Raw genomic sequence first — 56,873 nt, 5'->3', positions numbered from 1 at the left:
GGAGTTCGTCGGGGGTGGCGGCGACCTCGTGGATCAGGCCGTTCTCCAGCGCCTGCCGGGGGCTGTACTGGGTGCCCTTGAGCAGGACCTTGAGGAGGGCGTCGGTGATGCCCAGCAGGCGCACGGTGCGGGCGACTCCGCCACCGCCGGGGAGCAGGCCGAGGGTGACCTCGGGGCAGCCGATCTTCGATCCGGGCGCGTCCAGGGCGACCCGGTGGTGGCAGGCGAGGGCGAGCTCGTAACCGCCGCCGAGGGCCGCGCCGTTCAGCGCGGCGACGACCGGCTTGCCGAGGGTCTCGATGCGGCGCAGGTTGCGCTTGATCTCCAGTCCGCCCTCGAACAGCTCCTGCGCGGTCTCGGGGGTGACGCGGATGAGGTCGCGCAGGTCGCCGCCGGCGAAGAAGGTCTTCTTGGCGGAGGTGATGACGACGCCCCGGACGGAGTCCTTCTCGGCCTCCAGACGGTCGGCGACCGCGGCGAGCGAGGCGCGGAACGCCGCGTTCATGGTGTTGGCGGACTGGTCCGGGTCGTCGAGGACGAGGGTGACCAGGCCGGTGCGGTCCTGTTCCCAGCGGATGGTGGTGCTCAGAGTCATGACGGGGTCTCCGTAGAAGTCTTGGACTGCCGCTGGGTGGTCAGACGCGCTCGACGACGGTGGCTACGCCCATGCCGCCGCCCACGCACAGCGTGACGAGGCCGTAGCGCTTGTCCTGGCGCTCCAGCTCGTCGACGAGCGAGCCTAGGATCATCGCGCCGGTGGCGCCGAGCGGGTGGCCGAGGGCGATCGCGCCGCCGTTGACGTTGACCTTGTCGAGGGACAGGCCCATGTCCTTGACGAAGCGCAGGACGACCGCGGCGAACGCCTCGTTGATCTCGACGAGGTCGATGTCGTCGATGGTCAGGCCGGCCTTCGCAAGGGCCTTGCGGGTGGCGGGCGCGGGTCCGGTGAGCATGATCGTCGGCTCGGAGCCGGAGACCGCGGCGGAGACGATCCGCGCGCGCGGGGTGAGGCCGTGGCGCTCGCCGACCTCCTTGGAGCCGATCGCGACCAGGGAGGCGCCGTCGACGATGCCGGAGGAGTTGCCCGCGTGGTGGACGTGGTCGATCTTCTCCACCCAGTGGTACTGCTGGAGCGCGACCGCGTCGAAGCCGCCCAGTTCGCCGATGTCGGCGAAGGAGGGCTTGAGCTTGCCCAGGGAGTCGGCGGTGGTGCCCGGCCGCGGGTGCTCGTCGTGGTCGAGGACGACGAGGCCGGCGCGGTCCTTCACGGGGACGACCGAGCGGTCGAAGCGGCCCTCCTTCCAGGCCGTCGCCGCCCGCTCCTGCGACAGGGCCGCGTACTCGTCGACGTCGCGCCGGGAGAAGCCCTCGATGGTGGCGATGAGGTCGGCGCCGATGCCCTGGGGCACGAAGTTGACGGCCAGGTTGGTCATCGGGTCGTTGAACCAGGCGCCGCCGTCCGAGGCCATCGGCACCCGGGACATCGACTCCACGCCGCCTGCGAGGACGAGGTCCTCCCAGCCCGAACGGACCTTGGCGGCGGCCAGGTTGACGGCCTCCAGACCCGAGGCACAGAAGCGGTTCTCCTGCACGCCGGCCACGGTGTCCGGCAGACCGGCCGCGATCGCGGCGATGCGCGCGATGTCGGAGCCCTGGTCGCCGACCGGTCCGACGACGCCGAGCACGATGTCGTCGATCGCGGCCGGGTCGAGGCCCGGGAAGCGGTCTCGCAGCTCGTGGATGAGGCCGACGACGAGGTCGATGGGCTTCGTACCGTGCAGGGCGCCGTTCGCCTTGCCGCGGCCGCGTGGGGTGCGGATCGCGTCGTACACGTACGCTTCGGTGCTCACTGGCAGGCCTTTCGGGAGGGTGGGCCGAGCGGGGCGGGGTCAGCCGCCCTGGTGCGGAGAGTCGTGCTGCGGGGAGTCGTGCTGCGGGAACTGGGTCTGCTGGAACTCGGTCTGTGAGAAGTCGGTCTGCGGGAAGTCGGTCCGGGGCGCGAGAGTGTTCTCGGGGGTCTTCACAAGATCGGTCACCAGGCCCGGTATGTCCCAGTCACGGGCCACTTCGCGCGTGTCGGCGCCGGGGCGCGCGGGCCCGGTGCGCACGGCGGTGGGCGTGTCGGAGAAGCGGGGCGCCGGGGCGGGCTGGGTGATGCCGCCGTGGTCGGTGAAGGTCCCGCGGGCGGCGAGGTGCGGGTGGTGCGGGGCCTCGCGCAGCGACAGCACGGGCGCGACACACGCGTCGGAGCCCTCGTACAGGGCCGTCCACTCCTCACGCGTGCGGGACTTGAAGCGGGCGGCGACGGCCTCGCGCAGCTCGCCCCAGCGCGTCCGGTCCTTGCGCGCGTCCCGGAACTCCGCCAGGCCCAGCAGGCGGACGAACTCGTCGTAGAACTGCGGCTCCAGCGCGCCGACGGCCATGTACCCGCCGTCGGCGGTCTCGTAGGTGCCGTAGTACGGGCAGCCGCCGTCGAGGAGGTTGACGGCACGCCGGTCCTGCCAGCCGCCGGCGGCGAGCATGCCGTGGATCATCGTGGAGAGGTGGGCCGCGCCGTCGACGATGGCCGCGTCGACGACCTGGCCGACGCCGCTCACGCGCGCGTGGTGGAGGGCGGCGAGGACGCCGACGACGAGGTAGAGGGAGCCGCCCGCGTAGTCGCCGAGCAGGTTGGCGGGGGCCGGCGGCGGCTGGTCCGGGGCGCCGATCATGCCGAGGGCGCCGGTGACGGCGAGGTAGGAGACGTCGTGGCCGGAGCGGTGGGCAAGGGGGCCGTGCTGGCCCCAGCCGGTCATCCGGCCGTAGACCAGTCGGGGGTTGCGGGCGTGGCAGGCCTCGGGGCCGACCCCGAGGCGCTCGGCGACGCCCGGCCGGTTGCCCTCGATGAGCACATCGGCGCGGGCGGCCAGGTCGAGCACGCGCGCGGGGCCGTCCGGCGCCTTGAGGTCGACGATCACCGAGCGCTTGTTGCGGTTGGTGACGTCATGGGCGGGGTCGACGCCGAGCGCCGAGCCGCCGGGGCGGTCGACGCGGACGACGTCGGCGCCGAGGTCGGCCAGGAGCATCCCCGCGAAGGGGCCGGGGCCGATCCCGGCGAGTTCCACCACGCGCACGCCGGTCAGCGGGCCCTGCCCGGTCCGCCCGGTCGTCCGTCCCGTTGTCATCCAGCCCCCTTGCTGTGACACAACCGATGTAACACCAGTGATGTTAGGAACACGTTCCGGTGGAGACAAGAGCAGCACAAGCAAGCGCTTAGCCAGTATGCCCGCACCACCGCTCGCCGTACCGTCGGCCGCACCACCGCTCGCTGTACCGCCCGGGGCCGTACCGCCCGTCGCCGTACCGCCGGGCGTCGGCCGCCGGACCGGCTCAGCGGGCTTCCAGCTCCGCTATGAACCGCTTGGGAGCGATCGTGCGGTAGCTCTCCTCCACCCAGTCGCAGAGCAGCTCGGCCCCGGGGGCGCCCTTCTGCTCCAGCGGCAGGCTCACCCAGCCCGACCTGCCCAGGCCATAGCCGGCGGGCTCGGCGCCGGGCGCGGCCAGCGCATGCGCGTGCGCCGTCCCCTCCGCGAGCTTGAGCGTGACGCCCAGCGGGTGACTGCCGTCGTCGGCGCCGAGGAAGACGAACACCTTCTTGTTGACCTTGGCCACCGTCTCGCCCCATGGGAACTCCTCGGTCGCGCCGGGCAGTCCGAGCGCGAACTCGCGCACTTTCTCCCATTTCCTCAGGGCGTTCCTGTCCACGGTCACCTGCTGCCTCCGGGCTCGTCGTCGGCCTCCGCACTCCTCACGCTAGCCTCAGCCACCGACAGCGGCGCGGGCTGCACGGCGAAGGGATGTCATGAGCAGGCTGAAAAGGTCGGACCGTCCGTACGACATCGTGCTCTTCGGGGCCACGGGCTTCGTCGGCACGCTCACCGCGGAGTACCTCGCCGCGCACGCGCCCGCCGAACTGCGCTGGGCGATCGCCGGCCGCGACGAGAAGAGGCTGGAAGGGCTGCGCGAACGGCTCGGCGTGGACGTCGGGGTGCTGCGGGCCGACGTCGCGGACCCGGCGTCGCTGCGCGCCCTCGCGGAGCACGCGCGCGTGGTGGCCACGACGGTGGGCCCCTATGTGACGTACGGCGAGGAACTCGTGGCCGCCTGCGCGGACACCGGCGCCGACTACCTCGATCTCAGCGGCGAGCCGGAGTTCGTGGATCTGGTGTACGTCCGGCACGACGCACGCGCGCGTGAGACGGGTGCGCGACTGCTCCACGCGTGCGGGTTCGACTCCGTCCCGCACGACCTGGGCGTGTACTACACCGTCCGGCAGCTCCCGGAGGGCGTGCCGCTCACCGTGGACGGCTTCGTGACCGCCGACGCCATGTTCTCGGGCGGCACCTTCGCCTCCGCCCTGGGCCAGTTCGCGCGCGCCCGGCAGATGGCGGCCGCCGCGCGCGAGCGCGGACGGCACGAACCGCGGCTCATGGGCCGCCGGGCCGCCGCGCCGATCGGCGCGCCCCGGTTCGCCCCGGAGGTCGGCGCCTGGGCGCTGCCGCTGCCGACCGTCGACCCGCAGATCGTGCTCCGCTCGGCGCGGTCGCTGCCGCGCTACGGGCCCGACTTCCGCTACCGGCACTACGCGGCCGTACGGCGGCTGCCCGTCGCCGTGGGCGGGGTCGCGGCGGTCGGGACGCTCGTCGCGGCGGCCCAACTGCCGCCCGCCCGGCGCTGGCTGTCGGACCGGCTCAAGCCCGGGGAGGGGCCGAGCGCGGAGCGGCGGGCGCGGAGCTGGTTCTCCGTCCGGTTCGTCGGCGAGGGCGGCGGCCGACGGGTGTGCACCGAGGTCTCGGGCGGCGACCCGGGCTACGACGAGACGGCGAAGATGTTCGCCGAGGCGGCGCTCGCCCTGGCCTGCGACGCCCTCCCGCCGACCGCGGGGCAGGTCACGACGGCGGTGGCGATGGGCGCCGCGCTGACCGAGCGGCTGACCCGGGCGGGCGTCCGCTTCCGCGTCGCGGCCAGCCGCTGACCGTCCCCCGGTCGCGTCCGCGGCCTCAGACCGGCCACTGTACGAGCGTGTAGATCATCCCGACGATCCAGCCGAGCCCCGCCAGGACGGCGAGGATCAGGGCGGCGGTCACGGCACGCTCGACGGATCGGTCCGGGTCGGCGAGGGGCTTCGGAGCACGGTGCGTGGTCATGCGGCCCAGCCTGCCGAGCGGGGCGCGGCGCGCACATCCGTACAGGTACTCAGACGCCGTACTCAGGCACCGAACTCAGGCACCGTACGCAGACGCGCGCCCGCCGCAGGCCGGGCCCCTCGACCCCATTGGGGACTTTCGGCGCCACCCAGCGCCCGTTCCCCGCCCTCAAGCGCTCCCGAGTGCCAACAAGCACTTCAATGAAACGATTGAAGCAGCTGATCGCAGCAGGACCGAAAACAGGACCGCAGCGGAAGGGGAGCAGTATGAAGTTCGTTCTCGAAGTCACGGTGGACGACGGCGTGTCGGCCCAGGACCGGGTGGGTGAGCTCGGGCGGATCCTGCGGTACTGGGGCGGCAATCTGAAGCACTACGCCCTGGAGGACGGGGACGGTTCGGCGGTCTACGACTCCGCCTACAAGGAAGTGGGTCAGTGGCGGATCGTCGCCTCCTGAACCGCGTCTCGCAGCGCCCTGCGGCACAGTGCGTCCGCCCTGCGGGTGGTCTCCGGAAGGCGAAACTCCGGGGTGAGGGCGAGGGTGTGGGCGCAGGCGGCGTCCAGGCCGACGCGGTGGCCGACGGACACGAAGACCGGCTTCACCCCCGCGCGGGTGCGCAGCGCCCGCCCCACCTCCTCGTCGCCCGCCAGCAGCGGGGACGCCGATCCGCGCGGGGCGTCCGGGTCGTCGTACGTGAAGGTGAACGGGTTCTTGGCGACGCCGATCGTGGGCAGCCCGGTGAGGACGCCCAGGTGGCTGGCGAGGCCGAAGCGGCGCGGGTGGGCCACGCCGTAGCCGTCGCAGACGACCAGGCCGGGCGGGCGGCGCAGGGCCTCCAGGGCGGCCAGCACGGTGGGGATCTCACGGAAGGCCAGCAGTCCGGGGACGTACGGGAAGGAGATCCGGCCGACGGCGGTGGCCTCGGCGACGACGTCGAGGCTCGCCGCGTCCAGCACGACGGCCGCCGCCGCAACGACGTCCCGCTCGTCGTCGTAGGCGACGTCGACCCCCGTCACGAAGCCCGTCCCGGGCGGCGGCCCCGGCTCGTCGAGCACGGTCCGCGTCCGCAGCTCGTCCTGGACGGCGCGGGCCTCTTCCTCGGTCGCGGGCCAGCCCGCGGGAATGTTCACGATCGTCATGGTGGGGCCGAGCGTACGGCTCCGGTCAGCTCTTCCGGCTGTCCAGGGCGCGCTGCAGCTCACTCTTGTCCATGCCCGAACGGCCCTTGACGCCCCGCCGCCTGGCCTCCTCGTAGAGCTGGTCGTAGGTGGGCCCCTGGGCGCCCTTGCCGGAGCGCAGGCCGCCGCGCCTGCCGGAGGACATGTCCTCGACGGACGTGCGGGAGGCCGTCTTCGACTCGCCGGCCCGGGCGCGTTCCTTGTTGACCGTCCGGGCCGCGATCTCCTTCGCGCGCTCGGTGCTCTCGCCCCGTCGCTGCGCGCTCTCCTTGATGTGCTCGTACTGGCGTTCCCGTTTGGGGCTGGAACCGCGTGGCATGTGCGCTCGCTCCTTTCACGTCCGGCTCGCTCCTTTCACGTCCGGCTCACTCCTTTCACGTCCGGCCCACCGGGTACCCCGCGAACGGCTCAACTCTCCAGGCGTGCCACGCGCCCCTGTTCGCCGGCCGCCCAGCAGCCGAGGTCGGGGGTGCAGTCGACGGTGTCGTACGAGCCGGTGTCGAGGGTGCGCCAGGTGCGGCCGGCGTCGGTGGTCAGGTCGGTGCCGGTGGGGCCGACCGCGAGGGCCGCGGTGCGGCTGTGCGGGAGCCAGGCGACGCCGGAGCGGTAGGCGGGCGGCGGCGTGGCCGCCGTCCGCCAGCGGCGGCCGCCGTCGCCGGTCGTGGCGGCGGCCTGCGGGGACGGCTGGTCGGCACGGTAGTCGCCGCCGACGGCGAGGCCGTGGGCGCGGTCGCGGAAGGCGAGGGCGAAGACCCCGCGCGCGGGGTCCCCTGCGGGGATCGGGGCGTCGGCGGCCGTCCAGGTCAGACCGCGGTCGGAGGAATGCAGCACACGCGCGCGTGCGGCCCCGCCGGTCGCCAGCCAGACGTCCTTCGCCCCGGAGGCGACCAGGCACTGGCCACTCGCGGCGAAGCCCGCCTCGCCCGCCAGGGCGGCCGGCATCCCCTCGTCGGGCAGCACGTTCCAGGATCGGCCAGCGTCGCTGGTCGACAGGATGCGGAACTTTCCGTCCACCGGGTCGCTCATGGCGAGGCCGTGGCGGCGGTCGAAGAAGGTCATGCAGTCGTAGAAGGCGCGGGAGTCGGTGTTGCGGAAGGCCTCCGTCCAGGTCTTGCCGCCGTCCTCGGTGCGGTAGACGCGCGAGGCCTCGCCCTCGCCGATGGCCAGCACCACGGCACGGCGCGCGTCGAACGCCTCGATGTCGCGGAACTGCAGGTCGGCCGCGCCGGGCGGCGAGACGTTCCGCCAGCTCGCGCCGCCGTCGGAGGTGCGCAGGACAGTGCCCTGGGTGCCCGCCACCCAGGCAGTGTCACGGTCGACGGCCGCGAGGCCACGGAACCGGACGGCGGCGCCGGTGTCCTTGAGGTCCCAGCGCGGCGCCGCGGGCCGCTGCGGGTGCGCCTGGGCGGGCAGGGCCGTGAGGACGGCGAGCACCGCCCCGCAGACCGCCGCGGCCACCCGGCCGGCCCCCCGTGTCGTACGTACCGTGCGTCGCGTCTTCCCCAAGGGCCTCATGGCGGGGGAAGCTAGCCCACGGCTCTCGGTGGCGTCCAGATGCCGTCGATCTCCTCAACTGCCTCTGGGGGCACGGAAGGAGAGCTGAGTCACTCCCGTGCATGCATCGCGGTGACCGAGGTCACTAGAAACAGGTGTGCACGGATCGACCGGTTCCGGCGTCTCTTCCTGTGTCCGGACCCATCGCCCGGAAAGTTCGTCCCGCCGTCACGAGGGAGCAAGGCGTTGTCCATCGTCATCGAGCAACCCGTAGAGGCCCGTCTTGTCGCCGCCGCGCCTCGGATGCCGAACATCCCCGCCACACTGCACTACGACCGCCGGGATCCCTTCGCCGTCCGTATGACCTTCCCCGCTCCCGCCACCCTGGAGGGCGTCGAGGTCTGCTGGACCTTCGCCCGCGAGCTGCTCGCCGCGGGCCTGCACGAGGCCGAGGGCCATGGCGACGTCCGGGTGCGCCCCTACGGGTACGACCGCACGGTGCTGGAGTTCCACGCGCCCGAGGGCACCGCCGTCGTGCACGTCCACTCGGCGGACATCCGCCGCTTCCTGCACGCCACGAGTGTGCTGGTGCCGGCCGGCACGGAGCACCGGCAGCTCGACCTCGACCACGACCTGGCGGAGCTGATGCGCGACGCCTGCTGAGGCCTGCCGGTCCGGTTAATCCTTTGACGGCTCCCCCGGGCCCTCCTACGGTGGGAAGCGGTTCTGTTGCCGCCGATCGGAGAAGGACGTTGCTCGTCTGAGGTCCTGAGACACCGCGCCACACCCGACAGGTGTGTGCGACGCGTGCGACCTCGGCCTTCGAGCCGTCCATGCCCGTCCTTGTGCAGCAGGGCTTCTTTCTTGCCCTCGCGCTGCCGCGGTGGTCGCCGCCTTGCGGTGTCTCGACACGTGTCGCCCCTGACCGCACACGCACCCGCGAGGCCCGCTTTGACTCACTCCATCACCTGCACCTCTCTCGCCTTCTCCTGGCCCGACGGCACCGCCGTCTTCGAAGAGCTCGACGTCGCCTTCGGCTCCGGCCGGACCGGACTCGTCGGCGTCAACGGCTCGGGGAAGTCGACCCTGCTGAAGCTGATCGCCGGCGAACTCGCCCCCGCCGACGGCGCCGTGCGCCTCGCGGGCGAGGTCGGCCATCTCCCGCAGAACGTCACCCTGGACACCGCCCTGCGGGTCGACGACGTGCTCGGCATCGCCGCACAGCGGGCCGCCCTGCACGCCATCGAGGCGGGAGACGCGTCCGAGGCGCACTTCGAGACCCTGGGCGACGACTGGGACGTCGAGGAGCGCGCCCTGGCCACCCTCGGCGAGCTCGGGCTCGGCCATGTCGACCTCGACCGCACGATCGGCGAGGTGTCGGGCGGCGAGTCGGTCCTGCTGCGGCTGGCCGCCCTGCTGCTGCGCCGGCCGGACATCCTGCTGCTGGACGAGCCGACCAACAACCTCGACCTGTACGCCCGACGGCGGCTGTACGCGGCCGTCGCGTCCTGGCCCGGTGTGCTGGTCGTGGTCAGCCACGACCGGGAGCTGCTGGACCTCGTCGACCAGATCGCCGACCTGCACAGCGGCGGGATCAGCTGGTACGGCGGCAACTTCTCCGCCTACGAGCAGGCCCTGGCCACCGAGCAGGAGGCCGCCGAGCGCATGGTGCGCGTCGCGGAGGCCGACCTGAAGAAGCAGCGGCGCGAGCTGGTCGACGCCCAGGTCAAACTGGCCCGCCGCAAGCGGTACGGGCAGAAGATGTTCGACCAGAAGCGTGAGCCGAAGATCGTCATGGGGGCGCGCAAACGCGCGGCGCAGGAGTCGGCCGGCAAGCACCGGATCATGCACGAGGAGCGGCTGGCCGAGGCCAGGGAGCGGCTCGACGACGCCGCGGAGGCCGTCCGCGACGACGACGAGATCCGCGTCGAGCTGCCGTACACGGCCGTCCCCCCGGGCCGGGAGGTGCTGACCCTCCAGGACCTGCGGCTCGCGTACGGCGCGCGCGTGGCGGGCGGTTTCGACCTGCGCGGTCCGGAGCGGGTGGCGCTGGTGGGGCGCAACGGCGCGGGCAAGACGACGCTGCTGCGCACGATCGCCGGCGAGCTGGCGCCCGCGGACGGCGTGGCGCACGCGCACGTGCCGCTGCGTTTCCTGCCCCAGCGCCTGGACGTCCTCGACGACGAGCGCACGGTCGCCGAGAACGTGGCACGGTTCGCGCCGGGCGCCACCGACAACCGGATCCGGGCCCGGCTGGCCCGCTTCCTGTTCCGGGGCGCCCGCGCCGACCAGAAGGCGGCGACGCTCTCCGGCGGGGAGCGCTTCCGGGCGACCCTGGCGGCCCTGATGCTGGCCGAGCCCGCGCCACAGCTGCTGATGCTGGACGAGCCGACCAACAACCTGGACATGGCGAGCGTGCGCCGGCTCACCACGGCGCTGGAGTCCTACGAGGGCGCGCTGATCGTGGCCAGCCACGACCTGCCGTTCCTGGAGTCGATCGGCATCACCCGCTGGCTGCTGCTGGACGGGGAACTGCGCGAGACGACGGCGGAGGAGGTGGCGGACCCGGCCTAGGGCCCCAGGCCGGGCGCGGCGCCGGACGCCGGCAGGGTGCGGGGCGGGGCGCGGGTCTCAGGACGGGCACATTGTTACTGAGGGGTTTTGTGCTCATGGTCGCGCCCTGCATGATGGCTGACCGGCGCCCGCATCCGAGGCGCCGGTTGTGCCACCCGAATCGGAGACCTGGACGTGCCCAGCAAGAAGGCCCTCATCCGCCGCCCCGGCCCGCGCCTCGCCGAAGGCCTGGTGACGCACGTCGAGCGGGAGAAGGTCGACGTCGAGCTCGCCCTGGAGCAGTGGGAGACGTACGCCGAGACGCTGCGGACGCACGGCTGGGAGACCGTCGAGGTCGATCCGGCGGACGACTGCCCGGACTCCGTGTTCGTCGAGGACACGGTGGTGATGTACCGGAACGTCGCCCTGATCGCGCGCTCCGGCGCCGAATCCCGGCGCGACGAGACCGCCGGCGTCGAGGAGGCCGTGGCCCGTCTGGGCTGCTCGGTGAACTGGATCTGGGAGCCGGGCACGCTGGACGGCGGCGATGTGCTCAAGATCGGCGACACGATCTACGTCGGCCGGGGCGGACGGACCAACGCGGCCGGCGTCCAGCAGGTGCGGGCCGCCTTCGAGCCGCTGGGGGCGCGGGTCGTGGCGGTGCCGGTGAGCAAGGTGCTGCACCTGAAGTCGGCGGTCACGGCGCTGCCCGACGGGACGGTGATCGGCCACATCCCCAAGGTGGACCGGCCGTCGCTGTTCCCGCGCTTCCTGTCGGTGCCCGAGGAGGCGGGCGCGCACGTGGTGCTCCTCGGCGGCCCGCAGGTCCTCATATCGGCCGGCGCGCCCAAGACGGCGGAGCTGCTCGCCGATCTCGGTCATGAGCCCGTCGTGGTGGACATCGGCGAGTTCGAGAAGCTCGAAGGCTGTGTGACGTGCCTCTCGGTCCGGCTGCGTGAGCTGTACGCCTGACCGGGTGAACGGATCACCTCTTCGGCCCTGGGACCTGCGGCTCCCGGGGCTGTTCGGCGTGCCTTGAATCACTCGACGAAACGCGGCTGATCAGCGATCTTTACAGCGGATTTAACCTACGGCTTCGTAACCTACGGGTACGTAGCCTACGATCCCGTAAGTTCCGGCCTCGCTCGCCGGATGGTTCCACTCCGTTCGACGTCCCCTCTGGAGTTCCCGTGACGATCACCTCCCCGCACCTCGGCAGCCCCGCCGTCTGGACCGACGCCAAGCTGCTGTACGCCCTGGAGGAAGTCGTCGAGACGGAACTCAACCGGCATCTCAAGGTCACCAAGGACTGGATGCCCCACGAGTATGTGCCGTGGAGCGACGGCCGCAACTTCCCCGGCTTCTTCGAGGACGGCGAGGCCTGGGAGAAGGGCCAGTCCAAGGTCACCGAGATCGGCCGGATCGCGCTCGTCGTGAACCTGCTCACCGAGGACAACCTGCCCAGCTACCACCACGAGATCGCCTCCCTCTTCGGCCGCGACGGCGCCTGGGGCACCTGGGTGCACCGCTGGACCGCGGAGGAGGGCCGGCACGGCATCGTGATGCGCGACTACCTGCTCGCCTCGCGCGCGGTGGACCCGGACAAGCTGGAGCAGTTCCGCATGGTCCACATGAGCGAGGGCTTCGAGTCGGACAACCGGCACTCCATGCTGCACTCGGTCGCCTATGTCGCCTTCCAGGAGCTGGCGACCCGCGTCTCGCACCGCAACACCGGTCACCAGTCGGGCGACCCGGTCTGCGACCGCATGCTGGCGCGCATCGCGACCGACGAGAACCTGCACATGGTCTTCTACCGCAACCTGCTGAAGGCCGCCTTCCAGCTCGCCCCCGACCTCACCATGCAGGCCGTCCGGGACGTCATCGTGAACTTCCGCATGCCCGGCCACGGCATGCCCGGCTTCGAGCGGTGGGCCGCGCAGATGGCCATCGGTGAGGTCTACAACATGCGCATCCACCACGACGACGTCATCCAGCCCGTGCTGCGCTTCCTGAAGATCATGGAGATCGACGGCCTCGGCCCCGAGGGGCAGAAGGCGCAGGAGGAGATCGGCCTGTTCATGGGCGGCCTGGACGCGGAGGCCTCGAAGTTCGACGAGAAGCTGGCCACGCGCAAGGCCCGCATGGCGGCACGCGCCGCGGGCTGACCGAGCCCGGCCGACCCAGCCCGGCGAAAGGGCCGGAGCTGGAGGGGGCCGGAGCTGGAGGGGGCGGGGCGGCTGGATTCGAACCAGCGTGACCCGGTTTTGGAGACCCGGCGCGCCTGCCTCTGCGCTACGACCCCGCCCTTGCCGCAGAGGATAGCCCGACCGAGGCCGGCCGCGTCGGCGCCCGATGCACGCTGCGCACGGCCGGGGCCGGGACATGGGCGCTGAGCGCCGCGGCCGCTGTTTGACGGCGGCGACGCCCTGCCCGAGGACGAAGCGGGTGGCCGCCAGCGTCCGCCCGACGGTCTCGGCAGCGGTCAGGTCCAGCCGGTTGTCCGCCGCGCCGAGCACGGCGGCGGCCCGGACCCGGCCGAGGTCGAGGTCGAGCAGCGTGACGCGGGCGGCGAAGCCCAGCCGCTCCCCCGCCGGGCGTCCGGCCCGCAGCCAGTCGAGCAGCAGGGCGAGATCCGCGAGGGGGCGCGGGACGACGTGCGGCACTCCGGCGAATCCGGCCGGGCCCGGCCGCGGTCTCCTGAGCGGGTCGAGCGAAGTCGGCTACGGCTGGGCAGCGCCCTGAAGGGGCGCGGGGAACTGCGCGACCGGCCACAACGGCGCCGCAGCAGAACGACGGCACATCGCGGCACTCCCAGCGGAGCGCTCCTCACCACTGGGCCTCCTGGTAGTCCTTGAGGAACACGCCCGACACCGGGTGCCCGGCCTCGCCGCGCACGATCGGGTCGTACACGCGCGCCGCGCCGTCCACGATGTCCAGCGGGGTGCGGAAGCCCGCGCCCGCCATCCGGGCCTTCTTCGGCGCCGGGTTCTCGTCGGTGATCCAGCCGGTGTCCACGGCGCACATGTGCACGCCCTGCTCGGCGAGAGCGGCGGCGCTGGTACGGGTGAGCATGTTGAGGGCGGCCTTGGCCATGTTGGTGTGCGGATGCCCGGGCATCTTGTTGCGCACGGCGAACCGGCCCTCGACGGCGGTCACGTTGACCACGTACCGGCGCGGATGCGGGGAGGCGAGCAGCAGCGGCAGCAGACGGTCGCAGAGCAGCGCGGGGGCCAGGGCGTTGACGAGCTGGGTCTCCAGGACCTCGGCCGGGTCGAGCGCGCCGAGCCGCGCCGACCAGGAGTTCTCCGGGGAGGGGTCGGGCAGCAGCCCCGCCTCGTCGGCCTCGCGCAGGGCGGCGGGCAGCGCGGAGACGGAACCCCCGAGCCCCTCCAGCATCCGCATCGAGGTGAACCCTGGCGCCGGGCGCGCGCCCTCGGGCAGCGCGTCGTGCTCGCCTGCGGCCAGCAGGGCGTACGACTGCGGCGGACGGCGCACGGTTTGCGCCGCGTTGTTGACGAGGATGTCGAACGGCTCACCCTCCTGGCGCAGTTCCTCGCACAGGCCGAGCACCTGCCGCGGGTCGCGCAGGTCGACAGCGAGCACGGTGAGCCGGTCCAGCCACTGCGCACTGCCCGGTTCGGCGCGGAACCGGCGGACGGTGTCGTGCGGGAAGCGTGACGTGACGACGGTCTGCGCGCCGTCGCGCAGCATCATCAGCGCCAGCCGGAAGCCGATCTTCACCCGGCCGCCGGTCAGCAGGACCCGGCGTCCGCTCAGGTCGGTGCTCAGGGAGCGGCGGCGGGTGTTGTCGGCGGCGCAGTCCGGGCACAGACGGTGGTAGAAGGTGTCGACTTCTCGATAGGGCGTCTTGCAGACGTAGCAGGTCCGCGGCCGACGGAAGGCGCCGCCTCGGCCGCCGTCCGCCAGGGCCGCGTCCTCGCGCCGGTCCAGGGCGCCGGTCGCGGTCGCGGCCATCGTCGCCGCGTCGGCGGCCGACACCTCGGCGCCGCGGGCCCGGCGCCGCCGCAGTCGTCCGTCGCGTGCGAAGGACGCGGCGACGTGCTCGGCCCGCAGCCGTACGGGATCGTCGGCGGGCAGGGTGCGCAGCTTGGCCATGACCTCGTGGAAGGCGGCCAACTCCGCCTCGGTGACCGGCGAGGTGAGCGCCGTCCCCTGGTTCTCCTCGCCCATGCGTCCCCGCCCGCCCCGCCCTCGTCCAACTGTGGTCCCGGCCGGAATCGAACCGGCGTATCCACCCTGAGAAGGTGGCGAGTCTGCCACTGCTCTACGGGACCGCGCACGCATCCGGACGACCGGATTCGAACCGGCGTCATTCGCCTGTGCAGGGCGACGCGTCTACCTCTGCGCTACGTCCGGACGCGCCCTCGGATCCTAACCGCACCCCCGCGACGCGGTCGTCTGAATTATCCGAGGAACAGCGCGACTTCCACGTTCAGTTCGCCGTGCGTCTGATCTGCAGTCGCTCCTTCTCGGACAGGCCGCCCCAGACGCCGAAGCGCTCGTCGTTGGCCAAGGCGTATTCCAGGCAGGCCGGGCGCATCTCGCACATGCCGCAGATGCGCTTCGCCTCCCGGACCGAGCTGCCGGGCTCGGGAAAGAAGAACTCGGCCCCGGTCTGTGCGCACAACGCCTCGCGCTGCCAGGTGAGCTCGGGCGTGGGAATCGTGTCGGTGTACATGGCGAGAAGCGTGCCCGGCGGCGAAAAACGTTCGATCAACGCCGCATATATGTGCGAGCGTGCCGGGGCCCCGACCGCCTCGATGATGACCCCGGCGGACACCGCGACGCACGGCGGCGCGCGGAAGAAGAGGCCGTGGGAAGACGCGGCGGGAAGAGGCGGCGGCGAAGACCGGTGCGATGCACCAGTCCGTGCACCAGCCCGCACCGCACCGGTTACCGATGGTAATCGACCGTGGCCGCCCGGGCGGCTCGCGGCGGCGGGCGTGCTCCGGCAGCGATTGTCAGTGGTCGGTGCAAGACTCGGCAGTGCAGAGCAGAGGCAGAGGACGGGACCCCTTCGAGGAGGGCATGATGCTCACCACCCGTTTCGTCGACGGCGCTCCGAACTGGATCGACGTCGGCACGTCCGACATCGACGGCGCCGGCTCCTTCTACGGCGCGCTCTTCGACTGGCGGTTCGAGTCGGCGGGCCCCGACGCCGGCGGCTACGGCTTCTTCCAGCTGGACGGCAAGACCGTGGCGGGCGGGATGCAGACCACGTCCGAGCAGGGCCCTCCGTCGTGGACGGTGTACTTCCGGACCTCGGACGCACAGGCCACGGCCAAGGCGGCCGAGCAGGCGCACGGCAGAGTGCTCTTCGCGCCGATGGACGTGATGGGCCAGGGCACGATGGCGATCCTCGCCGACCAGGCGGGCGTGTCGTTCGGCCTCTGGGAGCCCGCGCAGACCACGGGCGTGGACGTGGCGGGCGAGCCCGGCTCACTGTGCTGGGTCGAGCTGTACACGCCGGACATCGCCGCGGCGGCCGCCTTCTACAACAGAACGCTGGGCCTGGAGACCTCGGCCGTCTCCTTCCCCGGCGGCACGTACACGTGCGTCAACCCGGCCGATGCCGGGGAGGACGCGATGTTCGGCGGGTTCGTGCCGCTGGCCGACGATCCCACGGAGACCGCGACGGGGGCGTACTGGCTGCCGTACTTCGAGGTCAACGACGTGGACACGGTCGTCGGCAAGGCGCAGGAGCTGGGCGGCAGAGTGCGGATGCCCGCCATGGACGTCGAGAGCGTCGGCCGCATCGCCAAGCTCGCCGACCCCTACGGGGCCCGCTTCGCGGTGATCAAGAGCGCCCCGCAGGAGCAGTCCTGAGCGCGGCTGGGGTTCGACAGCGCCCTGAAGGGGCGCGAGGAACTGCGCGACCAGCCACGACGGCGCCGCAGCGAAACGACGGCACATCGGCACTCCCAGCGAAGCGCTCACGCGGAGGCGCGCCGCACCAGAGTGGTCGGCAGAACCACACCGCCGACCTCGTCGCCGACGGTGCTTCCGTCGAGGCGGCGCAGCAGGAGACGGGCCATGATCCTGCCCATCTCCTCGATGTCCTGACGGACCGTCGTCAGCGGCGGATCGCTCTGTTCGGCGACGGGCAGCATGTCGTCGAAGCCGACCACGGCGATGTCCTCGGGCACCCGCCGTCCGTGTTCGCGCAGGACGCGCAGGGCGCCCGAGGCCGTGAGGTCGTTGGCGGCGAACACGGCGTCGAGGTCCGGGCAGCGGTCGAGGAGTTCCCGCATCGCCCGCTCGCCGCCGCCGGGAGTGAAGTCGCTCTCGACGACGAGCCGCGGGTCGGTGTCACCCATGACCTCCCGGTAGCCGTCGAGCCGGTCCGCCGCGGACGTCTGGTCGAGGGGACCGGTGATGTGCGCGATACGGGTGCGGCCGAGGCCCGCCAGGTGGCGCACGGCCTCGCGGGCGCCGCCGCGGTTGTCGCTGTCGACGTAGACCACGTCCCGGGTGCCGTCGCTCCAGCCGGGTCGGCCGCCGAACACCGTGGGGACACCCGCGCCCTGGATCAGGCCGGGGAGCGGATCGTCGAGGTGCAGCGAGAAGACCAGGGCGCCGTCGACATGGCCGCCGGCGAGATAGCGGGCGACGCGCGCGTGGTCGTCGCGGCCCTCGGTGAGCAGCAGCACGAGCTGGTTGTCACGGCCGGTCAGTTCCTTGCTGATGCCCCGCAGTTGGAGCGCGAAGAAGGGGTCGGCGAAAACCCGTGTCTCCGGTTCGGCGATGACGACGGCGACGGCGTCGTGCCGCTTCGTCACCAGGCTGCGCGCGGCCTGGTTCGGGACGTAGCCGAGCTCCTCCACAGCCCTTCTGACCCGCTCGACGAGGGGCTCCCGGACCCCGTCCCCGCCGTTGACGACCCGCGACACGGTCGCCCGTGAGACCCCGGCCCGCGCGGCCACGGCCTCCAACGTGGGACGCGACGCTGTCTCGGTCACTGCGGAGCTCCTCCTGGCCGACTGCGGCTCAGGATAACTCCGCAGCAGACGGGCGGTGAGAGCGCTCTCACCGCGAGGAGGCGCCCTCAGTGCTCGTGCGTCACGCTCGTCTCGTCGCTCTCGTCGGTCTCGCTCGCTTCGTTCGACTCGCCTGCCTCGCTCGTCCCATGGGGCTCGTGCGGCTCGTAGCCGGGGATCGTGCCGTCGGGCTTCTTCACCAGGAACAGGCCGACCATGCCCATGTCGGAGTGGCTCTGCACATGGCAGTGGTACATCCATGCGCCGGCGCCCACGCCTTCCCCCGCGAGGACCTGGAAGCCGAAGGAGTCGGCCGGGCCGACGATCTTGTTGTCGATGACCTGGCTGGGGTCGTCGGGGCCGGTGAGCATGCCGGTGCGGTTGTCGGCCCAGCGATGACCGTGCATATGAAAGGTGTGGTAGTACTCGCCGTGCGTGATCATCACGAACTCGACCCGGTCGCCGACGGTCGCCTCGAAGTCGGGGCCCTGGTGGCCCGAGTGGGCGGGCCTGTTGTTGATCGTCATGTCGTTGAAGACGATCGTGTGGGTGACGTCGGGCAGGACGTCGCCCTTGCGCCGGACGATCACCGGGCCGTACAGGCCCTTGCGGATGCCGCCCGTGCCGTGTTCCGTCCCCACGACGTGGTCGTGGTAGTGCCAGTAACCCGCGCTGCCCGCCCGCCAGGTGCCGTCGGCGCGGCGGCCGGGGGCATGGGTGCGCCAGGTGTAGGTGCGGGTGCCGCCGGGTTCGACGTCGCTGCGGTTCATCTTCGTGCCGTCGCTGGACACTTCGTAGTCCAGGCCGTGAACGTGCAGACTCGCGGTCACGTCCAGGGTGTTCTCGACCTCGATGTGCAGGGTGTCGCCCTCGTTGAGCTCGATCAGCGGCCCGGGGATCGAGGCCGTTCCCTTCTCGAAGCCGTACCCGAACTGCCCGTCGGCGAGCTTCTCGATGTACAGCTTGAGGTGTCTGACCGCTCCCCCGGCCGGCGCGGTCTTCGCCGGCGTCTCGGCGCTCACCGCCTCCGGCCCCAGGGACAACGATGTCGCGACCGCGGCGCCGCCCAGCAGCACCCGCCGGTTGAACCCGCGTCTGTCCATGCCGAACTCCCCACCCTGGTACGGAATTTGCGACGATGAAGAAGACGAGCCCGCGCCCGAGCCTGTGCTGAACCTGGGCTGAGCCTGTGCGACGGTACCGGCCGTTCCGCTGTTTCTCCACACCCAGGACAAAGTTCGTGCCATTGCGGTCATAGCTATTGGCGGGCCGCGCAAAGACGTCTAGCTTCCTTGGCGCTGTCGCCGTGACCGAGGAGGTGCCCATGCACTTACGAGGATTGAGCACGAGAAGACGAATCCGGGTGACGACCGTGGCGTGCGGGACGCTCGTCGCCGGACTGCTGTCCGCCCCCGCCGCGGACGCGCGCCCTGTCCCGGAACCACCCTTGACAACGATGTCCGTGAAGTCGCCGCCGGGCAGCGCCGATGTACGCGTCCTGGTCTTCCACGGGTCGGCCGCGGCCGGGGACGAGTCGCCGGTCGTCAACGCCGGCATCGAGGCCGTCGAGCGGATCGGCCTGTCCGGTCCGGCCGCCCAGCGCTTCGCGGTCGAGGCCACGGACGACGCCTCGGTCTTCACCAGCGAGGCGAGACTGAGCAGTTACAACGCCGTCGTGTTCCTGACCGGGGGCGGCGACGTCCTCGATCCGGAGCAGGAGGCGGGCCTGGAGGCCTATATGGAGGCCGGCGGCGGATTCGTCGGCCTGCATGACGCGGCTCGCGCCGAGCCGTACTCGGACTGGTTCACGGGACTGATCGGCGCCCGTCCGGCCGCGTCGAGTCCAACGGCCGTTCAGCGGGCCACCGTTGAGATCGGTGACCGGCAGCATCCGGCCACCAAGGAGCTGCCGCTGGAATGGAAGCGCCCGGACGTGTGGGCGAACTGGGTGAAGAACCCGTCCGGCGAGGTGCACACCGTCGCCCGGGTGCGGGAGTCGACGTACCAGCCGGGTGCGAGCGCCAACGGCTGGGACCACCCGGTGAGTTGGTGCCGGGACTACGACGGCGGCCGGTCGTTCTACACCGGCATGGGCGGCACGGTGTCGTCGTACGACGAGACGGACTTCCGTGCGCATCTGCGCGGCGCCCTGCTGTGGACGACCCGGCTGGTGCAGGCCGACTGCAAGGCGACCATCACCGGGAACTACAAGGCCGAGCGTCTGACCCCGGCCAACCAGCCGGGAAAGAACGACCAGATCGGCGAGCCGCACGGCCTGGTCACCGCGCCGGACGGCCGCGTCCTCTACATCGGCCGGGGCGGCGCCGACTCCTCCCAGCCGGTCGTCACGGACTGGAACAACCCGGACGTCGGCAAGGGCAAGGGTCAGCTCCATGTCTATGACCCGGCGACCAAGAAGGTGACTCTCGCCGGGGAGTTGACCGTCTTCGGCAACAAGGGCGGGGGCGACGAGCTCATCAAGGTCGAGGAGGGGCTTCTCGGCATCGAGCTCGATCCGCGTTTCGCGCAGAACGGCTGGGTGTACCTGCACTACACGCCCCACTCGGGCGTCAACCGGGAGACCCGGATGGCCGAGCGGCGCGTCTCGCGCTTCACGCTCGACCTCAACTCGAACCGGCTCGACCTGAACAGCGAGAAGGTGCTGCTCAAGTGGCCGGTTCAGGTGCACAGTTGCTGTCACGCGGGCGGCGGGATGGCCTGGGACTCCAAGGGCAATCTGTACATCGCGACCGGTGACAACAACTCCAGTGGTTTCAGCAGCGGTTACTCCGGCAACAATCCGCAGCCGAACTTCAAGGGCGTGTCCTTCGCCGACGCGCGCCGCACCGCGGGCAACACCAACAACCTCAACGGCAAGATCCTGCGCATCCATCCGGAAGCCGACGGCACGTACACCCTTCCGGCCGGGAACCTCTTCACGGGCCGGGAGACCGAGGAGGGCGGCGGCAAGACCCGCGGCGAGATCTATGTGATGGGCGTCCGCAACCCCGCGCGCATCTTCGTCGACCGCACGACCGACGCCCTGTACGCGGGCTGGGTCGGCCCGGACGCGAGCGAGCCGTCGACGACGTGGGGCCCTGCGAAGTACGACACGTTCGCCGTCATCACCCAGGCGGGCAACCGGGGTTGGCCCTACTGCATGGGCAACAAGCAGCCCTACCGGGACCGCAACCTGCCGGATCCGACGCAGCCCCTGGGCTGGTACGACTGCGACCACCCGAAGAACGAGTCGCCGAACAACGACGGCCTGGTCAACCTGCCGCCGGTCACCGGCAACAACATCTGGTACTCGCCGCAGGGCGGCGCCCCCGACTACCCGCGCGACGCGAACGGCGTCCCCTCGTACCAGAAGAGCCAGGCCACCTACCGGCTGCCGTGGCTCAAGGGCGGCGGCCAGGCGGCGATGAACGGGCCGGTCTACCGCTACGACGCCACGACCGCGAGCACGGCCAAGTGGCCCGCGTACTGGGACGGCAAGTGGTTCGTCGGCGACTTCTACGACGCCGACCAGCCGCGCAACGCGGTGGTCATGGACCCGAAGACGCAAGGAACGGGCGGTCTGCCCGTGCACTCGGAGTCACTGAAGAGAATCGTGCCGGTCGGCAACGACGGCATCAAGAACCTCATGGACTGGAAGTTCGGACCCGACGGCGCCCTGTACGTCCTCGACTACGGCCGCGGTTTCTTCACCTCGGACGTCAAGTCGGCGCTGTGGAAGATCACTTACACGGGCGGCGGCCCGACCCCGGCGGTCGGACTGCTGGCGAGGGGGACGCAGTGACACGGCAACGAAGAGTTCTGACGGCCCTGTTGACCGCCGTGCTGATGCTGCTCGGGCTGCAGGCGGCGCCCACCGCGGCACAGCCGGAACGGGCGGACGCGGCCCCGGCGACCCAGGCGGCCCAGGTCCTGACCTGGACCGCGGGCGACGACATCACCAAGTACGTGTCGGCTCCGACGACGGCGGTGGCGGGTCAGGCGACGATCGTCTTCGAGAACAGCGCGGCGACCGGCAACACCCTCGGCATGCCGCACACATTGACGTTCGTGACCAGCGATCCCGAGTTCAACGGCGACGTCCAACTGAACATCCTGGCCAACCCGAACGACGACATGGGCGGCCGGCACACCGCCGAGGTCACCCTGACCCCGGGTCGCTACTTCTACCACTGCACGATCCCCGGCCACGGGCAGATGCAGGGCATCCTCGTGGTGACCGAGGGCAGCGGCGAGGACACGACCGCGCCCACGGCGGCCGCGCAGGTCACCGGCGCGCAGAACGCGAACGGCGAGTACGTCGGCTCGGCGAGTGTCGCGATCAGCGCCACGGACGAGGCGGGCGGGTCGGGGGTCGACCGCATACAGTATGCGGTCGACGGCTCGGGGGATCCTGCTGACTGGATCCCGTACACCGCTCCGGTCGTCGTCGACCAGGTCGGCGCCCACAGGATCCACTACCGGGCGTTCGACAAGGCCGGCAACGTCTCGACCGAGAAGAGCGTCCCGTTCACGGTCGTCGCCCCGCCCTCCGACGACACGACGGCGCCGGAGACCTCCGCGACGGTGACCGGTGTGCAGAATCCCGACGGAACCTACGTCGACATGGCGACGGTCACCGTGTCCGCCTCGGACACCGGATCCGGGGTCAACACCATCGAGTACGCCGTCGACACCGGGGCCTGGCAGCCGTACACCGCACCCGTGATGGTGCACCAGGTGGGCACCCACACCGTGCGGTACCGGGCCACCGACAAGGCGGGCAACGCGTCCCCGGAGCAGACCGCCCGGTTCACCGTGGTCGCGGCGACCCCGCAGGACACGACGCCGCCGGTGACCGGCGTCAGCGTCGAGGGCACCAGAAACTCCGACGGGGCGTATGTCGGCAACGCCAAGGTCGCGGTGAGCGCGACCGACGGAGGCGGGTCGGGCGTCGACCGGATCGAGTATTCACTCGACGGTGGACCGTACATCGCATACAGCATTCCGGTGGTCGTCGACCGTGCGGGCGCACACACCCTCGCCTACCGCGCCGTCGACAAGTCCGGCAACACCTCCACCGCGCGCACGGTGACCTTCACCGTGGTGGCGAGCCAGGTCCCGGCCCCCAACTGCCCTGAGTACGACGAGCGGTTGACGGTGATCGTCGGCACCATCGACTCGGGGGTGCCGAACCGGTTGACGAACAGCCGGTGCCGGATCAACGAGTTGATCGAGGACGAGAAGGAGTGGACGTCCCACGCCCTGTTCCTCAAGCATGTGAAGACGGTCCTGGACCAGCTGTTCGGTGCCGGAGTCGTCGACCAGCGCGAGTACGACGCGATCCAGGAGGCCGCCGGGCAGTCCGGGATCGGCAAGCCCGGCCAGACCGAGGGCTACCGCACGATCCTCGACGGCAGCGCGGCGTCGTTCGCCAAGTGGCAGCAGGTGGGCGGCGGTTCGTTCGCGCTGAACGCCGACGGGTCGATCACCAGCGGCACCACCCAACAGGGCCTGGGCATGCTCTGGTTCCCGCAGCGCAAGTACAGCGACTTCTCGCTGAAGCTCCAGTGGCGCGACGACGCTCCGGGCGCGGGCAACGCCAACTCCGGTGTGTTCGTGCGCTTCCCGTGGGTCCATGACCACCCCGAGGAGACGCGGCCCGAGTGGGTCGCGATCAAGTACGGGCACGAGGTGCAGGTACTGGACCGGCCCGACGGCGACATGTACAAGACGGGCTCGGTGTACGGCTTCGACCGGGTCGGGCTCGCCGGGGCCGGCGTCACCCAGAAGGGCACCTGGAACGACTACGAGATCAGGGTCGTCGACCAGCACTACTCGGTCTACCGCAACGGCGTGCTGATCAACGAGTTCGACAACACCGGCGGCCAGGCGTTCACCCCGCCGCGCTCGGACGACCCGGGCACGGACGGGCGGCGGTTCGCCTCCGGCTACATCGGACTTCAGGTGCACGGCACGACGGACGTCGTCTCGTACCGGGACATCCGGATCAAGGAACTGTGAGGGTGGGCCGGAGGCGTCCTGGGCGGCAACCCGTCTAGGACGCCTCCGGCTCGTCCGGGGACTTCTCGTGCCGGGCCCGGCTCGGCTGTACCCGCTTGGGTTCGCCCGGCATCTTCGGGTACTCCGGCGGATACGGCAGATCGCCCAGGCCGTGTTCGTGTTCGTCGCGTCGGGCGAGGTCGAGAAGGGCGTCGAGGGAGAAGGCGTGGTCGTCCATGTCGGCGTGCACATCGCCGAGTTCGGCGTAGCGGGTCGGCATGGTCGCGAGGTCGAAGTCGCGCGGATGGGCCGAACCGACCTCCTCCCAGCGCAGCGGCGCCGAGACGGGGGCGTGCGGCCGGGGGCGCACGGAGTAGGCGGAGGCGATGGTGCGGTCGCGGGCGGTCTGGTTGTAGTCGACGAAGATCCGCTCGCCGCGCTCCTCCTTCCACCACTTGATCGTCACCCGCTCCGGCATCCGCCGTTCCATCTCCCGGCCGACGGCGATGGCGGCGCGCCGGACCTGGGTGAAGGTCCAGCGGGGTTCGATCGGCACGAAGACGTGCAGGCCACGGCCGCCGGAGGTCTTGGGCCAGCCCCGCAGTCCGCCGAACTCGTCGAGGACGGCGCGTAGTTCGTGTGCGGCGCGGACGGCGTCGTCGAAGTCGGTGCCGGGCTGCGGGTCGAGGTCGATGCGCAGTTCGTCGGGGCGGTCGACGTCGTCGCGGCGGACCGGCCAGGGGTGGAAGGTGAGGGTGCCGAACTGGGCGGCCCACAGCACTGCCGCCTCCTCCGTCGGGCACATCTCGTCTGCGCTGCGTCCGCTGGGGAAGGTGATGTGGGCGGTGGGAATCCAGTCGGGCATGTTCTTCGGCGCCCGTTTCTGGAAGAAGGACTCGCCGGTCACGCCGTCCGGGTAGCGCTCCAGGGTGGTGGGGCGGTTGCGCAGGGCGCGCAGGATGCCGGGGGCGACCGCCTGGTAGTAGCGGGCGAGGTCCAGCTTGGTGAAGCCGCGCTCCGGGAAGAAGACCTTGTCGGGGCTGGACAGCCGTACCGTCCGGCCGGCCACTTCCAGTTCCACCGCATCGCCCATGCGAGCCACGGTAGACACACCCCTCACAACTCGCATCAGCACGCGTACCGGATGATTCCGGCGATCACGCACGGAATCGAACATGAATCCGGATGAATCCGTCGCGGATCTGGTGCGGATCTGGCGCGGGTCTGCTACCAGTGCTCACCGACCTGCGCCGCCACCGAGAAGTCCGCCTCGCAGTCGGGGCAGGTCCCGTCGCCGAAGATGTAGGTCAGCGCGCCCGCGACCTCGTGCTGACCGTCCGCGACGGCGACATCGTGGAGGCGACGGCCGATGCCGTCCAGCTCCGCGGGATTCGCCGGGCGCAGAGGCCTGCTCTCGACGTCCTCGTCGTCGTCCGCCAGCGCGTAGTCGGCGCTGCAGGCGAAGTGTCCGCGTTCGCCGATGACGACGAAAAGATCCGTTTCACAGCCGGGGCAGGAAACTTGATACTCCTCGTTCACCAGCCCCCAGGCCAGATCCTCGCCCCAGCCCGCCACGCCCTCGAAGCTCAACACGGCTTCCAGAAGATAGACGTACTCAGTGGAGTCGGACGCGCTCCGAAGACCGTCGTTCGCCAGCGACAACAACACGGCGATCTCGGCCGCGTGCTCCGCCCGGACACCGCCGGGTTCCTGCGACGGCTCCGCGCCCGCCATGATCGCGCCCGCCAAGGTCAGCGCGTTCACGGTCTGCGCGGGGTCGTCCCCGCCGGCCACCCCGGCCAGCCAGGGCAGCGCCGCGAAGCTCGCCGAATAGACGCTGCCCTGATGGCAGAGCGACGACCACAGATCGCTCCACAACTCGGGGGTGGGGTCCGAGGCGAGCCGGTCCAGCTGCGCGGGTATGTCCTCGGCGGAGCCGTAGGCGTGGCTGAGTCGCGACCAGTCCGTCATGCGGGAATCCAACCATGCGGACGGAAGGCGATCCCGTCGCCCCCTCGGGCGGGCCGACGTAACGAGCGGACGCCCCGTGCCGCTCGTAGAGTCGGAAACATGGATCTGCCGGTGATGCCGCCCGTGAAACCGATGCTCGCCAAGTCGGTCGCGGCGATCCCACCGGGCATGCAGTACGAGGCGAAGTGGGACGGCTTCCGCGCCATCGTTTTCCGCGACGGCGACGAGGTGGAGCTGGGCAGTCGCACCGGGAAAACGCTTACGAGATACTTTCCCGAGCTGGTGGAGGCATTGCGGGAGCGGACGCCGGAGCGGTGCGTGCTGGACGGCGAGATCGTCATCGCGCGGGAGGGCCGGCTCGACTTCGACGCCCTCACCGAGCGCATCCATCCCGCCGCCTCCCGGGTGCGCACCCTCGCCGAGCGGACCCCGGCGTCGTTCGTGGCCTTCGACCTCCTGGCGCTGGCCGACGAGTCGCTCCTCGACGTTCCGCTCACCGACCGGCGCGAGCTGCTGACCCGGGCGCTCGCCGGAGTCACGCCCCCGGTGCACGTGGCGCCGGCCACGACCGACGCCGAGGTGGCGCGGCAGTGGTTCGAGGAGTACGAGGGCGCGGGCCTGGACGGGGTGATCGCCAAACCGCTCACGCTGCGCTATCTCCCGGACGAGCGCGCCATGTTCAAGGTCAAGCACGAACGCACCGCGGACGTCGTCGTCGCCGGTTACCGCTTCCACAAGAGCGGGCCGGTGGTGGGCTCACTGCTGCTGGGCCTGTACGACGACCGGGGCGTCCTCCAGCACGTCGGCGTGTCCGCCGCGTTCGCCATGAAACGCCGGGCGGAGCTGATCGAGGAACTGGAGCCGCTGCGCATGACCGACGCGGCCGGGCATCCGTGGGCGGCCTGGTCGGACGACGCCGCGCACGAGACGGCGCGGCTGCCCGGCGCGCCGAGCCGCTGGTCGGGCAAGAAGGACCTGTCCTGGGTGCCGCTGCGGGCCGAGCGGGTGGCCGAGGTGGCGTACGACCACATGGAGAACGGGGCGCGGTTCCGGCACACCGCCCGCTTCCGCCGCTGGCGCCCGGACCGCACCCCGGAGAGCTGCACCTACGCGCAGCTGGAGGAACCGGTGCGCTACGACCTGGCCGAGATCCTCGGGACACCGCCCACGACGGCCGCCGAACCGACCTGATCCACAACCGGTTTCACGGTGCCATCAGGATCTTCGCCTGCACCTCCCGCTTGCCCTGTCACGTCACCACCCTCCTCGTGCCGCACCCCCATCGGGCGTGCTCGGCCTGCCACCCGCCGCGTGCTGCCTGCCACCCGCCGCGGGCCACCCGCCGCGTGCTGACCGCTGCCTACCGCCCGCCGTCGTCACGCATAGCCACTTTCGAACGGACGAGCGCACAATCGAGAGACGAAACGGGGTGAACGCGATGGCCACCAGTCGTTCGAGACGGACAGCGCGCGGAGGGCGCGCCCGGCGCTCCCCTGCCGCCTCGGTGCTGCTGGCGACGGCGCTGGCCACCACCCTGGCGATATCCCTCGCGGCGGGCTGCACGACGAGCCGCGAGCCCTCGAAGGACGACGGCCGCAGCGCGTCGAAGGAGCAGAGCCCGAGCGGCGCCGCCACCCCCACCACCGGCGTCGGCTCCGTGCTCGCCGTGAAGATCGACAACGCGCCGGACGCCCGGCCGCAGACCGGACTCGACTCCGCGGACATCGTGTACGTCGAGCAGGTCGAAGGCGGGCTGAGCCGGCTGATGGCCGTGTACGCGACCGCGCTGCCCGAGGCCGTGGGTCCCGTGCGCAGCGCCCGTGAGTCCGATCTGGAGCTGCTGCGCCAGTTCCAGCAGCCGCTGCTGGCGTTCTCCGGCGCGCAGGGCAGGCTGCTGCCGCTGATCGACAGGGCGCCGCTGGACGCCGTCACCCCCGAGGACGCGTCCGACGCGTACTTCCGGGGAGCGGACCGGGCCGCGCCGCACAACCTCTACCTGCGCCCGAGCCGTCTGCTGCCCGCCGCCCCGGGCGCCGCCGCGCTGACCACGGGCTTCCGCTTCGGGGCCGCGCCCTCCGGGGGCGAGACGGCGGCCTCGCGCACCGTGCGCTACCCGGCGGCCCGCTTCACCTTCACCTGGTCCGAGAGCAGGGCGCGCTGGCTGGTCGCGACGGACGGCGCGCCGACCGTGTCGGCCGCCGGGCAGCGGTCGGCCCCGGCCACGGTGGTCGTGCAGTACGTGAAGGTGCGCGCGTCGGGCTTCCAGGACTTCCTCGGAAACAACACGCCGTTCACCGAGACGGTGGGCTCGGGGAAGGCGGAGGTGCTGCGCGACGGACGCGCCTACGACGTCAACTGGACGCGGCAGACGGCGGCGGACGGCACGGACTTCACGACCGCGGACGGTCGGCCGGTCGCCTTCGCCCCGGGCCAGGTTTGGGTGGTGCTCGCACCGACGCCCTGATCTCGCACCGACGCCCTGATCTCGGCCCGGATCGCCCGGCGGCCGGCCGGCCAGCCAGGCCCGGTCTGCCCTGTCAGTCCGACCAGTCTCACCAGCCCCACCAACCCAACCAGCCTCGTCAGGACGACGAGACCAGCGGCTCCCCCGGATTGCGCAGCCCCTCCGCCGCGTCCGAGACGCGCTGGATGAGTTCGAGGAACTGGGTCTGCTCCGCGGCCGAGAGCGGGGACAGGAAGACCTGGTTCATCCGGGCCGTGCGCACGGTCAGCTTGCGGTGGGTGCGCACCCCGTCCTCGGTGAGCCCCAGCAGGAAACGGCGTCCGTCCTGCGGGTCGCGGACCTTGTCGAGGAGCCCTCGGCGGATGAGCCGACTGATGACCTCGGCGACGGTGGAGCGGTCGAGCCCCACCCGCTCCCCCACCGTGCGCTGATCGAGGCCCGGCTCGGCGACGAGCGCGTTGAGGACCGCGAACTGCGGGGAGGTGATCTCCTCGGAGACCATCGTGTTCCACAACAGGTAGTGCGCCTGCTGCAGCCGCCGGGCCAGATGCCCGGGGTGGCTGGTGAGGTCCACCGCGGCCATATGCACTCCCGTCGTCCGAATCACTCGGCAATTAGTCTGTGCACTGAACAATACCCAACCCCGCACCCACCTGTCTCCGCGCCCGACCAAGCCCTGGTGGAGACCTTGACGCTGCGGCGCTCGGATGGCAGCGTGAGGAACCTCGCTGAAATACTCAGTGCGCTGATTAATTCGCAGAGATGAGGCTGCACGCATGGACAAGGTGGTCGCCACGGCCCTGGAGGCGGTGGCCGACGTGCCGGACGGCGCGTCGCTGGCAGTGGGTGGATTCGGGCTGAGCGGCGTGCCCAACGTCCTCATCCAGGCCCTGTACGAGCGGGGCGTCGCCGGACTGTCGGTCGTCTCCAACAACTGCGGTGCGATGGAGTCGGGCCTCGCGGTGCTGCTCGCCGCCGGGCGGATCGCCCGGGTAACCGGTTCCTACATCGGCGCCAACAAGGAGTTCGCCCGCCAGTACCTGGGCGGTGAGCTCGAGGTCGAGATGATCCCGCAGGGCACGCTGGCCGAGCGGCTGCGGGCCGGCGGCGCCGGCATCCCCGCCTTCTTCACCCCCGCGGGCGTGGGCACGCAGGTCGCCGAGGGCGGGCTGCCCTGGCGTTACGACGGGGCCGGCGGCGTCGCGCTCGCCTCGCCGCCGAAGGAGGTCCGGGAGTTCGACGGCGTGGAGTATGTGCTGGAGCACGGCATCCGCACCGACTTCGCGCTGGTCAGGGCCGCGAAGGGCGACCGGCACGGCAACCTCGTGTTCAACAAGTCCGCCCGCAACTTCAACCCCCTCTCCGCGATGGCCGGGAAGATCACCATCGCCGAGGTCGAGGAACTGGTCGAGCCCGGGGAGATCGACCCGGACGCGGTGCATCTGCCGGGCGTCTTCGTGCAGCGCGTGATCGCGCTCACCCCTGAGCAGGCCGCGGACAAGAAAATCGAGCAGCGGACGGTTTCCACGCCCGCCGCAGCGGAAACCGCCGCGCAGGGCACGGCGGCAGAGGGAACGGTGAGCGAGTGATGGGCTGGACCCGCGAGCAGATGGCCGCCCGCGCCGCGCGCGAGCTCCAGGACGGCCAGTACGTCAATCTCGGCATCGGACTGCCGACGCTCATCCCCAACTACCTCCCGGCCGACGTCGAGGTGGTGCTGGAGAGCGAGAACGGCATCCTCGGCACCGGGCCCTACCCCACCGAGGACGCCGTCGACCCGGATCTGATCAACGCCGGCAAGGAGACCGTGACGGTCCTGCCGGGCGCGTCCTACTTCGACTCGGCGCTGTCGTTCGGCATGATCCGCGGCGGGCACATCGACGTGGCCGTGCTCGGCGCGATGCAGGTCTCCGAGCGCGGCGACCTGGCGAACTGGGCCATCCCCGGCAAGATGATCACCGGCATCGGCGGGGCGATGGACCTGGTGCACGGCGCCCGTACGGTCATCGTCGTCATGACCCACACCGCCAAGGACGGCAGCCCCAAGATCCTGGCCGACTGCGCGCTGCCGCTGACCGGAAAGGCGTGCGTGAACCGGATCATCACCGACCTCGGCGTCCTCGACGTCACCGCGGAGGGCCTGCTGCTGGTGGAGACCGCGCCGGGCGTCACCGCCGAGGAGATCGCGACCAAGACCGCCGCCAAGGTCCGGGTGGCCGAGGAGATCCAACCATGAGCAACAACCTCAAGACCGTTTACATCGTCGACGCCGTCCGCTCCCCGATCGGGCGCTACAACGGGGCTCTGGCCGCGGTGCGCCCGGACGACCTCGCCGCGCACGCCATCCGCGAACTCCTCGCCCGCACGCCCGCGTTGGACCCCGCCCGGGTCGAGGACGTCTACTTCGGCAACGCCAACGGGGCGGGCGAGGAGAACCGCAACGTCGGCCGCATGGCCGCGCTGCTCGCGGGTCTGCCCACCTCGGTGCCGGGCGTCACCGTCAACCGGCTGTGCGCCTCCGGTCTGGAGGCGGTCGTCCAGGCGGCCCGTGCCATCGCGGTCGGCGATGCCTCCGTCGCCGTCGCCGGCGGGGTGGAGTCGATGACCCGGGCGCCGTATGTGCTGCCGAAGTCGGATCGCGCGTTTCCCGCCGGGCACGCCGAGCTGTACTCGACCACGCTGGGCTGGCGGATGGTCAATCCGAGGATGGACCCGCAGTGGACCATCCCGCTGGGCGAGTCGGCCGAGCTCATCGCCGACAAGCACAAGATCAGCCGCGCCCAGCAGGATGAGTTCGCCCTGGCCAGCCATCGCAAAGCGGCCGCCGCTCAGCAGGCGGGCCTGTTCGACGCCGAGCTCGCGCCGGTGTCGATCCCGCGCCGCAAGGGCGACCCGGTCGTCTTCGCCGCCGACGAATGCGTACGGCCGGACGCCTCGCTGGAGGCGATGGCGAAGCTCAAGCCGTCGTTCCGGACCGAGGACGGGACGGTGACGGCCGGCAACGCGTCGCCGCTGAACGACGGCGCCGCCGCCCTGCTCCTCGTGGACGAGGAGGGGCTGAAGGCGACCGGCCGCGAACCGCTGGCGCGCATCAGCGCCACCGGGGTGTCCGCGATCGACCCGCAGTACTTCGGGCTGGCCCCCGTCGAGGCGGTCAACCGCGCACTCGCCAAGGCGGGCAAGGGATTTGACGATCTGTCGGTGCTCGAACTCAACGAGGCCTTCGCCGCCCAGGTGCTCGGCTGCGTCGCCGAGTGGCCCGAGTTCGACCCGGCGGTCCTCAACCCGCAAGGCGGCGCGATCGCCCTCGGTCATCCGCTCGGCTCCTCCGGCGCCCGGCTCGCCGGCACCGTCGCCCATCAGCTCGCCCGTCGGGGCGGCGGCGTCGGGGTCGCCACCCTCTGCATCGGCGTGGGCCAGGGCCTCGCCCTCGTCCTCGAACGCTGAGAAACTCCAGGAAACGCCAGGAAACTCCATGACTCTCACGCAGCACGACATCGACCAGGAGATCGCGGCCGAGCACGCCGCCTACGAGAAGCGCATCGCCGACGGCGCCCCCGTCGAGCATCAGCCGCGCCGCGACTACGCGCCGTACCGCTCCTCCGTCCTGCGCCACCCGAAGCAGCCGCTCGTCGCCATCGACGTGAGCCAGGACCCGGAGCTGGTGGAGCTGTCCTCCCCGGCGTTCGGCGAGCGGGACATCACCGAGATCGACAACGATCTGACCCGGCAGCACAACGGCGAGCCGATCGGTGAGCGGATCACGGTTTCCGGCCGGTTGCTGGACCGCGACGGACGTCCGGTCCGCGGTCAGCTGGTCGAGATCTGGCAGGCCAACTCGGCGGGTCGCTACGCGCACCAGCGCGAGCAGCACGACGCGCCGCTGGACCCGAACTTCACCGGCGTGGGCCGCACGCTGACCGACGACAGCGGTTTCTACCGCTTCACCACGGTCCAGCCGGGCCCCTACCCGTGGCGTCAGCACGTCAACGCCTGGCGGCCGGCCCATATCCACTTCTCGCTGTTCGGCTCGGCGTTCACCCAGCGGCTCGTGACGCAGATGTACTTTCCGAGCGACCCGCTGTTCCCGTACGACCCGATCATCCAGTCGGTGACGGACGACGCGGCCCGGCAGCGGCTGGTCGCGACCTACGACCACAGCCTGTCGGTGCCGGAGTTCTCGATGGGCTACCACTGGGACATCGTGCTCGACGGGCCGCACGCCACCTGGATCGAAGAAGGACGCTGACCTGCCATGACGAAGATCGACACGAGCCGTCCGGAGAGCGTGCTGCCCACTCCGTCGCACACGGTCGGCCCGTTCTACGGCCATGCCCTGCCGTTCCCCGGCGGCGGTGACATCGCCCCGGCCGGCCACCCGGACACGATCGCGTTGCAGGGCTATGTGTACGACGGCGAGGGCAACCCGCTGCCGGACGCGTTCCTGGAGCTGTGGGGCGCGGACCCCGAGGGCAATCTGCCGCAGGTCGACGGCTCGATGCGGCGCGACCCGTCGAGCGGCGGCTTCCTCGGCCGCAACGGCGTCGAGTTCACGGGCTGGGGCCGGATCCAGACGGACGCGAACGGCCACTGGTCGGCGCGGACGCTGCGGCCCGGCGCGCGCGGGCGAAGCGCGCCGTACCTGAGCGTGTGCGTGTTCGCGCGCGGGCTGCTCGTCCATCTGTTCACCCGGATCTATCTGCCGAGCGACGAGGCCGCGCTGGCCGCCGACCCGCTGCTGCGGCAGGTGGACCCGGCGCGGCGCGACACGCTGATCGCGACGCGCGGCGAGCTGGGGACCTACCGTTTCGACATCCGCCTTCAGGGCGAGGGCGAAACGGTCTTCCTGGAGTTCCAGTGACAGCTGCGCGATCCGCTGCTTCGTCCGACGCTGAGTCCGATGCCGGGCCCGCTGCCGCGTCCGACGCGCGGTCCGGTGCCGCATCCGACACCCGGGCCGACGCCGGTCTGCTCGCCCCCGGGTGGACCGGCTCCCCCGCCGCCTCCGCGACCGGTGACGGCGCTTTTCTGCGGGCGCTGCTCGACGCGGAGGCCGCGCTGACCCGTGCCCAGGAGGCGCTGGGGCTGGCCCCGGAGGGGGCCGGGGCGGCCGCCACCACGGCTGCCACCGCGCCAGCGGTCGAAAGCGGTTTCGACATGCGTTCCCTCGCCGAGCGCGCCCGCGGCGGCGGAAACCCGGTGATCCCGCTGGTCGCCGATCTGACGAAGGCGGTCGGCGAGGAGTTCGGCCCGTACGTCCACCGGGGCGCGACCAGCCAGGACATCATGGACACGGCGACGATGCTCGTCGCGGTGCGCACGCTCGACCTCGTCCTGGCCGACCTCGACCGCACCGGGCGGGCGCTGGCCCGGCTGGCCGCCGAGCACCGCGACACGCCGATGCCCGGCCGGACCCTCACCCAGCACGCCGTACCGACCACGTTCGGGCTGAAGGCGGCCGGCTGGCGGTCGCTGGTGCTGGACGCACGGGACCGGACGAAGGCCGTACGGGACGCGCTGCCCGCCCAACTGGGCGGCGCCGCCGGCACCTTGGCGGCCTTCGCCGCGTACGGCGCCGTCGACGCGACCGCACTGCCCGCCGCGTTCGCCGGTGAACTCGGCCTGCGGCCACCCCTGTTGCCATGGCATACGCTGCGGACGCCGATCGCCGACCTGGCCGGCTGTCTCGCCTTCACGGCGGGCGCCCTGGGGAAGATCGCGACGGACGTCCTCGTCCTCGCCCGCACCGAGATCGGCGAGCTGGCCGAGGGCAGCGGGGGCGGTTCCTCGGCCATGCCGCACAAGGCCAATCCCGTACGGTCCACGCTGATCGCGGCCGCCGCCCGGCGCGGCCCGCAGCTCGCGGCCACGCTGTTCGGATCGCTGGTGGCGGACGACGAACGGCCGTCCGGGGCCTGGCACGCCGAGTGGGAGCCGCTCAGGGATCTGCTGCGGCTGGTCGGCGGGGCCGCCCGGGACGCGGCCGAGCTGGCGGAGGGGCTGCGCGTGGACGCGGACGCGATGCGCTCGAACCTCGACCGCACCCACGGGCTGATCGTCTCCGAGCGGCTGTCCGCCGAGCTGTCCGCCCTGCTGGGCCGGGCCCGCGCCCGGGAACTCCTCACGGAGCTGGCCCGGCGCACCTACGCGGAGAACCGTCCGCTGGCCGAACTCCTGGCCGAGGAGCCCGACTTGACGGACGTCGACCTCGGCGAGCTCACCGACCCCGCCCGCTACACCGGCTCCGCCGGAGCCCTCACCGACCGTGCGCTGGAGCGACGTTGACCGAGAAGCTGCTCAACCACCGTGCGGAGGGCCCGACTTCCGCTCCCCCGCTGCTGCTCGGCCCCTCGCTGGGCACGTCGTACGCGCTGTGGGACAAGGTCGCCCCCGAGCTGTCCATCACGCACCGGGTGATCCGCTGGGACCTGCCGGGACACGGGGGTTCGGTCGCCGACCTGATCGGCCCCGGCGCGACCATGGGCGACCTCGCCGATCTGGTCCTGGCGCTGGCCGACTCGCTCGGCGTGGAGCGGTTCGCGTATGCCGGCGTGTCGCTGGGCGGCGCGGTGGGTCTGCAGCTGGCGCTGGAGCACCCGGAGCGGGTGTCGTCGCTGGCGGTGATCTGCTCGTCGTCCCACTTCAACGGGTCGAAGCCGTGGGAGGAGCGGGCCGCGCTGGTGCGCCGCGAGGGGCTGGCGGGACTCGCCGAGACCGCGAACGACCGTTGGTTCACGCCCGGGTTCACTGTGCCGGAGCTGGTCGCCGACCACCGCGACGCGGACCCGGCGGGCTATGCCGCGTGCTGTGACGCGCTGGGCGCGTTCGATGTGCGCGAGCGGCTGCCGGAGATCGCCGCACGGACCCTGCTGATCGCCGGGCGGAGGGATCGGGCGACGCCGCCGGCGCACCTGCGGGAGATCGCGGACGCGGTGCCGGACGCCACGCTGGTCGAGCTGCCGGGGGCGGCCCACCTCGCGCCCGCCGAGTGCCCGGAGGCGGTGCTGACCGCGCTGCGGGCCCATCTCGACGGCGGGGCGAAGCGGGGCATGGCGGTGCGGCGCGAGGTGCTCGGCGACGCGCATGTGGACCGGGCGCAGGCCCGGCAGAACACGTTTACCGCGCGTTACCAGGACTTCATCTCCCGCTATGCCTGGGGCGAGATCTGGACCGACCCCACGCTCAGCCGCCGTGAACGCAGCATGATCACACTGACGGCGCTGGTGGCGCACGGCCACTACGACGAGCTGGCCATGCATGTGCGGGCGGCCCGGCGCAACGGGCTGACGCCGGACGAGATCGGCGCCGTCCTGCTCCAGACGGCCGTCTACTGCGGGGTCCCGGCGGCGAACTCGGCGTTCGCGACGGCCCAGCGGGTGCTGGCGGAGGAAGAGGGCGTGGAAGGGGAAGCCGGGACCGGGTGAGAGGGATCCGGCCGGCCGGCCCCCTCACCGAGTCTGCCCCGCCGGCCCCCTCGCCGGCTCTGCCCCGCCCCGGCTCTGCGCACGGGCGCAGAGCCGGAAGCGGCCGCGTTACCTCCGGGTCTGTCCGGGGACCAGTCCCACCTGGGGCGCGCCCAGGCTGTGCAGGGCCTGCTGTGCCTTGTCCGCCAGGCCGTCCGCGCCGCAGGAACGGGCCAGGCTGAGACCCCGGCCGAGTTCGGACACCGAGCGGGACAGGATGCCGAACTCGACGCGTGCGGCCGCGTGTTCGTACTGGCAGGGCGAGGACTCCAGGTAGGTGACGGCCTGTTGGGCGAGCCGGACCGCGCGCTGGCCGGTCTCCAGGGCGGCGGCGCAGCGCAGGGCCTCGCCGATCGCGGTGTCGGTGCCGAACCGCTCGGCCTGGCGGCGGGCCTCGGTGGCGAGCCGGCTCGCGCGGGCCGGGTCCTCGACGGCCAGGGCGCGGGCGAGGTCGACGGCCCAGGGGACCATCACCGGGTTGAGGTGGCCGCGGACGGCGGCCGCCTTCTCGGCCGCCTCCAGTTCGTTGATGCCGTCCTTGACGCGGCCGACGGCCAGCAGCAGCCGTCCGCGTACGGAACGGGGGTCGGGCAGCACGATCGTCGACGGGTAGGGCGGGGCGAAGCCGTACTGTTCGGCGATCTCCCAGGCTTCGGCGACATGGCCGCGGGCCAGCAGCGTGTCGACGAGGTTGCAGGTGGCGGACCAGTAGAGGGGGAGGCCGCGGCCGACGCGTTCGGCGACCCGCAGGGATTCCCTGAGGGACTCCTCCGCCTCCTTCAGCCGACCCCGGCGGCGCAGGCCCAGTCCGAGGTAGGCGTGGGCCAGGGCGAGGTGGCCGCCGCTCCAGCCCGCCGACACATAGGTGCGCAGGGCCTCGTTGAAGAGGCCGACGGCGCGGTCGAGCCGGTCGCTGTAGGCGTAGGCGCTGGCCAGCATCATCAGCAGCTCGATGCCCCACTCCTGGTCGGTCCAGCCGAGCCCGGGGGCGAGGCTGCCGTTGACCAGGGCGCGGTCGCAGAACTCGGCGACCTCCTCGGCGTTCTCGCCGCGGGTCACCGCGTCGAAGCCGCGCAGGATGAGCAGCGCGCGTTCGGCGTTGTCGCGGCCGGTGCAGGTCGAGGCGAGCTCGGCGAGCCGCTCCGAACGGCGCGGTGTGGTGGCCTCGCCCGCGTGGACGCCCTCCCACATGAACTGCACGGCCTGCAGCCGCAGCCGGGCCGGTCCGGGCGCGTGCCGGGCGGCCTCCGCCTCGACGGTGCGCACGGCCTCCTCCAGCTGGTTGTTGTGCAGGAGGGCCTGGGACAGGCGGCAGACGGCGTCGACGCGTACGTCGCCCTCCAGGCCGGGCAGGGTGGCGAGTGCCGTGCGCAGGTGTTCGATGGTCCGGGCGGGGGCGGTGAGGAGGGTGGCGCAGCCCAGTTCGTAGAGCACACGCGCGTGGACCTCGGGGGCGGGCGGTTCCTCCAGCGCCCGCTCCAGACAGCGGCGGGCCGCGTCGGGGGGCGCCGACGGCCAGGTGTTCACGGGCGGCTTCGCGCAGCTGCTCGACGAGTTCCTCGTCGCCGTCCGCGTGGACCTGGAGCAGATGCCGGGAGGCGGCCGCGAGGCCCTTGCCGGCGTCGGTGACGACCTGGGCGGCGATGCCGTGCATCGCGGTGCGCAGGCCGCCGGGGATGGAGTCGTAGACGGCGGTGGCGATCAGCGGGTGGACGAACTCGAGGTCGCCGTCGTCCGCGGGGACGGCGCCGGGGTCGGGTTCGGTGAGGATGCGGGCGTTGCGCAGCAGTTCGGCGCAGCGCACCGCTTCGTCCCGCTCCAGGCCGGCGAGCCGGGCCGCCTGGGCGACGGAGATGTCGGCGCCGAGGATCGCGGCGGCCATGGCGAACTTGTGGGCCTCCATGCCCAGGGTCTCCAGGCGGTCGACGAGGCCGCCGCCGCGGGCCGCGCGGTTCAGGGGGCGCAGTTCGGTGGCCGAGGACTCGCTCGGTTCCAGTCGGCTCTCGCGGACCTTGGCGAGGAGCTCGACGGTCTCGTAGGGGTTGCCGGCGGTGACCGCCCACACCTCGCGGCAGAACGCGGCGTCGGCGTGCTCGCCGAGCGTGGCCCGGGTGAGTCCGGCGACCGCGGGCGGGGTGAGCGCGTTGAGGACGGTGACGGCGCGGCCGGCGGCCTCGCCGACGGTCTCGAGGTGGCGGGCGGCCTCGCCCTTCACCTCGCCCGGCCTGCGGGCCACGACGATCAGGACGGAGAGTTCCTCCAGGCGTTCGACGAACACGGAGAGCCAGCGCAGGGTCTCCTGGTCGGCCCAGTGCGCGTCGTCGACCAGCAGCACCAGCGGGTAGTCCCGGCGGGCCAGCCGGGTCACGGCGGCCACCAGGCCGTCGCACACGCCCTGCGGATCGGCGCGGCCCTCGCCGGGTTCCGTTATGCCCAGGGCGGGGCCCGCGATGTCGTACCAGTCGCCGAGGTACTCGCGCGCCTCCTCCGGGTGCAGGGACAGCAGCGCCGGCTGGAGCAGCTGCCGTACCACGTTGAAGGGGACGGACCTCAGCGTCTCGCCGCCGCGGGCCGACCACACGACGCAGCCGCGGTCCTCGGCGATGCGACGGGTCTCGGCCAGCAACGCGGTCTTGCCGAAGCCCGCCTCGCCCCGGAGCACCAGCAGGTGCCCCGAGGAGGACCTGTCGGCGCAGAGCGTCTCCACCGCCTCGGCGATGGCGGCCACTTCCTCGTCGCGCTCCCACAGGGAAGCCGAGGCGGCCGCCGTCGGCCTGACCTCCGTCATCCCGCTACCTCCCCAAGTCGCCCGAACGACGTACCGACGTCGAGCGTAGCCGTCCGGGGGCCCTCGCGGAGGGCGGTCCGGGCAGGTCCGCCTCCACGAGTGACGGGGGACGGTCCGGGGCGGCCCGGCGGGCCTGCGGATGTGCCCCCATGACGTCAACAGCGAGTGACGCGCACCGAATTGACGTCGAATTCGCGCCACGCGGGTGGCGGAGGGTGGCGGACGGGTGGCGAGAAGTGCGGAGCCGATTTCAAGAGAGTGCCCTCCCTCTCATCCGGCTTTCACCGATGCCTCATACGGTGGGGGCATGACGCAGGTGACTCCTCCCGGGTGGTATCCCGACCCGGGGCAGACAAGTGACGGTCCCGCCACCGAACGCTGGTGGGACGGCAAGGCATGGACGGACCAGACCCGCGCCGCGGGCTCGGCCGCCGTATGGGGTCCGCCGGCGCAGACCCCGGCCGACGGAACGCATCCGGCGTACCCCGGATATCCGGGCCAGCCGGGGTATCCGGGGCACCCCGGCTATCCGGCGGCCCCGGTCGCGGCGCCGCGGCGCGGGCTGCGGACCGGGATAGCCGTCGGCGTGGCCGTCGCGGTCCTGGCCAGCATCGGGGTCGGCGTGTGGGCGCTGGCCGGCGACGGCTCGGGCGGCGGCAGCGGCACGGCCCAGGGCCCGGGCGGGCAGGGCGGCCAGGGCGGGCCCTTCGGCGACTCCGGCGGTTCCGGTGGCTCGGGCGGTCCGGGGGGATCCGGCGGGTCGGGCGGGGCGTCTCCCTCGCCCGAGGCGTCCGAGGCGCCGAAGATCAAGAGCGGTTCGGTGACCGACGTGCTCAACGGGATCAGCATCCCCATCCCGGCCGGCTGGACCGGCCAGGAGCTCAGCGTCGGCGCGCAGATAACCTCCGACTCCTCCTACAAGTGCCCCGGCGACACCTCCAAGACCTGCACCAAGGGGGGCGTGTACTCGGCGCCCGTCGAGGCCCTGGAGACCAAGGGCGACACCGCCGAGGAGGTCGCGAAGGCGGACATCGCGGCCAACGCCGAGGAGTCCTACGGCGGCACCACGTACGGCGCGATCACCTCGCACACGGTGCTCGCCTCGAAGGCGGTGACGGTGGCCGGGCAGAAGGGCTACCTGGTGCGCTGGAAGGCGGTCACGAGCAAGGGCGCGGACGGCTACGTCGAGTCGCTGGCGTTCCCGGCGCCCGCGGACACCAAGCGGATCGTGGTGCTCCGCTTCGGTGTGGACGCCGACCAGAGCGTGTCCGTCATCGACACCATCACCAAGGGGATCAAGGTCTCGACGGGCGGCGGCAGCGGCCAGGACGTCTGATCCGCCCCGCGCAGACACAGTCGGCCGGGCGGGGGCCCCTCCGCTCAAAGGGGAGCCCCACCCGGCCGGTGGTGCGCGCCGCCCCCGTCCCCACGGTGCGGCGCGGTACAGGTCGCCGTCCAGTCATCCCGTGGACGGCGGCCTGAGTCTTATGCGGTTCGCCGCGCGAGGCCGAGCGCCGGCAGGACGGCGGCCTCCACGAAGCGGACCAGGTAGTCCTGGTCGGCGTACTGCCCGTCGATGACGGGACGCGCGCGGATCACTCCGAACATCTGCGCCGGGATGTACTCCAGCGCCGGGTGGTCGGCGGCGATCTCGCCGCGTTCGACCCCGCGCCGCAGCATCTCCCGCAGCGCGGCGATCTCCGGGTCGATGAGCGCCTCGCGCAGCGCGCAGGCGAGTTCCTCGTCGCCGGTGACGGCGTGGCCGAGCGCCTGCAGCAGTTTGGTCTCGTTGGCGGACCAGCGGCCGGTGGCCCGCGCGGCCTCGCGCAGGTCGTCCGCGAGCGAACCGGTGTCGATGCCGGTGAGCCGGTCCTGCCGGCGGGCGCGCAGCGCGGCCACCACGAACTGGGGCTTGGTCTTCCACTGCCGGTAGAGCGTGGACTTGCTGCAACGGGTGCTGGCGGCGATGCCTTCCATGGTGACGGCCTCGTACCCGCACTCGCGGACCTGGTCGAGGACGGCGTCGAAGAACTCCCGCTCACGCTCGGGCGTGATCTTGGAGCGGCTCGGGGCGGAGACCGACTCGGGTCCCTCCGCTGCCTGCGACGTCATCTGCTTCTTCGCCTCGCTTCTCTGCCACTCGGCCACCGGTGCGGCGGTCCCCGCCGCCTGCCGGGAGCCTCTTCTCCAGTGTGTCCTATGTCAATCGATACGCCAGTGTACCGGTACGAGGGCGTATCGGTACACTGGCGTATCGGTACGCAAACGTATCGGTGGTGTCTGCACGGGTCACAAGCACGGCGGCACCGCCTCACACGCACCACCGTCAGCGAAGGGGTCGGGGGATGAATGCCCGCACCGAGCCTGCAGAAGCGGAGCCGGCCACACCGGCCCGGCCGCCCATAGTCCGCGAGCTCCTGCTTGTCGCAGGACTCTTCCTGGTCTACAAATTCGGGCGACAGCTGGCCACCGGTCATACCGCCGAGGCCTTCCGCAACGCCCACGACGTGTGGCGTTTCGAACGCTGGGTGCGGCTGCCCGGCGAGGGTTCGGTGCAGTCCCTGCTGATGCACGGCGACACCCTGGTCAAGGTCGCGAACACCTACTACGCGACCGTGCACTTCGCGGCCACCGTGGCCTTCCTGGTCTGGCTGTACCTGCGGCGGCCGGCCCACTACGTGTGGGCCCGCCGGGTGCTGGCGGTGGTCACCGCCGCCGCGCTCGCGGTGCATCTCGCGTTCCCGCTCGCCCCGCCGCGGATGCTGGAGGCCACGGGCCTGATCGACACCGCGCGCGTGTTCGGTCCCTCGGTGTACGGCCCGCCGCAGACGGACCAGCTGTCGAACCAGTTCGCGGCGATGCCCTCGCTGCACTTCGGCTGGGCCCTGATGGTCGCGATCGGCCTGATCGTCGCCACCCGGTCGCGCTGGCGGTGGCTGTGGCTATTGCATCCGCTGCTGACCCTGCTGGTGATCGTGGGCACGGCGAACCACTACTGGCTCGACGCGATCGTGGCGGGCGTCCTGCTCGCCCTCGCCCTCGCGCTGATCCACGCCCCCCGGCGCACGACCCCGGCCGCCACCGCGGGCAGCGAGGCTGACCCCGCCGTCCCGGCCGAGAAGCCGACGCTCGTGGGGGCGGGCCGATGAGCGCCACGCTGGTCGCCGTCGTCCTCTCCCTCTTCTCGGCCGCCGCCTACGCGGCCGCCGCCGTCGCCCAGGAGCGGCTGGCCTCCCGGAATCCCGGCACGGGCCTGCTGCGACTGCTCGGCAACGGGGCCTGGTGGTCCTCGGTGGGACTGAACGCCTCCGGCGCGCTGCTGCACGTCGTCGCGCTCAAGTACGGGCCGCTCACCGTGGTGCAGCCGCTCGGGGCGCTCACCCTGGTCGCGGCAGTGCCGATGGGCGCCCGGGTCGCCGGGCGCCGGGTCAGCACCGCCGAATGGCGGGGCACCGCGTTCACGCTGGCCGGTCTGGGCGCGATCCTGGTCACGGCATCGGGGCCGGCTCCGGAGGACGTCCTGAGCGTGCCGGAGGCGGTCGCGGTGGCGGGGACGACGATGGCGCTGATCGGGCTGCTGGCCCGGCCCGGCGCCAAGCCGGGGCTGCGGCACGCGACCGCGTCCGGCTTCGCCTCGGGCGTGGCCTCGGCGCTCACCCAGACGGTGACGGTGGCCGCCACGGACCGTTCGGGCCCGCTGCTCAGCGTGCAGGTGATCGGGGTGGCGCTGCTGGTCGCGACCTTGGCGACGGGCGGGCTGCTGCTGTCGCAGACCGCCTACCGCGGCGGCCTCGGCGGCCCGCTGGCGATGGTGACCCTGGCCAACCCGGTGGCCGCCGCCGCGATCGGCCTCGTGCTCCTGGGCGAGCGGCTCCAGGGCGGGGCGGCGGGCGTGCTGCTCGCGCTGGCCGGAGCGGGACTCGCGGGCTGGGGCGTCGTGCAGCTGACGCGGGCCGCACCCGAGCCCGCGCCCCGCGACGGCGATGACGTCGGCCATGACGCCGACCACGACGAGGACCACCCCGTGGCGGCCGTGCTGGCCCTGCGGCCGGAGACGGCGTCGGCCGAGCCCGCGCTGCTGCCCCGGCCGACGTCCGAACCGGGACACCTCACCGCTCTGTAGGGCGGGCCCGCCGCAGCGTCTCTGCGGCGGGCCCGCGCTCCGGGCCGGGTCAGTCCGTGGCGATGGCCGGGTCGCTGACGCCGGGGCGGCCGTTCTCGACGTGTCCGGCGAACCGCCTCAGGAACGTCGGATCGGCGGACGACGTGACGGTCAGGTCGTACCACCGCCGGCTCGCCCGCAGGTCCAGATTGCGCTTGAGGACGGCGCCGGGGCGCAGCTTGACGGTCGTGGTCCGGCCGCCGTACCCGTCCGCCACCTTCAGCTCCGCCGTGCCGTAGCCGCGGTGGGTGAAGGTGAGCTCGACACGGTCGCCGACGTGCCGGGCGACCACCTCGGTCCCGGCCGCCTTCGCCCGCCCCTTGAAGACGCGCAGGAATCCGTTGGGGCCGTGCACGGTCAGATCGTACGCACCACCCGAGTACGCCGCGTTCCAGGTGTCGGAGACGGTCGCGCCCGCCCCGGTGGTGTAGCTCCACGGGCCGTCGGCGCGGTTGCCGGAGGTGACCAGGAAGGCGGCGCCGGCCTTGGCCCCGGAGGCGAAGGTGAGGGTGAGGGTCCCGGCGGTCGAGTCCACCGAACCGTCCACGCTGGGCATGTACCTGAGCGGGCGGGTGGGCCGCCCACCACGCTCCTGCTTCGGCAGGACGGGGTGCGCGGGCAGAGCGGGCACGTAGTCGGGGTGACGGTCCTTGTCCGGGGGCCGGTATCCGTCGGTGTCCGGCAGGACGACCGGCCGGGTGTCCCTGCGGGAGAAGTCGAACGCCGAGGTCAGGTCGCCGCAGACAGCGCGCCGCCACGGCGAGATGTTCGGCTCGTGGACGCCGAAGCGGCGCTCCATGAACCGGATGACCGAAGTGTGGTCGAGCGTCTCGGAGCAGACGTAACCGCCCTTGCTCCAGGGGGATATGACGAGCATCGGCACCCGCTGACCGAGCCCGTAGGGGCCCGCCGTGTGACCGCTGTCGCCCTTGAAGAGGTCCGGTCCGACGTCGACCGTCGACCTGCCCTGCGCGGCCGAGGCCGGCGGGAACGGCGGGAGGAGGTGGTCGAAGAAGCCGTCGTTCTCGTCGTAGGTGACGAACAGGGCCGTCTTCGCCCACACCTCGGGGTCGGCGGTGAGCGCGTCGAGGACCTGGGCGACGTACCAAGCACCGTAGTTGGCAGGCCAGTTGGGGTGCTCGGTGAAAGCCTCGGGGGCGACGATCCAGGAGATCTGCGGCAGCTTGCCGCCCGTCACGTCCGCCTTCAACTGCTCGAAGTAGCCCTCGCCCTTGCGGGCGTCCGTGCCGGTGCGGGCCTTGTCGTAGAGCGCGTCGCCGGGCACCGCGTTCTGGTACTGCTTGAAGTAGAGGAGCGAGTTGTCGCCGTAGTTGCCGCGATAGGCGTCCTGGATCCAGCCCCAACTGCCGTTCTTGTCCAGGCCGTCGCCGACGTCCTGGTAGATCTTCCAGGAGACCCCCGCCCGCTCCAGGCGCTCCGGGTACGTCGTCCAGCTGTAGCCGACCTCGTCGTTGCCGAGGACCGGGCCGCCGCCCTGGCCGTCGTTGCCGGTGTAACCCGTCCACAGGTAGTAGCGGTTCGGGTCGGTCGAGCCGATGAACGAGCAGTGGTAGGCGTCGCAGATGGTGAAGGAGTCGGCGAGCGCGTAATGGAAGGGGATGTCGTCGCGGGTCAGGTACGCCATGGTCGTGGCGCCCTTGACGGGCACCCACTTGTCGTACTTGGCCCCGGCGAAGGCGGCGTGTCCGTCGTTCCAGCCGTGCGGGAGGTCCTGGAGGAAGGCCATGCCCAGGTCGTCGGCGTCCGGGTGGAAGGGCAGGACGTCCTTGCCGCCGCCGTCCGCCTGGTGCCAGACGGACTTGCCGTTCGCGAGGGTGACCGGGCGCGGGTCGCCGAAGCCCCGCACACCCCTCAGCGTGCCGAAGTAGTGGTCGAAGGAGCGGTTCTCCTGCATCAGGACGACGATGTGCTCGACATCCTCGATCGACCCCGTGCGGTGATTCGCGGGCAGCGCCGCGGCGCGTTCGATGCTGCTGGACAGCGCGGTGAACGCCGTGGTGGCGCCGGTGAGTTGGAGGAAGCGGCGCCGGTTGACTTCGGACATGGGTGAGGTACCTCTCGTGCAGAAGGGTTCTGCCGGCCGGTTCGTACGGAATGCGCGCGCAAGGAGTGTTCCAAGGGCACAGAACGTCCGGGAAGGGTCGGATGACGCCGGTGTGAAGGTCGCCGGTACGTGGAGTGTGCGACGGGCCAAAAGGTCGCCGAGCCGTCGCCAAGCGGTCGTCAAGCGGTCACCGGGAGGTCGCCAAGAGGTCGTCCGACGGACCCGGTTCCGGTCCGCGAGCCCGGTCGAGATCCCGTGGCCGGTTTGTACGTTCTCTTTCGCCACAGGAGGCGAAAACACCCACTTCTGTTAAGAATTGACCGAATGTAGCAAGACTATCGCTTTAGGTGTTTTATCCTTTAAACTCTCCGACATCACGCCAGGAAGCGCGCCGGGGGCGCGCTGTCGGGGGGAGCTGGTCGACGTGCGCCGTAGAGCGTTTTTCGCCACCCTGTGGGGCTGTGCCGCACTTCTGTTCTCATCGGGGGCTCTCGCGGCGCCGGCACAGGCCGCGGACCCGATGGCCCCTTACGTCGAACTGGCCCCGGATTCCGGGCAGTTATCGCCGGGCGGCACTCCGCTGACCGTCGACGCCGTGTTCCACAACACCCTGGACACGCCCATCACAGACAGCTTCATCGTCGCCGTGGGCATCCGACTCGCCCCGCCCGCAGCGCTGCTGACGCCCCAACAGGTCACCGTGGAATGGTTCGACGCGGCCGCGTCGGTATGGCGGGCGGTGGAGCTGACCTCGGGCACGATCGCGCTCAGCGGCTACCTCAGCACGGACGCCGGGCTGCCCTCCGTGGGCTCGCTCCCGGCCGCCGGCAGCGCCCGGATCGGTCTGCGCATCTCGCTCGCCGCGGACGTACCGACGGCGACCATGCTCCAGTTCGTCGCCCAGGGCCTCATCCAGCCCAGCCCGCTGATCGACCCGGTGGTGCTGATGGACGGCAAGGCCTCGTACGCCGTCGTCACCCCGACTACGGCCACGAACTCGCCGTCGGCTTCCGCTTCGGCTTCCGCCTCGCCGTCGGCATCGACGTCGGCCTCGCCGTCGCCCGGCGTCACGCCGAGCGACACGGCGACACCCGGCGGCGGCGTCTCCGGCTCCTCGACGCCGTCCTCGTCCCCGACGTCCGCCGTTCCGGCCCCGTCGGCGCTGACCGGCGGCGCCGGGGGCGACCAGCTCGCGGACAGTGGAACCCCGGCGGCGGTCGCGCTCACCGGCGTGGCCGCGCTGGTGTGCGCCGCCGGTATCGCCCTCGCCGCAAGCCGACGCCCGGCCCACGGACCGGGACGGGGCCAGGGGCAGGGGCAGGGACAGGGGCGGGGGCTGGACTGATCCCGGCGGGCCGCCGCGCCCGCCGCGTCTCCGCCTGCCCGCCTGCCTGCCTCTCCCGCCTCTCCGCCTGTCCATGACCCCATGTCTCCATGTCTCCATGTCTCCATGGGAGGAACTCATGCACCAACGCAACGGGCAGGACGTCCTGCGGGACGTGGTCCGCAGCGTCGCGCCGGCCGAACTGGAGAAGCTGGACGAGACGTGCCGGGTCTACCTCGCTCGGCCCTACCCCCCGCAGCCCCTGCACCGGCCGACCGGGGACCCGCTGGGCGACGGCATCCAGACGCTCGTCCTGCTGCCGGTCCTGGTGGCCGTGGTCGCGCAGATCCTCGCCGACCTGGCCTCCGGGCGCATCCGCGCGGGCGGCAGCCGACTGACCCGGTGGTGGCGGAGACGGCGAGCGAGCCGAGCCGGGGCCGAGGACCGACGCGACGCGCTGACCAACACCCTGCCGCAGCTCGCCGATGTGACCGAGCAGGAACTCACCGAGTGGGCCATGGCCCGGATCCGGGCCGTCGGCCTGTCGTCGACCCAGGCCGAAGCCTGCGCCCACGTCATCGTGGTGGCCGTGGTCCGGCCCGCGGCGGAACCGGCGAGCGCCCGAACGCCGGACGCCAACGCGGACACCCGCGCGGAGACCCGTGCGGAGGCCGACGCGGACACCCGCGCGAACACCCTTGCGGAGGCTGACGCGGACGCCCGCGCGGAGACCCGTGCGGAGGCCGACACGGACACCCGCGCGGACACCCGCGCGGAGACCGACGCGGAGACCCGCGCGGAGGCCGACGCGGAGACCCGTGCGAACACCCTTGCGGAGGCTGGCGCGGACGCCCGCCCGGGCGCCGGCGCGGGGGCCCGTGCGGTCGCCGACGGCGTGCAGGCGTCCGCCGAGACGCCGCCGTCGTGACCGTCGCGCCGGGCGCCGCCACGCCCGCCGCCGACCGCCGCGAGGTCGCCCGCGCGCTCGTCTCCAGCCCGCTGCCGCTGCCCACCACCACCCGGCTGGTGCTGCTGGTCCTCGTGGCCGCCGCGGGAGCCACGTTCGCCACGTGGTGGTGGCTGGTCCTGGGCCGGGGCAACTGGCAGGGCGCCCAACTCGCCTGTCTGCCCGCCCCCGAGACCGCGACCACGACCGCTGCCAGTGCCGCTGCCACTGCCGTTGCCTCGCCCGACGCGGTTCTGGCCCGCTTCACCGGCTGTGTCAACCACGTCCGGCTGGCCCAGTCGGCAGTGGTGCTGTGCGGGCCGCTCGCCCTGCTGGCCCTCGCCCTGCTCGGCCGGGCCGTCGGACGCCGGCTGAGCCTGTGGCGGTGGGCGGCGACGGAAGCCGACGAAGACTCGCCCCTCACCCCACGCCTGGCCGCCGTCCTGCCCGACGGCGACGGCGAGGACGGCGACGACGGCCCCCGGCCGACGCTGTGGGTGCGCAGCCCACGGCGCGTCGGCGTCCAGGCCCGGGCGTCGGGCACGGTCCGCAAGCCGTGGATCGTGGCCGACTCGAACGTCTTCAACCGGCCCGACTGGGAGGTGGAGGCGATCTTCCGCCACGAACTGGCCCATCTGCGCCTGCGGGACGTGAGCCGGATGCGGCTCGCCGCCGCGGCCTGGTGGATCCTGCTCATCGGGGTCACCCTGCCGATGGTCGCGGCCCTGGTGCTGGACCCCGGCCTCCTCGGCCCGGACCTGCTGGTACGGATGACGTTCGTGCTCGTGGTCTTCCTGCTGACCCTGTGCGCGGTGCTGCGCGTCCGGGAGCACGACGCCGATCTCGGCGCGGAGGCGGATCCGCGCGCGCCGCTCGGCGCCACCGCCGACCACGTCCGCTCCGACCTCCCGCAGAACCGCCGCGCCCGGCTCCGGCGGGCCGCGGGCCTGGCCAGTCACCCCACTTCCGCCGCCCGGCTCGGCGTGCTGGCCGACCCGGCGCGCACGTGGGGACTGTCCGCCGCCGAATGCCTGACGACGGGACTCGCCGCGGGCCTGCTCTTCACCGACCTCGCCCTGCTGGTCGCGTCCCTGATGCCTGGTCAGATCCAACTCGCCTACACAGTCACGGGGTTGCTCGTCGGCTGGGCGGTGGCCGGGGTGGCGACCGTGGCGTGGTGGCGGGCCGTCGCGGTGGGCCACCGGGACGGCCGCGGAGGGCGCCCGGCGCTGGCGGGGGCCGCGCTCGGGCTCGGCGTCCTCGTCGGGAGCCAGCTGTCCGGCCGCGCGGCCGGCGACTGGCTGCGGGACACCGGGACGGCCGACGGACTGGCCACGGCGCTGTCCCTCGCCCACGCCCCCCGCACCCAAGTGCTCGCCCTGGCAGCGACGTTGGTGATCGGCGGCGCGCTGTTCGGCGTCTGGACCACCGCCCTCGCCCGAGCCGCGCGGGCCGCGGTCACCGGGCCCCGCTCGGCGCCCGCGTGCGCGGCGGCCGTCGTCCTCTCCGGGCTTCTGACGGCGGTGCCGCTGGGCAGTTGGTTCCTCTTCGCCCGGCTCACGGCGGCCCGCGCCACCCCGGACATCCGGTGGAGCGTGATCGACACGCCCTCGTGGGTGACGGGGTTCGCCGTGACCGTCTGCGGCGCGCTGCTCCCCCTCGCCTGGTCGGCCGCCCTCGCAAGGACCCGGGGACGAACCCCGGGAACGGAGACACCGACGATCGACGCCGGATCAACACTCGCCGCCGAACGGAAACAGACCGCAGAAACAGCAACGCAGCCGCCCAGCCGCCACCCCGCGGAAAGCGCCTCCGTGCGTCGGTTTCCGCCCGTGGCGGTGTTCGTGGTCGCCGGGGTCGTCGTCGCGGCGGGGGCCGGGTGGGCCACCGTCGGCGGGCGGGTCGGCGGAGCGTCAACGGCCTCGGTCGGCCGGGGTTCCGGTCCCCCGGCGACGGTCACGGTCCGGCCGGGCTCGGCGGGCGGCGGAGGCGACGAGACCGTCGACCTGGACAAACTCCCCGTCCTCCCGCCCCCTGCGGAGCGCACGCCGCAACTGCGGGCGGACACCGCCCTCGTGTGCCGGGCGCTGACCCTCGGCGGAACCGTGATCTGGACCGACCCGGAGCGTCGGCGCGACACGGCCGACCTGCTGGGCGGCCTCGACGACACCGTGCTGCGCTCCGCCTCCGCCGTGCTCCGGCGCGACCCGACCGGCCCGGTGGACCGCGACGCGCTGGTCGCGTCCGTCCTTCGCTGCGACCTGTACTTCCGCTACCGCCGCTGATCCGCCCCGCCCTTCGAGGAGGCATGTGTGAGCCGGACACCCGCCGTGATGACCAGGGCCGCCGGTCGACGCCGGTCGGTCGCCGCGCCGGTCGTGGTGGCGCTGTTGGCCGCCGCCCTCACGGCGTGCGGCGACGGCGACGGCGACGGGGGCGACCGGTCGGCGGACACCGTCGTCCCGACGCAGCCGTCGCTGTCCACCGCGCCGAGCCTCACCTCGGCCCCGACACCGACACCGACCCCGACCGCGTCACCGACCGTCTCCGGGTCCCCGTCCGCCTCTGCGAAGGCCTCGGCCGGATCGCCGTCCCCCTCGACGCGGCCGAGCGGTCCCACCGCGACGGGCGGAGCCGGCGGCTCCTCGGGGGGCCGCGGATCCGGCGGCGGCAGCAGCGGAGGCGGGGGAGGCGGCGGTCGCGCGACGCCCGGAACGAAGGCGCCCTCCGCCTCCGGCGGCCCCGCTGCGGCGGGGCCCCCGACCTCCGCCGCGCTGTCCTCGGCCCTGCTGACGACCGGCCAGCTTCCCTCCGGGTACCGGAAGACCGTGCTGCCGACCGATCCCCCGACCCGCTCCGACCGTCCCGACTGCCTCAACGCGCTCAACGCGCTGGAGTCCTACCGCAGCACCCGCCCCGGCGCGGTCGAGGCCAGGGTCACCTTCGCGCAGAGCCAGAGCGGGCCGTTCCTTCAAGAGGTCGTGCGGTGGCTGCCGGGCACCGGTGCGCGCCAGGACCTTCAGCAGGCGGCGGCCGTGCTGTCCGGGTGCGCCCGGTTCAGCATCGGCTGGAGCGACGGCATGACCGGCACTCAGCGGGTGGTGGCGCACGGTTCGGCGGGCATCGGGGACGCCTCGTGGCACGCCACGGTCACCGCGACCACCGAGACCTTCACCGTGCAGGAGACGCTGGTCCTGGCGGTCGTGGGGAAGACCCTGGTCGTGCTCAGCGAGGCGGGCAGCCCCACGGCGCCCTCCCGCTCGCGGACCGTCGCCCTGGCCCGCACCGCGGCAGCGCGCGTACCCTGACAGTCCTCCGGACCTTTTGCCGGGTCTGTCACGCCCGGCCTCCGGGACCCGGACCGCTCCCGCGTCCTGGTCCCGCCCCCACCCTCGCGGCTCTGCCGGACTGCGGCAGCCGCGTCGCCGCGACCGACGATGCTCCCGGCTCAGCCGCCTGGTCGTCGGAATCGCTCCCCGCTCCCCGCTCCCCGCCAGCCACCTCGCACACCGCTCGCAGGAACCTTTCCGCACGGAGCAACGCCATGGCCGTTCAGCAAGCGATCGTTCGTCCCCCTCGGCACCTCCCGAAACACCTCGCCCTCATCCCCGACGGGAACCGCCGCTGGGCCCGGCAGCGCGGGCTGCCCGTCGGGGCGGGATTCCGGCAGGGCGCCGCCCGGATCCCCGAAGTGCTCGGCTGGTGCGATCAGGCGGGCGTGCAGATCGTGACCCTCTGGATGCTCTCGCCGGGCAACTTACGGCGTGGCCCGGAGGAGCGCGCGGCGATGTTCGCCCTGGTCGAGGAGAGCGTCGCCGACCTGGCGAGAGCCGACCGCTGGCGGCTGCGCCCCGTCGGCGACCTGGGCCAGCTGCCCCGGCCCACGGCCGAGCTGCTGCGGGCGGCGGAGCGCACCACCCGGCAGGTGCGCGGCATGCTGGTCCGTCTCGCCGTGGCCTACAGCGGGCGCAACGCCGTGGTCTCCGCGCTGCGTTCGTATCTCAGCGGCCCCGCCGCCCGGGAGACCGGCGAGCGGATCGCGGCCACCCTGACCGCCGAGCTCATCGACGCCCATATGGCGGCCGGGGAGTGGTCGGAGCCCGACCTGGTGATCAGAACCTCGGGCGAGCAACGGATGTCCGGCTTCCTGGCCTGGCAGGCGACCGAGTCGGAGTTGTTCTTCTGCCCTGCCCTGTGGCCCGACTTCACCGAGCGGGACCTGCGGGCCGCGCTGGACTCCTACGGGGCGCGCGAACGGAGGTACGGGCGTTGAGCGCGGCGGGGGAAACGGCGGCGGGAACGTCCGTCGGCGGCGGCGCGCACCCACCGGTTCCGGTGGCGTCGGGCCGGCTGCCGGTGCTCGGTCACGCCGCGGCGCTGGCCCGGCGCCGGCTCGGCTGTCTGCAGTCCCTGCGCGCCGAAGGGGACGCCGTTCGCCTCTATCTCGGCCGCCGGCCCGTCCTCCTGCTCAACTCACCCGATCTGATACGGCGGTTGCTGGCCGCCGACGGCACGGGCGCCCTCGACAAGGGCCGCTTCTTCGACAAGATGCGCCCCGTCCTCGGCGACGGCGTCCTCACCTGCCGACCGGCCGACCACAAGGTCCAACGGCCCCTGGTGCAGCCCGCGTTCCACCAGGATCGCATCCGTCGATACGTGCGGATCATGGCCTCCGAGGCGGCCGCGACCAGCGAGGGTTGGACGGCGGGCGACACGGTCCGGGTCGACCGCGCCCTGCACGACCTGGCCCTGCGCATCGTCACCCGGTCGCTCTTCTCCTCCGCTGTCGGAGCGCGGGCCGCAGAGGTGTGTTTCACGCTGTTTCCACTGGTCAGTGCCGGTGTCGCACGCCGCACTCTGTCTCCGGTCGGCTGGTGGGAGAAGGTGCCGACCCCGGGCAACCGGCGCTTCGACGCGGCGGTGGCCCGGCTGCACCGGGTGATCGACGAGGTGGTGTCGGCCTACCGCGCGGACGACCTGGACCACGGCGACCTGCTGTCGATGCTGCTGGCCGCGCGGGACGAGGAGAGCGGCGCGGGTCTGGACGACGCCCAACTCCGCGACGAGGCACTGACCATCATGGGCGCCGGCACCGAGACGACCTCGGCGTCGCTGTCCTGGCTCTTCTATGAGCTGGACCGCCATCCCGAGTTCCGGGAGCGGGTGGAGGCGGAGGTCGACGCCGTGCTCCCCGACGGCAGCGGCCTCGGGTTCGAGCACGTACGCCGACTGCCGTACGTCCAGCAGGTGGTGAGCGAGACGCTGCGGCTGCACGCGCCGATCTGGGTGCTGATGCGCCGGGCCACCGCGCCGCTCGACCTCGGCGGCGGGGTGCGGCTGGCCCCGGGCGACGAGGTGCTGTTCAGCCCGACCGCCCTGCACCGCGATCCGACGCTCCACCCCGACCCGCTGCGCTTCGACCCGGACCGCTGGTCGCCGGAGCGCCGCGGCCGCGTCGACCGCGCCGCCTACCTTCCCTTCGGCGCCGGTTCGCGGCGCTGCATCGGGGATGTGTTCGCCCGTACCGAGCTGACGGTGATCACGGCGGCGGTGGTACGCCACTGGCGGCTCACCGCCGCGCCGGGGCTGACGGTGCGCGAGGTGGCCTCCGGCTCCCTGCAACCCGACGCCCTGCCGATGACGGCCCGACCGAGGAACGACCGCCCATGACAGAGCCGGTTGACATGCAAACGAAGGACACGGAAGCGGACGCAGGCACGGAAACGGTTACGGACGCGGGCACGGGCACGGGCACGGGCATGGAAACAGCTACGGATGCGAGCACGGGCACGGACGCAGGCATGGAAACGGTTACGGACGCAGGCACGGGCACGGACGCAGGCATGGAAACGGTTACGGACGTGGGTACGGGCACGGACGCAGGCACGGAAACGGCTACGGAAGCGGTTACGGACGCGGGCACGGTTACAGAAGCGGTTACCGAAACGGGGCTGCGGGACGCGTCGGAGGTGACCGCCTGGGCCCGCCGGCACCTGGCCGCCGCACACGCGCACCCGGCCCCCGGCCTGCCGCTGGAGCCCACCGCCTCGGGAGAGTGGGTGCTCGCTCCCGACCGGGCGACCGTGGACCGGGTCGAGGCCGAAGTGCGGGGCTGGGCCCTGGGGTCGGGCCTCTACGACCGCCGACGAGCGGCCGCGATGGCGCAGGGCCCCTGCACCCAGCTGGCCGCGACGGTGGCTCCGAACGCACCGGAGCCCCTGCTGCGCGCGCTGTCCATGTACTGGACGATGATCATCGCCTTCGACGACCAGGTCGTCGAGGCCGGCCGCCCGGCCGCCCCCTACCGGGCCGCCGTCGGCCCGATCCTGCTGGCGGGCAGGCTCCCGGAAGCGCCCGACCACTACCACCGGGCCTTCCTCGACGTCCGGGAGGCGGTGCTCGCGCTGCCCGGCGGCGCGGCGGCGCTGCCTGAGTTCACCTCGTACGTGCTGGACGCGCTGGACGGCTACGTCCACGAGTGGGAGTGGGCGCGCGCCGGACGCCTGCCGCGCTTCACCGAGTACCTCGCGGACGGGGTGGGCAGCTCCCACATCCTGCCGGGCATCGTCCTCCAGCGGCTGGAGCCGGGGCGCGGCCTGCTGCCGCCCGGCGAACCGCTGCCGCCCGCGCTCGCCGAACTGGCCCGGCTGGCCTGTCTGGTGCCGCGCCTGGAGAACGACCTGCTCTCCTTCGCCAAGGACGAGCGGGACGGCGCGCTGAACGCCTGCCGGGTGCTGGCGCAGGAGTACGGCGGCACCCCGCACGGGGCCGCGCCCGCGGTCCTGGCGACGCTCACCGCCCTGCGCGCCCGGCACGACGCCCTGCTGACCGCGCTCGACGACGACGGCCCGCACGGCGCCCAGGCGCGCGCGATCGGACAGTGGGCGGACGCCTGTTACGCCTGGTTCCTGAGCGTGGCCCGCTACGGGACGGAAGCCCGCAGAAAGCCGGAGAAACAGAAGTGACCCGAGTTACCGCGAGTGACCCGAGTTACCGCGCTGGTTACCGCGCTGGGCGCCCTGCTCGGCCGCCCCCTTCACTCGGCTCCTCGGGGGTGGCTGCCCCGGACCGGCCGTCACCGGCTCAGGTGTCCATCGGGACGCAGAGCACCGGGACGGGCGAGAGGTGGAGCAGTTTGTGGGGTGTCGCGCCCACCAGTGCACCCCGGGCGGGGCTGTCGCCCCAGCTGCCGACCACGATGAACCGCGCGTCATGGCGCGCCGCGGACTCCAGGAGGGCCTGCGCCGGCTTCTGGTCGATGATCTCGACCGTCGTCGCGACCCCGACGGCGTCGGCCGCCGCGACGGCGTGGCCGAGGGCCACGCGTCCGGCCTCGCGCACGGCCTCCTGGTGGGTCCGGTACTCGCCCCCCGGGCCTCCCGGCGCGGCGGCGCCGTAGACCAGGACGAGAGGTTCGGCCAGCGCCGCGGCCAGTTCCAGGGCCACGTGCAGGGCGCGGACCGCGCCGGGGGACTCGTCGTATCCGAGGATCACGGCCATGTCAGTGCCCCTTCCCGTGCACGAGGTCGGGATCGGCCACCTCGGGGCGCTCCGACCAGAAGGCCGGAGACATCAGCCGCCACACGACCATGAGGACCACGCCTGCGACGGCGATGCCGATCCCGATGACGAGCGGCGGTCCGAGACCGAACCATGAGACGCCGCTGTAGGAGTTCGCGGGGTCCGCCATGTCGCTGACGGACTCGACCAGCAGCCAGGCGAGCAGCCCCGCGCCGACGAGCGGGCCGAGCCCGATCAGGACGAAGTTGTGGAGACTCTCCGTCAGATGGCGGCGGTAGTACACGGCACAGGCGACCCCGGTGAGCGCGTAGTAGAAGGCGATCAGCAGCGACAGCGCGGTGAGGGAGTCGAACAGGGCGTTGGAGCTGATCTCGTTGACCAGGACGTACCAGGCGATGGCGATGCCGGCGACCCACCAGGTGCTGACGTCGGGCGTGCGGAAGCGTGGATGGATGTGGGCGAAGTGCCGGGGCAGCGCGTGCCGGCGTGCCATGGACAGGGCTGTGCGGGACGCAGGGATGATCGTCGTCTGCGTCGAGGCCAGCGCGGAGGTGGAGACGGCGAGCAGGACGACCCAGTCCCAGTCCCCCATCGCCTCGCCTGCCAGCAGCGCGAAGACGAACTCCTCTTCTCCCGCGTTCTCCGTCAGATAGGTCGTTCCGGCGTAGGCCACGACGGCGAAGGCGACGGAGACATAGGTCACCAGGAGCACGACGGTCGACCAGACGGCGGCCTTGCCGGGCGCGCTGGCGGGGTCCTCGGTCTCCTCGGTCAGATTGACCGCCGACTCCCAGCCCCAGTAGATGAACACGCCCAGCAGCAGAGCGGCCGTGAGCGAGGCGCCTCCGGCGCCGAAGGGGTTCAGCCACTTGATCGACGGGTCGACGGAATCGGACATCCCCTTGTCGGCGTAGACGCGGTAGAGCGCCACGACGGCGAAGGCGAGCAGACAGGCGACCTGGGCGAGGATGAGGACATTCTGCACCCGGGCGGAGATCTCGGTGCCCACGACGCACACGGCGGTCATCACGATGATGAGCAGCACCGCGAGCAGTCGGCGCACGAAGTCGTTGTCGGCCCAGCTGTCGAGGCCGACGGCGAGCAGGGCGAAGGTGACGGCGACGTCCGCCAGCGACCCGACGACCAGGACCCCGGTCATCGCGATGGCCCAGCCGCCGAGCCAGCCCGCCCACGGCCCCATGGCGCGCGTGACCCACGAGAAGGTCGTTCCGCAGTCCTGGTCGACCTTGTTGAGGTAGTAGAACGCCGACGCGATCAACAGCATCGGTACGAACGACGCCACCATCACGCCGGGGGCGTAGACGCCGACGAGGACCACGACCGGGCCGACGACCGCGGCCAGCGAGTATGCGGGCGAGGTGGAGTTGAGCCCGATGACGAGTGCGTCGACGAACCCGATCGCGTCGGCCTTCAGCCCCTCCGGTGGCCGTGCGTCCACACTGCTGTCCGCCATACGCCCTCACCTCGCTCGTGGGTACCTGCGGTCATCCAACAGGGACTCCGCGGGTTCCCCGTGGCACGAGCGCGGTGCGGGACCGCGTTTCACTCGGCTGCCCGGCCCGACGCCTTCAGCCGACGGCGGCGGCCGCGCCCCTGGGGCTCGGCGGCCGCTCCCGCGCCCCGGCTGCCCGACGTCGAGCCGCGCATCGAGCACGGAGGCGCCCCCAGACCAACGCTCTGAACAGCCCCCTTGCGTGGACCCTTCCGTGAGGCGGAAGAGGTATTGCGGTGCCGCGACGCCCTTCCCGACGATGTCGCCACCACCCAACGACGGGAGCCGCAGTCATGCCGCACACGACCGCCTTCGCCAGGAACCAGTGGTACGTCGCCGCCTACAGCCACGAGGTCGGGCGCGAGGGACTGCTCGGCCGGACGATCCTCGGTGAGCCGCTCGTCTTCTACCGGACCGAGGAGGACGGGACGCCCGTCGCGCTGCACGACCGGTGTGTGCACCGCCGGTTCCCGCTCTCCGAGAGCCGGCTCGACGGCGACCGCATCGTCTGCGGCTACCACGGCTTCACGTACGACACGACCGGCGCGTGCGTGTACGTGCCGGGGCAGAAACGCATCCCGCGCACCGCCCGGGTCGCCGCCTACCCGGTCGTCGAGCAGGACGCCCTGGTGTGGGTGTGGATAGGCGACCCGGCCCTGGCCGACCCGCAGACGATCCCGCGCGCCCGGCACCTGGACTCCCCCGGCTGGACGACCGTCCGCGGCATGGAGCCCATCGACGCCGACTACGGCCTGCTCGTCGACAACCTCCTCGACCTCTCCCACGAGACGTACCTGCACGGCGGCTACATCGGCACCCCGGAGGTCGCGGAGACGCCGATCACCACCGAGGTCGACGAGGGCGCCGGCATCGTACGGGTGAGCCGGCACATGGACGACGCCGAGTGCCCGCCCTTCTACGCGAGGTCCACCGGCATCGAGGGGCGGATCACCCGCTGGCAGGACATCGAGTACCACGCGCCGTGCCTCTACCTGCTGCACAGCCGCATCGCGCCGGTGGGCGTGCTGCCCGAGGCGGACGGCAGCGACCCGAACGGCTTCCACACCGAGATCACCTACGCCATCACACCGTCGGACGACGGCAAGGTGTACGACTTCTGGATGGTCTCGCGGGACTGGGCGACGGACGACGACGAGGTCACCGAGTTCCTGCGGGGCAACAACCACACGGTGGTCATGCAGGACGTCGACGCGCTCAACCTCCTTCAGCGCACGCTCGGTTCGGAGC

48 protein-coding genes, 3 tRNA genes and 1 pseudogene (2 of these 52 cut by a window edge) are annotated in these 56,873 nt (G+C 72.3%); 29 read left to right on the top strand and 23 right to left on the bottom strand.

Translation table 11 applies throughout. The features are described 5' to 3' along the window. The 4 genes from ACWCPF_RS13285 to ACWCPF_RS13270 all read right to left on the bottom strand — a co-directional run. Positions 1-595: the beginning of a 3-hydroxyacyl-CoA dehydrogenase NAD-binding domain-containing protein gene (locus tag ACWCPF_RS13285; RefSeq protein WP_451045097.1), read on the bottom strand. 1,583 nt of this gene lie to the left of the window's left edge; only the first 595 of its 2,178 coding nucleotides appear in the window; the start codon lies at positions 593-595; its stop codon lies off the left edge, out of view. Between the two features lie 40 nt (positions 596-635). Beyond that, complete coding sequence (locus ACWCPF_RS13280) at positions 636-1,850, bottom strand: acetyl-CoA C-acetyltransferase (protein WP_451045096.1); 1,215 nt, start codon at positions 1,848-1,850, stop codon at positions 636-638. 39 nt (positions 1,851-1,889) lie between these two features. Then, positions 1,890-3,164: a CaiB/BaiF CoA transferase family protein gene (locus tag ACWCPF_RS13275; protein ID WP_451045095.1), complete on the bottom strand. Its 1,275-nt coding sequence runs from the start codon at positions 3,162-3,164 to the stop codon at positions 1,890-1,892. 205 nt (positions 3,165-3,369) lie between these two features. Continuing rightward, entirely contained in the window at positions 3,370-3,750 is a 381-nt protein-coding gene (locus ACWCPF_RS13270) for an MmcQ/YjbR family DNA-binding protein (RefSeq protein ID WP_451045094.1), read from the bottom strand. Between the two features lie 91 nt (positions 3,751-3,841). Here ACWCPF_RS13270 and ACWCPF_RS13265 point away from each other — a divergent pair, with 91 nt between their 5' ends. Then, positions 3,842-5,014: a saccharopine dehydrogenase family protein gene (locus ACWCPF_RS13265; RefSeq protein ID WP_451045093.1), complete on the top strand. Its 1,173-nt coding sequence runs from the start codon at positions 3,842-3,844 to the stop codon at positions 5,012-5,014. Between the two features lie 25 nt (positions 5,015-5,039). Here the strand turns inward: ACWCPF_RS13265 and mmpA are convergent, their stop codons facing one another. After that, positions 5,040-5,186, bottom strand: coding sequence for a morphogenic membrane protein MmpA (gene mmpA, locus ACWCPF_RS13260; protein WP_451045092.1), 147 nt, complete (start codon positions 5,184-5,186; stop codon positions 5,040-5,042). Positions 5,187-5,452: 266 nt separating this feature from the next. Between mmpA and ACWCPF_RS13255 the strand changes: the two genes are divergently transcribed. Further along, the gene (locus ACWCPF_RS13255; protein ID WP_451045091.1) at positions 5,453-5,641 is read left to right on the top strand and encodes a hypothetical protein; all 189 of its coding nucleotides are present in this window, start codon (positions 5,453-5,455) and stop codon (positions 5,639-5,641) included. Here ACWCPF_RS13255 and ACWCPF_RS13250 read toward each other — a convergent pair. From ACWCPF_RS13250 to ACWCPF_RS13240, 3 genes are all read right to left on the bottom strand, one after another. Next, entirely contained in the window at positions 5,617-6,324 is a 708-nt protein-coding gene (locus ACWCPF_RS13250) for an endonuclease V (RefSeq protein WP_451045090.1), read from the bottom strand. The genes ACWCPF_RS13255 and ACWCPF_RS13250 overlap by 25 nt on opposite strands. Before the next feature lie 25 nt (positions 6,325-6,349). Beyond that, complete coding sequence (locus tag ACWCPF_RS13245; RefSeq protein ID WP_451045089.1) at positions 6,350-6,682, bottom strand: plasmid stabilization protein; 333 nt, start codon at positions 6,680-6,682, stop codon at positions 6,350-6,352. Between the two features lie 89 nt (positions 6,683-6,771). Beyond that, entirely contained in the window at positions 6,772-7,878 is a 1,107-nt protein-coding gene (locus tag ACWCPF_RS13240; protein ID WP_451045088.1) for a WD40/YVTN/BNR-like repeat-containing protein, read from the bottom strand. 225 nt (positions 7,879-8,103) lie between these two features. Here ACWCPF_RS13240 and ACWCPF_RS13235 point away from each other — a divergent pair, with 225 nt between their 5' ends. From ACWCPF_RS13235 to ACWCPF_RS13220, 4 genes are all read left to right on the top strand, one after another. Beyond that, positions 8,104-8,520, top strand: a complete 417-nt coding sequence (locus ACWCPF_RS13235) for an SsgA family sporulation/cell division regulator (RefSeq protein ID WP_451045087.1) — start codon at positions 8,104-8,106, stop codon at positions 8,518-8,520. A 288-nt stretch (positions 8,521-8,808) separates the two neighbouring features. Then, positions 8,809-10,431, top strand: coding sequence for an ABC-F family ATP-binding cassette domain-containing protein (locus ACWCPF_RS13230; protein WP_451045086.1), 1,623 nt, complete (start codon positions 8,809-8,811; stop codon positions 10,429-10,431). A gap of 174 nt (positions 10,432-10,605) precedes the next feature. Continuing rightward, on the top strand, positions 10,606-11,382 hold the full coding sequence (ddaH, locus tag ACWCPF_RS13225) for a dimethylargininase (protein WP_451045085.1): 777 nt from the start codon (positions 10,606-10,608) through the stop codon (positions 11,380-11,382). A gap of 218 nt (positions 11,383-11,600) precedes the next feature. Next, positions 11,601-12,575: an acyl-ACP desaturase gene (locus ACWCPF_RS13220; RefSeq protein WP_451045084.1), complete on the top strand. Its 975-nt coding sequence runs from the start codon at positions 11,601-11,603 to the stop codon at positions 12,573-12,575. A gap of 62 nt (positions 12,576-12,637) precedes the next feature. Here ACWCPF_RS13220 and ACWCPF_RS13215 read toward each other — a convergent pair. From ACWCPF_RS13215 to ACWCPF_RS13195, 5 genes are all read right to left on the bottom strand, one after another. After that, positions 12,638-12,714, bottom strand: a tRNA-Trp gene (locus ACWCPF_RS13215). Positions 12,715-13,236: 522 nt separating this feature from the next. Then, on the bottom strand, positions 13,237-14,601 hold the full coding sequence (locus tag ACWCPF_RS13210; protein ID WP_451045083.1) for an SDR family NAD(P)-dependent oxidoreductase: 1,365 nt from the start codon (positions 14,599-14,601) through the stop codon (positions 13,237-13,239). Positions 14,602-14,633: 32 nt separating this feature from the next. Further along, a tRNA-Glu gene (locus ACWCPF_RS13205) sits at positions 14,634-14,705 on the bottom strand. 9 nt (positions 14,706-14,714) lie between these two features. Next, a tRNA-Cys gene (locus tag ACWCPF_RS13200) sits at positions 14,715-14,787 on the bottom strand. A gap of 76 nt (positions 14,788-14,863) precedes the next feature. Further along, on the bottom strand, positions 14,864-15,109 hold the full coding sequence (locus ACWCPF_RS13195) for a WhiB family transcriptional regulator (RefSeq protein WP_451045171.1): 246 nt from the start codon (positions 15,107-15,109) through the stop codon (positions 14,864-14,866). Positions 15,110-15,462: 353 nt separating this feature from the next. On the opposite strand from ACWCPF_RS13195, the gene ACWCPF_RS13190 reads away from it, so the two are divergent. Continuing rightward, the gene (locus ACWCPF_RS13190) at positions 15,463-16,257 is read left to right on the top strand and encodes a VOC family protein (protein WP_451045170.1); all 795 of its coding nucleotides are present in this window, start codon (positions 15,463-15,465) and stop codon (positions 16,255-16,257) included. Between the two features lie 107 nt (positions 16,258-16,364). On the opposite strand, the gene ACWCPF_RS13185 is transcribed toward ACWCPF_RS13190, so the two are convergent. After that, positions 16,365-17,390 carry a LacI family DNA-binding transcriptional regulator gene (locus ACWCPF_RS13185; RefSeq protein WP_451045082.1) on the bottom strand — a complete coding sequence of 342 codons (1,026 nt, stop codon included), beginning with the start codon at positions 17,388-17,390 and terminating at the stop codon, positions 16,365-16,367. An 86-nt stretch (positions 17,391-17,476) separates the two neighbouring features. Then, positions 17,477-18,511, bottom strand: coding sequence for a multicopper oxidase domain-containing protein (locus tag ACWCPF_RS13180; protein WP_451045081.1), 1,035 nt, complete (start codon positions 18,509-18,511; stop codon positions 17,477-17,479). 221 nt (positions 18,512-18,732) lie between these two features. On the opposite strand from ACWCPF_RS13180, the gene ACWCPF_RS13175 reads away from it, so the two are divergent. Both ACWCPF_RS13175 and ACWCPF_RS13170 read left to right on the top strand, forming a co-directional pair. Next, positions 18,733-21,210, top strand: coding sequence for a ThuA domain-containing protein (locus tag ACWCPF_RS13175; protein ID WP_451045080.1), 2,478 nt, complete (start codon positions 18,733-18,735; stop codon positions 21,208-21,210). Positions 21,211-21,254: 44 nt separating this feature from the next. Beyond that, the gene (locus ACWCPF_RS13170) at positions 21,255-23,429 is read left to right on the top strand and encodes an OmpL47-type beta-barrel domain-containing protein (protein WP_451045169.1); all 2,175 of its coding nucleotides are present in this window, start codon (positions 21,255-21,257) and stop codon (positions 23,427-23,429) included. A 34-nt stretch (positions 23,430-23,463) separates the two neighbouring features. Here ACWCPF_RS13170 and ligD read toward each other — a convergent pair whose 3' ends face one another. Beyond that, entirely contained in the window at positions 23,464-24,501 is a 1,038-nt protein-coding gene (gene ligD / locus ACWCPF_RS13165; RefSeq protein ID WP_451045079.1) for a non-homologous end-joining DNA ligase, read from the bottom strand. Positions 24,502-24,635: 134 nt separating this feature from the next. Further along, on the bottom strand, positions 24,636-25,379 hold the full coding sequence (locus ACWCPF_RS13160; protein ID WP_451045078.1) for a hypothetical protein: 744 nt from the start codon (positions 25,377-25,379) through the stop codon (positions 24,636-24,638). A gap of 99 nt (positions 25,380-25,478) precedes the next feature. Between ACWCPF_RS13160 and ACWCPF_RS13155 the strand changes: the two genes are divergently transcribed. Next, on the top strand, positions 25,479-26,570 hold the full coding sequence (locus tag ACWCPF_RS13155; RefSeq protein WP_451045077.1) for an ATP-dependent DNA ligase: 1,092 nt from the start codon (positions 25,479-25,481) through the stop codon (positions 26,568-26,570). 247 nt (positions 26,571-26,817) lie between these two features. Further along, on the top strand, positions 26,818-27,843 hold the full coding sequence (locus ACWCPF_RS13150) for a DUF3048 domain-containing protein (protein ID WP_451045076.1): 1,026 nt from the start codon (positions 26,818-26,820) through the stop codon (positions 27,841-27,843). Between the two features lie 118 nt (positions 27,844-27,961). Here ACWCPF_RS13150 and ACWCPF_RS13145 read toward each other — a convergent pair whose 3' ends face one another. Further along, complete coding sequence (locus tag ACWCPF_RS13145) at positions 27,962-28,426, bottom strand: MarR family winged helix-turn-helix transcriptional regulator (RefSeq protein ID WP_451045075.1); 465 nt, start codon at positions 28,424-28,426, stop codon at positions 27,962-27,964. Between the two features lie 193 nt (positions 28,427-28,619). Between ACWCPF_RS13145 and ACWCPF_RS13140 the strand changes: the two genes are divergently transcribed. From ACWCPF_RS13140 to pcaDC, 7 genes are all read left to right on the top strand, one after another. After that, positions 28,620-29,432 (top strand): CoA transferase subunit A, encoded by an 813-nt coding sequence (locus tag ACWCPF_RS13140; protein ID WP_451045074.1) that lies wholly within the window; start codon positions 28,620-28,622, stop codon positions 29,430-29,432. Beyond that, on the top strand, positions 29,432-30,079 hold the full coding sequence (locus ACWCPF_RS13135) for a CoA transferase subunit B (protein ID WP_451045073.1): 648 nt from the start codon (positions 29,432-29,434) through the stop codon (positions 30,077-30,079). The genes ACWCPF_RS13140 and ACWCPF_RS13135 overlap by 1 nt, the downstream gene beginning before the upstream one ends. Further along, complete coding sequence (locus ACWCPF_RS13130) at positions 30,076-31,290, top strand: thiolase family protein (RefSeq protein WP_451045072.1); 1,215 nt, start codon at positions 30,076-30,078, stop codon at positions 31,288-31,290. The genes ACWCPF_RS13135 and ACWCPF_RS13130 overlap by 4 nt, the downstream gene beginning before the upstream one ends. Positions 31,291-31,318: 28 nt before the next feature. Further along, positions 31,319-32,092, top strand: coding sequence for a protocatechuate 3,4-dioxygenase subunit beta (gene pcaH / locus ACWCPF_RS13125; RefSeq protein WP_451045071.1), 774 nt, complete (start codon positions 31,319-31,321; stop codon positions 32,090-32,092). A 6-nt stretch (positions 32,093-32,098) separates the two neighbouring features. Beyond that, positions 32,099-32,704: a protocatechuate 3,4-dioxygenase subunit alpha gene (gene pcaG, locus ACWCPF_RS13120; RefSeq protein ID WP_451045070.1), complete on the top strand. Its 606-nt coding sequence runs from the start codon at positions 32,099-32,101 to the stop codon at positions 32,702-32,704. 107 nt (positions 32,705-32,811) lie between these two features. Then, positions 32,812-34,128, top strand: coding sequence for a 3-carboxy-cis,cis-muconate cycloisomerase (gene pcaB / locus ACWCPF_RS13115; RefSeq protein WP_451045168.1), 1,317 nt, complete (start codon positions 32,812-32,814; stop codon positions 34,126-34,128). Then, positions 34,125-35,267 (top strand): bifunctional 3-oxoadipate enol-lactonase/4-carboxymuconolactone decarboxylase PcaDC, encoded by a 1,143-nt coding sequence (gene pcaDC, locus ACWCPF_RS13110; protein ID WP_451045069.1) that lies wholly within the window; start codon positions 34,125-34,127, stop codon positions 35,265-35,267. The genes pcaB and pcaDC overlap by 4 nt, the downstream gene beginning before the upstream one ends. Before the next feature lie 108 nt (positions 35,268-35,375). On the opposite strand, the pseudogene ACWCPF_RS13105 reads toward pcaDC, so the two are convergent. Next, a pseudogene (locus ACWCPF_RS13105) lies at positions 35,376-38,094 on the bottom strand (ATP-binding protein). A gap of 307 nt (positions 38,095-38,401) precedes the next feature. Here ACWCPF_RS13105 and ACWCPF_RS13100 point away from each other — a divergent pair. Then, positions 38,402-39,430, top strand: a complete 1,029-nt coding sequence (locus tag ACWCPF_RS13100) for a DUF2510 domain-containing protein (protein ID WP_451045068.1) — start codon at positions 38,402-38,404, stop codon at positions 39,428-39,430. 149 nt (positions 39,431-39,579) lie between these two features. On the opposite strand, the gene ACWCPF_RS13095 is transcribed toward ACWCPF_RS13100, so the two are convergent. Then, entirely contained in the window at positions 39,580-40,206 is a 627-nt protein-coding gene (locus ACWCPF_RS13095; protein WP_451045067.1) for a TetR/AcrR family transcriptional regulator C-terminal ligand-binding domain-containing protein, read from the bottom strand. 233 nt (positions 40,207-40,439) lie between these two features. Here ACWCPF_RS13095 and ACWCPF_RS13090 point away from each other — a divergent pair, with 233 nt between their 5' ends. Further along, the gene (locus ACWCPF_RS13090; RefSeq protein WP_451045066.1) at positions 40,440-41,243 is read left to right on the top strand and encodes a phosphatase PAP2 family protein; all 804 of its coding nucleotides are present in this window, start codon (positions 40,440-40,442) and stop codon (positions 41,241-41,243) included. Beyond that, positions 41,240-42,217, top strand: coding sequence for a hypothetical protein (locus ACWCPF_RS13085; RefSeq protein ID WP_451045065.1), 978 nt, complete (start codon positions 41,240-41,242; stop codon positions 42,215-42,217). Before ACWCPF_RS13090 ends, ACWCPF_RS13085 begins: the two co-directional genes overlap by 4 nt. 49 nt (positions 42,218-42,266) lie before the next feature. On the opposite strand, the gene ACWCPF_RS13080 is transcribed toward ACWCPF_RS13085, so the two are convergent. Next, positions 42,267-44,321 (bottom strand): phosphocholine-specific phospholipase C, encoded by a 2,055-nt coding sequence (locus tag ACWCPF_RS13080; protein ID WP_451045064.1) that lies wholly within the window; start codon positions 44,319-44,321, stop codon positions 42,267-42,269. Positions 44,322-44,841: 520 nt separating this feature from the next. On the opposite strand from ACWCPF_RS13080, the gene ACWCPF_RS13075 reads away from it, so the two are divergent. The 7 genes from ACWCPF_RS13075 to ACWCPF_RS13045 all read left to right on the top strand — a co-directional run bounded on the left by ACWCPF_RS13075 (position 44,842) and on the right by ACWCPF_RS13045 (position 53,556). Then, positions 44,842-45,666: a hypothetical protein gene (locus ACWCPF_RS13075; protein ID WP_451045063.1), complete on the top strand. Its 825-nt coding sequence runs from the start codon at positions 44,842-44,844 to the stop codon at positions 45,664-45,666. Positions 45,667-45,784: 118 nt separating this feature from the next. Beyond that, the gene (locus tag ACWCPF_RS13070; RefSeq protein ID WP_451045062.1) at positions 45,785-46,573 is read left to right on the top strand and encodes a hypothetical protein; all 789 of its coding nucleotides are present in this window, start codon (positions 45,785-45,787) and stop codon (positions 46,571-46,573) included. Further along, positions 46,570-48,876, top strand: a complete 2,307-nt coding sequence (locus ACWCPF_RS13065; protein ID WP_451045061.1) for a M48 family metalloprotease — start codon at positions 46,570-46,572, stop codon at positions 48,874-48,876. The genes ACWCPF_RS13070 and ACWCPF_RS13065 overlap by 4 nt, the downstream gene beginning before the upstream one ends. A gap of 27 nt (positions 48,877-48,903) precedes the next feature. After that, positions 48,904-49,899 (top strand): hypothetical protein, encoded by a 996-nt coding sequence (locus ACWCPF_RS13060; RefSeq protein ID WP_451045060.1) that lies wholly within the window; start codon positions 48,904-48,906, stop codon positions 49,897-49,899. A 236-nt stretch (positions 49,900-50,135) separates the two neighbouring features. Next, positions 50,136-50,864 carry a polyprenyl diphosphate synthase gene (uppS, locus tag ACWCPF_RS13055; protein WP_451045059.1) on the top strand — a complete coding sequence of 243 codons (729 nt, stop codon included), beginning with the start codon at positions 50,136-50,138 and terminating at the stop codon, positions 50,862-50,864. After that, entirely contained in the window at positions 50,861-52,261 is a 1,401-nt protein-coding gene (locus ACWCPF_RS13050) for a cytochrome P450 (RefSeq protein ID WP_451045058.1), read from the top strand. Before uppS ends, ACWCPF_RS13050 begins: the two co-directional genes overlap by 4 nt. A 299-nt stretch (positions 52,262-52,560) precedes the next feature. Beyond that, complete coding sequence (locus tag ACWCPF_RS13045) at positions 52,561-53,556, top strand: terpene synthase family protein (protein ID WP_451045057.1); 996 nt, start codon at positions 52,561-52,563, stop codon at positions 53,554-53,556. 118 nt (positions 53,557-53,674) lie between these two features. On the opposite strand, the gene ACWCPF_RS13040 is transcribed toward ACWCPF_RS13045, so the two are convergent. Together ACWCPF_RS13040 and ACWCPF_RS13035 are read right to left on the bottom strand one after the other, a co-directional pair. Next, the gene (locus tag ACWCPF_RS13040) at positions 53,675-54,091 is read right to left on the bottom strand and encodes a universal stress protein (protein ID WP_451045056.1); all 417 of its coding nucleotides are present in this window, start codon (positions 54,089-54,091) and stop codon (positions 53,675-53,677) included. Between the two features lies 1 nt (position 54,092). Further along, a complete protein-coding gene (locus tag ACWCPF_RS13035) occupies positions 54,093-55,586 on the bottom strand; it encodes an APC family permease (RefSeq protein ID WP_451045055.1) in 1,494 nt (497 codons plus the stop codon). Positions 55,587-55,918: 332 nt separating this feature from the next. On the opposite strand from ACWCPF_RS13035, the gene ACWCPF_RS13030 reads away from it, so the two are divergent. Then, positions 55,919-56,873 carry the 5' portion of an aromatic ring-hydroxylating dioxygenase subunit alpha gene (locus tag ACWCPF_RS13030; RefSeq protein ID WP_451045054.1) on the top strand. The gene runs 113 nt beyond the window's last position, so 955 of the gene's 1,068 nt are visible here — the first part of the coding sequence; its start codon is at positions 55,919-55,921; its stop codon lies off the right edge, out of view.

It is taken from the genome of Streptomyces sp. NPDC001858, from assembly GCF_053594615.1.
Note: the sequence above shows the minus strand (reverse complement) of the source record. Positions and strands in the feature narration are given on the sequence as shown.

Bases quoted from the DNA above. Each gene is read 5' to 3' on its own strand.
- ACWCPF_RS13275 (WP_451045095.1), bottom strand. From the start codon at position 3,164: ATGACAACGGGACGGACGACCGGGCGGACCGGGCAGGGCCCGCTGACC.
- ACWCPF_RS13265 (WP_451045093.1), top strand. From the start codon at position 3,842: ATGAGCAGGCTGAAAAGGTCGGACCGTCCGTACGACATCGTGCTCTTC.
- mmpA (WP_451045092.1), bottom strand. From the start codon at position 5,186: ATGACCACGCACCGTGCTCCGAAGCCCCTCGCCGACCCGGACCGATCC.
- ACWCPF_RS13255 (WP_451045091.1), top strand. From the start codon at position 5,453: ATGAAGTTCGTTCTCGAAGTCACGGTGGACGACGGCGTGTCGGCCCAG.
- ACWCPF_RS13250 (WP_451045090.1), bottom strand. From the start codon at position 6,324: ATGACGATCGTGAACATTCCCGCGGGCTGGCCCGCGACCGAGGAAGAG.
- ACWCPF_RS13245 (WP_451045089.1), bottom strand. From the start codon at position 6,682: ATGCCACGCGGTTCCAGCCCCAAACGGGAACGCCAGTACGAGCACATC.
- ACWCPF_RS13240 (WP_451045088.1), bottom strand. From the start codon at position 7,878: ATGAGGCCCTTGGGGAAGACGCGACGCACGGTACGTACGACACGGGGG.
- ACWCPF_RS13210 (WP_451045083.1), bottom strand. From the start codon at position 14,601: ATGGGCGAGGAGAACCAGGGGACGGCGCTCACCTCGCCGGTCACCGAG.
- ACWCPF_RS13195 (WP_451045171.1), bottom strand. From the start codon at position 15,109: ATGTACACCGACACGATTCCCACGCCCGAGCTCACCTGGCAGCGCGAG.
- ACWCPF_RS13190 (WP_451045170.1), top strand. From the start codon at position 15,463: ATGCTCACCACCCGTTTCGTCGACGGCGCTCCGAACTGGATCGACGTC.
- ACWCPF_RS13180 (WP_451045081.1), bottom strand. From the start codon at position 18,511: ATGGACAGACGCGGGTTCAACCGGCGGGTGCTGCTGGGCGGCGCCGCG.
- ACWCPF_RS13175 (WP_451045080.1), top strand. From the start codon at position 18,733: ATGCACTTACGAGGATTGAGCACGAGAAGACGAATCCGGGTGACGACC.
- ACWCPF_RS13170 (WP_451045169.1), top strand. From the start codon at position 21,255: ATGCTGCTCGGGCTGCAGGCGGCGCCCACCGCGGCACAGCCGGAACGG.
- ligD (WP_451045079.1), bottom strand. From the start codon at position 24,501: ATGGGCGATGCGGTGGAACTGGAAGTGGCCGGCCGGACGGTACGGCTG.
- ACWCPF_RS13160 (WP_451045078.1), bottom strand. From the start codon at position 25,379: ATGACGGACTGGTCGCGACTCAGCCACGCCTACGGCTCCGCCGAGGAC.
- ACWCPF_RS13155 (WP_451045077.1), top strand. From the start codon at position 25,479: ATGGATCTGCCGGTGATGCCGCCCGTGAAACCGATGCTCGCCAAGTCG.
- ACWCPF_RS13150 (WP_451045076.1), top strand. From the start codon at position 26,818: ATGGCCACCAGTCGTTCGAGACGGACAGCGCGCGGAGGGCGCGCCCGG.
- ACWCPF_RS13145 (WP_451045075.1), bottom strand. From the start codon at position 28,426: ATGGCCGCGGTGGACCTCACCAGCCACCCCGGGCATCTGGCCCGGCGG.
- ACWCPF_RS13140 (WP_451045074.1), top strand. From the start codon at position 28,620: ATGGACAAGGTGGTCGCCACGGCCCTGGAGGCGGTGGCCGACGTGCCG.
- ACWCPF_RS13135 (WP_451045073.1), top strand. From the start codon at position 29,432: ATGGGCTGGACCCGCGAGCAGATGGCCGCCCGCGCCGCGCGCGAGCTC.
- ACWCPF_RS13130 (WP_451045072.1), top strand. From the start codon at position 30,076: ATGAGCAACAACCTCAAGACCGTTTACATCGTCGACGCCGTCCGCTCC.
- pcaH (WP_451045071.1), top strand. From the start codon at position 31,319: ATGACTCTCACGCAGCACGACATCGACCAGGAGATCGCGGCCGAGCAC.
- pcaG (WP_451045070.1), top strand. From the start codon at position 32,099: ATGACGAAGATCGACACGAGCCGTCCGGAGAGCGTGCTGCCCACTCCG.
- ACWCPF_RS13100 (WP_451045068.1), top strand. From the start codon at position 38,402: ATGACGCAGGTGACTCCTCCCGGGTGGTATCCCGACCCGGGGCAGACA.
- ACWCPF_RS13095 (WP_451045067.1), bottom strand. From the start codon at position 40,206: ATGACGTCGCAGGCAGCGGAGGGACCCGAGTCGGTCTCCGCCCCGAGC.
- ACWCPF_RS13090 (WP_451045066.1), top strand. From the start codon at position 40,440: ATGAATGCCCGCACCGAGCCTGCAGAAGCGGAGCCGGCCACACCGGCC.
- ACWCPF_RS13085 (WP_451045065.1), top strand. From the start codon at position 41,240: ATGAGCGCCACGCTGGTCGCCGTCGTCCTCTCCCTCTTCTCGGCCGCC.
- ACWCPF_RS13080 (WP_451045064.1), bottom strand. From the start codon at position 44,321: ATGTCCGAAGTCAACCGGCGCCGCTTCCTCCAACTCACCGGCGCCACC.
- ACWCPF_RS13075 (WP_451045063.1), top strand. From the start codon at position 44,842: ATGGCCCCTTACGTCGAACTGGCCCCGGATTCCGGGCAGTTATCGCCG.
- ACWCPF_RS13070 (WP_451045062.1), top strand. From the start codon at position 45,785: ATGCACCAACGCAACGGGCAGGACGTCCTGCGGGACGTGGTCCGCAGC.
- uppS (WP_451045059.1), top strand. From the start codon at position 50,136: ATGGCCGTTCAGCAAGCGATCGTTCGTCCCCCTCGGCACCTCCCGAAA.
- ACWCPF_RS13040 (WP_451045056.1), bottom strand. From the start codon at position 54,091: ATGGCCGTGATCCTCGGATACGACGAGTCCCCCGGCGCGGTCCGCGCC.
- ACWCPF_RS13035 (WP_451045055.1), bottom strand. From the start codon at position 55,586: ATGGCGGACAGCAGTGTGGACGCACGGCCACCGGAGGGGCTGAAGGCC.